The 54,818-nt window shown below is 60.2% G+C and carries 60 protein-coding genes (2 of these 60 cut by a window edge); 32 read left to right on the top strand and 28 right to left on the bottom strand.

From position 1 onward, the window contains the following. The 10 genes from aauR to ACSSVH_RS20645 form a co-directional block, all read right to left on the bottom strand. Positions 1-815, bottom strand: the 5' portion of a protein-coding gene (gene aauR, locus ACSSVH_RS20690; RefSeq protein WP_170041828.1) for a two-component response regulator AauR. 526 nt of this gene lie to the left of the window's left edge; the window shows 815 of its 1,341 coding nt (coding positions 1-815); the start codon lies at positions 813-815; its stop codon lies beyond the left edge, outside the window. Continuing rightward, a complete protein-coding gene (gene aauS / locus ACSSVH_RS20685) occupies positions 812-2,713 on the bottom strand; it encodes a two-component sensor histidine kinase AauS (protein ID WP_169954458.1) in 1,902 nt (633 codons plus the stop codon). The genes aauR and aauS overlap by 4 nt, the downstream gene beginning before the upstream one ends. 162 nt (positions 2,714-2,875) lie before the next feature. Beyond that, complete coding sequence (locus ACSSVH_RS20680) at positions 2,876-3,610, bottom strand: amino acid ABC transporter ATP-binding protein (RefSeq protein ID WP_169954457.1); 735 nt, start codon at positions 3,608-3,610, stop codon at positions 2,876-2,878. Then, positions 3,607-4,278 carry an amino acid ABC transporter permease gene (locus ACSSVH_RS20675; protein ID WP_169954456.1) on the bottom strand — a complete coding sequence of 224 codons (672 nt, stop codon included), beginning with the start codon at positions 4,276-4,278 and terminating at the stop codon, positions 3,607-3,609. Before ACSSVH_RS20675 ends, ACSSVH_RS20680 begins: the two co-directional genes overlap by 4 nt. Beyond that, entirely contained in the window at positions 4,278-5,024 is a 747-nt protein-coding gene (locus ACSSVH_RS20670) for an amino acid ABC transporter permease (protein ID WP_169954455.1), read from the bottom strand. The genes ACSSVH_RS20675 and ACSSVH_RS20670 overlap by 1 nt, the downstream gene beginning before the upstream one ends. Positions 5,025-5,216: 192 nt before the next feature. Beyond that, the gene (locus ACSSVH_RS20665; RefSeq protein WP_169954454.1) at positions 5,217-6,149 is read right to left on the bottom strand and encodes a glutamate/aspartate ABC transporter substrate-binding protein; all 933 of its coding nucleotides are present in this window, start codon (positions 6,147-6,149) and stop codon (positions 5,217-5,219) included. Between the two features lie 320 nt (positions 6,150-6,469). Next, positions 6,470-8,008 (bottom strand): glycerol-3-phosphate dehydrogenase, encoded by a 1,539-nt coding sequence (gene glpD / locus ACSSVH_RS20660; RefSeq protein ID WP_170041831.1) that lies wholly within the window; start codon positions 8,006-8,008, stop codon positions 6,470-6,472. A 293-nt stretch (positions 8,009-8,301) separates the two neighbouring features. Further along, positions 8,302-9,057: a DeoR/GlpR family transcriptional regulator gene (locus ACSSVH_RS20655; protein ID WP_038443004.1), complete on the bottom strand. Its 756-nt coding sequence runs from the start codon at positions 9,055-9,057 to the stop codon at positions 8,302-8,304. A 97-nt stretch (positions 9,058-9,154) separates the two neighbouring features. Beyond that, the gene (gene glpK / locus ACSSVH_RS20650; protein WP_169954452.1) at positions 9,155-10,660 is read right to left on the bottom strand and encodes a glycerol kinase GlpK; all 1,506 of its coding nucleotides are present in this window, start codon (positions 10,658-10,660) and stop codon (positions 9,155-9,157) included. Positions 10,661-10,739: 79 nt separating this feature from the next. Next, complete coding sequence (locus ACSSVH_RS20645) at positions 10,740-11,594, bottom strand: MIP/aquaporin family protein (RefSeq protein ID WP_492633668.1); 855 nt, start codon at positions 11,592-11,594, stop codon at positions 10,740-10,742. 371 nt (positions 11,595-11,965) lie between these two features. Between ACSSVH_RS20645 and ybaK the strand changes: the two genes are divergently transcribed. Continuing rightward, on the top strand, positions 11,966-12,436 hold the full coding sequence (gene ybaK, locus ACSSVH_RS20640; protein ID WP_492633667.1) for a Cys-tRNA(Pro) deacylase: 471 nt from the start codon (positions 11,966-11,968) through the stop codon (positions 12,434-12,436). Between the two features lie 173 nt (positions 12,437-12,609). Here ybaK and ACSSVH_RS20635 read toward each other — a convergent pair whose 3' ends face one another. Together ACSSVH_RS20635 and argF are read right to left on the bottom strand one after the other, a co-directional pair. Beyond that, complete coding sequence (locus ACSSVH_RS20635) at positions 12,610-13,719, bottom strand: ABC transporter ATP-binding protein (protein WP_169954449.1); 1,110 nt, start codon at positions 13,717-13,719, stop codon at positions 12,610-12,612. Then, positions 13,716-14,636 (bottom strand): ornithine carbamoyltransferase, encoded by a 921-nt coding sequence (gene argF / locus ACSSVH_RS20630; RefSeq protein WP_169954448.1) that lies wholly within the window; start codon positions 14,634-14,636, stop codon positions 13,716-13,718. The genes ACSSVH_RS20635 and argF overlap by 4 nt, the downstream gene beginning before the upstream one ends. Positions 14,637-15,071: 435 nt before the next feature. On the opposite strand from argF, the gene ACSSVH_RS20625 reads away from it, so the two are divergent. Continuing rightward, positions 15,072-17,180 (top strand): molybdopterin oxidoreductase family protein, encoded by a 2,109-nt coding sequence (locus ACSSVH_RS20625; protein ID WP_492633666.1) that lies wholly within the window; start codon positions 15,072-15,074, stop codon positions 17,178-17,180. A 103-nt stretch (positions 17,181-17,283) separates the two neighbouring features. Further along, positions 17,284-17,622 carry a Grx4 family monothiol glutaredoxin gene (gene grxD / locus ACSSVH_RS20620; protein ID WP_032858447.1) on the top strand — a complete coding sequence of 113 codons (339 nt, stop codon included), beginning with the start codon at positions 17,284-17,286 and terminating at the stop codon, positions 17,620-17,622. 79 nt (positions 17,623-17,701) lie between these two features. On the opposite strand, the gene bfr is transcribed toward grxD, so the two are convergent. Both bfr and ACSSVH_RS20610 read right to left on the bottom strand, forming a co-directional pair. Further along, a complete protein-coding gene (gene bfr, locus ACSSVH_RS20615; RefSeq protein WP_038442996.1) occupies positions 17,702-18,172 on the bottom strand; it encodes a bacterioferritin in 471 nt (156 codons plus the stop codon). 201 nt (positions 18,173-18,373) lie between these two features. Next, positions 18,374-18,592 carry a bacterioferritin-associated ferredoxin gene (locus tag ACSSVH_RS20610; protein WP_038442994.1) on the bottom strand — a complete coding sequence of 73 codons (219 nt, stop codon included), beginning with the start codon at positions 18,590-18,592 and terminating at the stop codon, positions 18,374-18,376. A 235-nt stretch (positions 18,593-18,827) separates the two neighbouring features. Here ACSSVH_RS20610 and ACSSVH_RS20605 point away from each other — a divergent pair, with 235 nt between their 5' ends. Further along, on the top strand, positions 18,828-19,430 hold the full coding sequence (locus ACSSVH_RS20605) for a peroxiredoxin (protein ID WP_032858443.1): 603 nt from the start codon (positions 18,828-18,830) through the stop codon (positions 19,428-19,430). A 71-nt stretch (positions 19,431-19,501) separates the two neighbouring features. On the opposite strand, the gene rnt is transcribed toward ACSSVH_RS20605, so the two are convergent. Then, positions 19,502-20,173: a ribonuclease T gene (gene rnt / locus ACSSVH_RS20600; RefSeq protein ID WP_029295237.1), complete on the bottom strand. Its 672-nt coding sequence runs from the start codon at positions 20,171-20,173 to the stop codon at positions 19,502-19,504. Beyond that, on the bottom strand, positions 20,170-21,216 hold the full coding sequence (gene pyrC / locus ACSSVH_RS20595) for a dihydroorotase (RefSeq protein WP_032858441.1): 1,047 nt from the start codon (positions 21,214-21,216) through the stop codon (positions 20,170-20,172). Before pyrC ends, rnt begins: the two co-directional genes overlap by 4 nt. Before the next feature lie 156 nt (positions 21,217-21,372). Between pyrC and ACSSVH_RS20590 the strand changes: the two genes are divergently transcribed. From ACSSVH_RS20590 to ACSSVH_RS20580, 3 genes are all read left to right on the top strand, one after another. After that, the gene (locus ACSSVH_RS20590; RefSeq protein WP_492633665.1) at positions 21,373-22,281 is read left to right on the top strand and encodes a flagellar protein MotY; all 909 of its coding nucleotides are present in this window, start codon (positions 21,373-21,375) and stop codon (positions 22,279-22,281) included. 128 nt (positions 22,282-22,409) lie between these two features. Then, positions 22,410-23,627 (top strand): argininosuccinate synthase, encoded by a 1,218-nt coding sequence (locus tag ACSSVH_RS20585; protein WP_029295244.1) that lies wholly within the window; start codon positions 22,410-22,412, stop codon positions 23,625-23,627. Positions 23,628-24,250: 623 nt separating this feature from the next. After that, entirely contained in the window at positions 24,251-24,883 is a 633-nt protein-coding gene (locus ACSSVH_RS20580; protein ID WP_169954444.1) for a response regulator transcription factor, read from the top strand. Positions 24,884-24,945: 62 nt separating this feature from the next. On the opposite strand, the gene ACSSVH_RS20575 is transcribed toward ACSSVH_RS20580, so the two are convergent. From ACSSVH_RS20575 to metG, 8 genes are all read right to left on the bottom strand, one after another. After that, on the bottom strand, positions 24,946-25,128 hold the full coding sequence (locus ACSSVH_RS20575; RefSeq protein WP_169954443.1) for a PA3496 family putative envelope integrity protein: 183 nt from the start codon (positions 25,126-25,128) through the stop codon (positions 24,946-24,948). 107 nt (positions 25,129-25,235) lie between these two features. Then, complete coding sequence (gene nth, locus ACSSVH_RS20570; protein ID WP_169954442.1) at positions 25,236-25,874, bottom strand: endonuclease III; 639 nt, start codon at positions 25,872-25,874, stop codon at positions 25,236-25,238. 16 nt (positions 25,875-25,890) lie between these two features. Further along, the gene (locus ACSSVH_RS20565) at positions 25,891-26,394 is read right to left on the bottom strand and encodes an Rnf-Nqr domain containing protein (protein ID WP_492633664.1); all 504 of its coding nucleotides are present in this window, start codon (positions 26,392-26,394) and stop codon (positions 25,891-25,893) included. Then, positions 26,387-26,992 carry an RnfABCDGE type electron transport complex subunit G gene (locus tag ACSSVH_RS20560; RefSeq protein WP_169954440.1) on the bottom strand — a complete coding sequence of 202 codons (606 nt, stop codon included), beginning with the start codon at positions 26,990-26,992 and terminating at the stop codon, positions 26,387-26,389. Before ACSSVH_RS20560 ends, ACSSVH_RS20565 begins: the two co-directional genes overlap by 8 nt. Then, the gene (locus tag ACSSVH_RS20555) at positions 26,989-27,954 is read right to left on the bottom strand and encodes an RnfABCDGE type electron transport complex subunit D (protein WP_492633663.1); all 966 of its coding nucleotides are present in this window, start codon (positions 27,952-27,954) and stop codon (positions 26,989-26,991) included. The genes ACSSVH_RS20560 and ACSSVH_RS20555 overlap by 4 nt, the downstream gene beginning before the upstream one ends. Continuing rightward, positions 27,941-29,149 (bottom strand): electron transport complex subunit RsxB, encoded by a 1,209-nt coding sequence (gene rsxB, locus ACSSVH_RS20550; RefSeq protein ID WP_492633662.1) that lies wholly within the window; start codon positions 29,147-29,149, stop codon positions 27,941-27,943. Before rsxB ends, ACSSVH_RS20555 begins: the two co-directional genes overlap by 14 nt. After that, on the bottom strand, positions 29,146-29,697 hold the full coding sequence (locus ACSSVH_RS20545) for an Rnf-Nqr domain containing protein (protein ID WP_492633661.1): 552 nt from the start codon (positions 29,695-29,697) through the stop codon (positions 29,146-29,148). Before ACSSVH_RS20545 ends, rsxB begins: the two co-directional genes overlap by 4 nt. Before the next feature lie 106 nt (positions 29,698-29,803). Continuing rightward, the gene (gene metG / locus ACSSVH_RS20540; protein ID WP_492633660.1) at positions 29,804-31,855 is read right to left on the bottom strand and encodes a methionine--tRNA ligase; all 2,052 of its coding nucleotides are present in this window, start codon (positions 31,853-31,855) and stop codon (positions 29,804-29,806) included. Positions 31,856-32,026: 171 nt separating this feature from the next. Between metG and apbC the strand changes: the two genes are divergently transcribed. Continuing rightward, a complete protein-coding gene (apbC, locus tag ACSSVH_RS20535; protein WP_169954435.1) occupies positions 32,027-33,121 on the top strand; it encodes an iron-sulfur cluster carrier protein ApbC in 1,095 nt (364 codons plus the stop codon). Between the two features lie 497 nt (positions 33,122-33,618). Here apbC and fdxA read toward each other — a convergent pair whose 3' ends face one another. Then, on the bottom strand, positions 33,619-33,942 hold the full coding sequence (fdxA, locus tag ACSSVH_RS20530; RefSeq protein WP_003208688.1) for a ferredoxin FdxA: 324 nt from the start codon (positions 33,940-33,942) through the stop codon (positions 33,619-33,621). 142 nt (positions 33,943-34,084) lie between these two features. Further along, positions 34,085-36,676 carry a DNA mismatch repair protein MutS gene (gene mutS / locus ACSSVH_RS20525; protein ID WP_492633659.1) on the bottom strand — a complete coding sequence of 864 codons (2,592 nt, stop codon included), beginning with the start codon at positions 36,674-36,676 and terminating at the stop codon, positions 34,085-34,087. 198 nt (positions 36,677-36,874) lie between these two features. On the opposite strand from mutS, the gene ACSSVH_RS20520 reads away from it, so the two are divergent. The 23 genes from ACSSVH_RS20520 to recX all read left to right on the top strand — a co-directional run bounded on the left by ACSSVH_RS20520 (position 36,875) and on the right by recX (position 52,340). Continuing rightward, positions 36,875-37,603, top strand: coding sequence for a LexA family transcriptional regulator (locus ACSSVH_RS20520; RefSeq protein ID WP_170056811.1), 729 nt, complete (start codon positions 36,875-36,877; stop codon positions 37,601-37,603). A gap of 599 nt (positions 37,604-38,202) precedes the next feature. Then, positions 38,203-38,535, top strand: a complete 333-nt coding sequence (locus ACSSVH_RS20515) for a phage holin family protein (RefSeq protein ID WP_032858418.1) — start codon at positions 38,203-38,205, stop codon at positions 38,533-38,535. Between the two features lie 21 nt (positions 38,536-38,556). Beyond that, the gene (locus tag ACSSVH_RS20510; protein ID WP_492633658.1) at positions 38,557-39,069 is read left to right on the top strand and encodes a hypothetical protein; all 513 of its coding nucleotides are present in this window, start codon (positions 38,557-38,559) and stop codon (positions 39,067-39,069) included. Between the two features lie 3 nt (positions 39,070-39,072). Next, positions 39,073-39,684, top strand: coding sequence for a phage baseplate assembly protein V (locus ACSSVH_RS20505; RefSeq protein ID WP_169954576.1), 612 nt, complete (start codon positions 39,073-39,075; stop codon positions 39,682-39,684). A 9-nt stretch (positions 39,685-39,693) separates the two neighbouring features. Continuing rightward, positions 39,694-40,026 (top strand): hypothetical protein, encoded by a 333-nt coding sequence (locus ACSSVH_RS20500; RefSeq protein ID WP_057439347.1) that lies wholly within the window; start codon positions 39,694-39,696, stop codon positions 40,024-40,026. After that, positions 40,023-41,018: a baseplate J/gp47 family protein gene (locus ACSSVH_RS20495; RefSeq protein WP_169954577.1), complete on the top strand. Its 996-nt coding sequence runs from the start codon at positions 40,023-40,025 to the stop codon at positions 41,016-41,018. Before ACSSVH_RS20500 ends, ACSSVH_RS20495 begins: the two co-directional genes overlap by 4 nt. Further along, entirely contained in the window at positions 41,015-41,653 is a 639-nt protein-coding gene (locus tag ACSSVH_RS20490; RefSeq protein WP_492633657.1) for a phage tail protein I, read from the top strand. The genes ACSSVH_RS20495 and ACSSVH_RS20490 overlap by 4 nt, the downstream gene beginning before the upstream one ends. Continuing rightward, complete coding sequence (locus ACSSVH_RS20485; protein ID WP_057958619.1) at positions 41,650-42,180, top strand: phage tail-collar fiber domain-containing protein; 531 nt, start codon at positions 41,650-41,652, stop codon at positions 42,178-42,180. The genes ACSSVH_RS20490 and ACSSVH_RS20485 overlap by 4 nt, the downstream gene beginning before the upstream one ends. A 39-nt stretch (positions 42,181-42,219) precedes the next feature. Then, positions 42,220-43,065 (top strand): hypothetical protein, encoded by an 846-nt coding sequence (locus ACSSVH_RS20480; RefSeq protein WP_170056815.1) that lies wholly within the window; start codon positions 42,220-42,222, stop codon positions 43,063-43,065. After that, positions 43,065-43,337 (top strand): UBA domain-containing protein, encoded by a 273-nt coding sequence (locus ACSSVH_RS20475; RefSeq protein WP_170041846.1) that lies wholly within the window; start codon positions 43,065-43,067, stop codon positions 43,335-43,337. The genes ACSSVH_RS20480 and ACSSVH_RS20475 overlap by 1 nt, the downstream gene beginning before the upstream one ends. Positions 43,338-43,428: 91 nt before the next feature. After that, positions 43,429-43,632: a hypothetical protein gene (locus tag ACSSVH_RS20470; protein WP_099167790.1), complete on the top strand. Its 204-nt coding sequence runs from the start codon at positions 43,429-43,431 to the stop codon at positions 43,630-43,632. 2 nt (positions 43,633-43,634) lie between these two features. Further along, complete coding sequence (locus ACSSVH_RS20465) at positions 43,635-44,801, top strand: phage tail sheath protein (protein ID WP_492633656.1); 1,167 nt, start codon at positions 43,635-43,637, stop codon at positions 44,799-44,801. Beyond that, on the top strand, positions 44,801-45,307 hold the full coding sequence (locus ACSSVH_RS20460; protein ID WP_492633655.1) for a phage major tail tube protein: 507 nt from the start codon (positions 44,801-44,803) through the stop codon (positions 45,305-45,307). Before ACSSVH_RS20465 ends, ACSSVH_RS20460 begins: the two co-directional genes overlap by 1 nt. A 108-nt stretch (positions 45,308-45,415) precedes the next feature. Next, the gene (locus ACSSVH_RS20455) at positions 45,416-45,982 is read left to right on the top strand and encodes a phage tail assembly protein (RefSeq protein WP_432754559.1); all 567 of its coding nucleotides are present in this window, start codon (positions 45,416-45,418) and stop codon (positions 45,980-45,982) included. 128 nt (positions 45,983-46,110) lie between these two features. Further along, positions 46,111-47,469 (top strand): glycine zipper domain-containing protein, encoded by a 1,359-nt coding sequence (locus tag ACSSVH_RS20450; RefSeq protein WP_492633654.1) that lies wholly within the window; start codon positions 46,111-46,113, stop codon positions 47,467-47,469. Further along, a complete protein-coding gene (locus tag ACSSVH_RS20445) occupies positions 47,469-47,852 on the top strand; it encodes a phage tail protein (RefSeq protein ID WP_169954585.1) in 384 nt (127 codons plus the stop codon). Before ACSSVH_RS20450 ends, ACSSVH_RS20445 begins: the two co-directional genes overlap by 1 nt. Further along, positions 47,845-48,057 (top strand): tail protein X, encoded by a 213-nt coding sequence (locus ACSSVH_RS20440; RefSeq protein ID WP_169954586.1) that lies wholly within the window; start codon positions 47,845-47,847, stop codon positions 48,055-48,057. The genes ACSSVH_RS20445 and ACSSVH_RS20440 overlap by 8 nt, the downstream gene beginning before the upstream one ends. 9 nt (positions 48,058-48,066) lie before the next feature. Then, positions 48,067-49,077: a contractile injection system protein, VgrG/Pvc8 family gene (locus ACSSVH_RS20435; RefSeq protein WP_170041851.1), complete on the top strand. Its 1,011-nt coding sequence runs from the start codon at positions 48,067-48,069 to the stop codon at positions 49,075-49,077. A gap of 17 nt (positions 49,078-49,094) precedes the next feature. Then, the gene (locus ACSSVH_RS20430; protein ID WP_492633653.1) at positions 49,095-49,646 is read left to right on the top strand and encodes a glycoside hydrolase family 19 protein; all 552 of its coding nucleotides are present in this window, start codon (positions 49,095-49,097) and stop codon (positions 49,644-49,646) included. A gap of 29 nt (positions 49,647-49,675) precedes the next feature. After that, entirely contained in the window at positions 49,676-50,140 is a 465-nt protein-coding gene (locus ACSSVH_RS20425; RefSeq protein ID WP_492633652.1) for a lysis system i-spanin subunit Rz, read from the top strand. An 81-nt stretch (positions 50,141-50,221) separates the two neighbouring features. Next, positions 50,222-50,722 (top strand): CinA family protein, encoded by a 501-nt coding sequence (locus ACSSVH_RS20420; RefSeq protein ID WP_169954590.1) that lies wholly within the window; start codon positions 50,222-50,224, stop codon positions 50,720-50,722. An 83-nt stretch (positions 50,723-50,805) separates the two neighbouring features. Then, on the top strand, positions 50,806-51,864 hold the full coding sequence (gene recA / locus ACSSVH_RS20415; protein ID WP_029295312.1) for a recombinase RecA: 1,059 nt from the start codon (positions 50,806-50,808) through the stop codon (positions 51,862-51,864). Positions 51,865-51,872: 8 nt separating this feature from the next. Beyond that, positions 51,873-52,340 carry a recombination regulator RecX gene (gene recX / locus ACSSVH_RS20410; protein WP_032858392.1) on the top strand — a complete coding sequence of 156 codons (468 nt, stop codon included), beginning with the start codon at positions 51,873-51,875 and terminating at the stop codon, positions 52,338-52,340. A gap of 192 nt (positions 52,341-52,532) precedes the next feature. On the opposite strand, the gene ACSSVH_RS20405 is transcribed toward recX, so the two are convergent. Further along, on the bottom strand, positions 52,533-53,645 hold the full coding sequence (locus ACSSVH_RS20405; protein WP_492633651.1) for an LOG family protein: 1,113 nt from the start codon (positions 53,643-53,645) through the stop codon (positions 52,533-52,535). 264 nt (positions 53,646-53,909) lie between these two features. Next, positions 53,910-54,344: a PA3611 family quorum-sensing-regulated virulence factor gene (locus ACSSVH_RS20400; RefSeq protein WP_169954592.1), complete on the bottom strand. Its 435-nt coding sequence runs from the start codon at positions 54,342-54,344 to the stop codon at positions 53,910-53,912. 194 nt (positions 54,345-54,538) lie between these two features. Here ACSSVH_RS20400 and ACSSVH_RS20395 point away from each other — a divergent pair, with 194 nt between their 5' ends. Next, positions 54,539-54,818, top strand: the start of a protein-coding gene (locus ACSSVH_RS20395) for a tRNA-uridine aminocarboxypropyltransferase (RefSeq protein ID WP_169954593.1). 431 nt of this gene lie beyond the right edge of the window; only the first 280 of its 711 coding nucleotides appear in the window; its start codon is at positions 54,539-54,541; its stop codon lies off the right edge, out of view.

Below are 54,818 nucleotides of genomic sequence, written 5' to 3'. Positions count from 1 at the left end.
TCCAGGGTGCGCTCCTGCAAGACCCGTAGCAGTTTGATCTGCAGGTTCATCGGCATGCTTTCCACTTCGTCGAGGAACAGCGTGCCCTCGTGGGCATGTTCGATCTTGCCGATCCGCCGTTTGCCCGCGCCGGTAAAGGCGTTGGCTTCGTGGCCGAAAATCTCGCTTTCGAACAGGTTTTCCGGCAGGCCACCGCAGTTCAGGGCGACGAACTGGTGGGCGTGGCGGCGGCTGAAGTCGTGCAGGCAGCGGGCGACCAGCTCCTTGCCGGTGCCGGTCTCGCCTTCGATCAGCACGTTGGCCGAGGTGTCGGCGACGTTGGCGATCAGCTCGCGCAGGTTCTGCATCGCCGGCGAGCGCCCGATGATCCGGCCTTCCAGGGAGTCACGCTCGGCCAGTTGCCGGCGTAGCGCCCAGACCTCCCGAGCCAGGCCGCGCTGTTCGAGGGCGCGGCGCACCACGTCTACCAGGCGCTCCGGGGAAAAGGGTTTTTCCATGAAGTCATAGGCACCGTTGCGCATCGCGCCCACGGCCATGGAAATATCGCCGTGGCCGGTGATCAGCACCACCGGCAGGCTTTTATCCAGGGCCTTGAGGCGGGTCAACAGCTCCAGGCCGTCGATACCGGGCAGGCGGATATCGCTGATCACAATGCCGGCAAAGTTCTCGCCGACACGTTTGAGAGCCTCTTCGGCGCTGGCCACGCCGACGCTGGGAATATCTTCCAGGGCCAGGGCTTGCTGGCAGCCGAGCAACACATGGGGATCGTCTTCGACGATCAGCACGGTCAGTTCGGTATTGGGTTGGCTGTTCATATCGATTCGCCGGGTTGATGGCCTGCCAGGGGCAGGCTCAGGACAAAGGCCGTACCACCAACGGCCGGGTGCTCGACGGCCAGGTTGCCGCCGGTGGCCGCTGCAAGGCTGGCCGACAGGGTCAGGCCCAGGCCCAGGCCTTGCTCGCCGGGTTTGGTGGTAAAAAAGGGTTCGAACAGATGCTTGCGGGTCTCAGGGTCGATGCCGTGCCCGTTGTCCCGCACCCGCAGGCGATATTTTCCGTCGCTGATATCGCTTTCCAGCCACAGCTCGGGGGCGGGTTGGGCGTGCATCGCATCCAGGGCGTTGCCGATCAGGTTGACCAGGATCTGCTCCAGGCGCGTCTGGTCGATCTGCAACAGGGCCTGGCTGAAACCACGGTGGACGGTCAGCGGCAGGCTGTCGAGGCGGCTGCCCAGGACCTGGAACGCCGCATCCACGGCCTTGCCCAGGCTGGCTTCGCCCTGGTCGTCGCCGCGTCGGGCAAACGAGCGCAGGCTGGCGGTGATGCGGCCCATGCGGTCGATCAGTTCGTTGATGGTCTTGAGATTGGTGCTGGCAGTATCCAGGGCCCCGCGTTCCAGGAAGCGCACGGTGTTGCCGGACAAGGTGCGCAGGGCCGCCAGGGGCTGGTTCAGTTCATGGGCGATGCTGGTGGACATCTGGCCGATGGCCGCCAGTTTGCCGGCCTGGACCAATTCGTCCTGGGCCCGGCGCAGGGTTTCTTCGGCCTGGCGGCGTTCGCGGATCTGCGCCTTGAGCCGTTCGTTGCTGGCCCGCAGGTCGGCGGTGCGCTCGGCAATCCGCCGCTCCAGCTGGTTGTTGGCTTCTTGCAGGGCCTCGCGGGCAGCCAGGCGCGTGGCGATCACCTTGCGTCGCTCGTTCCAGGCAATCAGCAGGAACGCCACCAGGGCAAAGGCCACGGCGACGAGGATGCCCTGGTTGATCGCCGCCTGGCGCAGGTCGTTGAGCGGGGTGAGCAGGGTGAAGTTCCACGGCGTGTCGTTCAGCGGTCGGGTCTGGGCGAGGTAGGTGACTTCCTGGTCGTCGGTCACCACTTCACTGTTGGCCGGGAACGTCAGCTTCTCGGTACCAGCATCCAGCTGTTCGCGGGCCAGGGGTTGCAGTTCGTTGAGGGTCGCCCAGTAATATTGCAGGCTGCGAGCCAGGCGCTCCTTGGTATCGTCGCTCAGCGGGCGCACGGCCTTGAGCCGGCGCGCCGGGTCGCTGGAGAGGATGATGATGCCGTTCTCATCGCTGACAAAGGCTTCCAGGCGCGCGCGCTGCCAGCGTTCTTCCAGCGCTTCGAGGCGCACCTTGACCACCGCGACGCCAATGATCTTGCCGCGTTCTTCCAGGCCATGGGCCAGGTAGTAGCCGGGTTCGCCATTGGTGCTGCCGATGCCATAGAAACGGCCGGGCTGGCCACGCACGGCATTCTGGAAATAGGCGCGGAACGACAGGTCTTCACCCAGGTAGCTGTCAACATCGCGCCAGTTGCTGGTGGCCATCACACGGCCGGTGGTGTCCATCACATAAATCGCCCGACTGCGGCTACGCCGGTTCAGGCCTTCGAGGTATTCGTTGACGGCTTGCCGGTGTTCCGGGCTTGGCTCGGCCAACAGCCTGGAGACGCTGGATTCCAGTTCCAGCAGGCTGGGCAGGTAGGTGTATTTGCTGATCTCACTCTCGACCGTGCGCGCATGCAGCTCCAACTGACGCTCGCCGTTCTCGCCCAGGGTGCGGATGCCGTAGTGCTCGCTGGTCCAGAAGCCGATAAAACCCAGGCCGATCATCAACAGGATGATCAGGGGCGGCAGGAACAACTGGCGAATCAGACGAGGCTTCACGGCAAGTGATGGCGGCGCGGCGCGATAGAGGGTGGGGTCGCATTTCATCACAGATGCCTTGGGTCAACCAGCGCTTGCCTGGACCGGTGTGGGAGCAGGCTTGCCCGCGATGACGGTAGGTCAACCACAGACAGGTTGACTGATACGCCGCAATCGCGGGCAAGCCCGCTCCCACAGGGCCCGGTTTCTACAGTGGACGCTGTGTTGTGCTTAGTGCTGCAGGATTTTCTCGAGGAAGTGCTGCGCACGTTCGGAACGGGCGCTGATATCGCCGAAGAACTCTTCTTTAGGGCAGTCTTCGATGATCTTGCCGGCATCCATGAAGATCACGCGGTCGGCCACTTTGCGGGCGAAGCCCATTTCGTGGGTCACGCACATCATGGTCATGCCTTCCTGGGCCAGTTGCACCATCACGTCCAGCACTTCGTTGACCATCTCCGGGTCCAGGGCCGAAGTCGGTTCGTCGAACAGCATGACGATCGGGTCCATGGCCAGGGCACGGGCAATCGCCACGCGCTGTTGCTGGCCGCCGGAAAGCTGGCCTGGATGCTTGTCCTTATGCGCCGACAGGCCCACGCGTTCGAGCAATTGCAGGGCTTTCTTCTTGGCCTCTTCTTCGCTGCGGCCCAACACCTTCACCTGTGCGACGGTCAGGTTCTTGATGATGGTCATGTGCGGGAACAGTTCGAAGTGCTGGAACACCATGCCCACGCGCGAGCGCAGTTTCGGCAGGTTGGTCTTCGGGTCGGCAATCGAGGTGCCGTCGACCACAACGTCACCTTTCTGGAACGGTTCCAGGGCGTTGACGCACTTGATCAGGGTGGACTTGCCCGAGCCGGATGGCCCGCACACCACGATCACTTCGCCTTTTTTGACATCAGTGCTGCAATCGGTCAGCACCTGGAAGTCGCCATACCACTTGTTGATGTTCTTGATAGAGATCATACGGCAAACCTTTTTTGCAGACGCTTGACCAGCAGCGAGGCGGCAAAGCTGATGATGAAGTAGACGACACCGGCAAAGATCAGGAACTCATTGGAGCGGCCGATAATGTCGCCGTTGGAGCGGGCGGAGTTGAGGAAGTCCACCAGGCCCACGGTGTAGACCAGCGAGGTGTCCTGGAACAGGATGATGCTCTGCTGCAGCAGCAGCGGGGTCATCTTGCGAAACGCCTGGGGCAGGATGATCAGGCGCATGGTCTGGCTGTAGGTCATGCCCATCGCTTGTGCCGCAGCCATCTGGCCCTTGGGGATCGACTGCACGCCGGCCCGCACGATTTCGCAGAAGTACGCCGCCTCGAACATCATGAAGGCCACGACGCAGGAGGTGAATGCACCGATTGGCGTGTCTTCGCCAGTGATCCAGCGCAATACGAATGGCACCGCCAGGTAGAACCAGGTGATCACCAACAGCAGCGGGATCGAGCGGAAGTAGTTCACATAGGCGCCGGCCACGCGCGACAGCAGTTTGCTGGAGGACAGGCGCATCAAGGCCAGGATGGTACCGAGGAAGATACCGCCGACCACGCCCATGACCATCAGCTTCAAGGTCATGACCATGCCGTTCCACAGGCCGGGCATGGCTGGGATAATGCCGCTGAAATCGAAGTCCATTATTTGCCCCCCACGGAAATCAGGCCAGGCACCGCGACTTTCTTCTCGACCAGGCGCATCAGCAGCATCAGGCTCATGTTCAGGGTGAAGTAGATCAGCGTAGCCAGGGTGAAGGCTTCAAACAGGTTGGCCGAGAATTCGGCGGTCTGCTTGGTTTGTGCCAGCAATTCCATCAGGCCGATCAAGGACGCCACGGAGGAGTTCTTGAACACGTTGAGGAATTCCGAGGTAAGCGGCGGGATGATGATCCGGTAGGCCTGGGGCAGCAGCACGTTCCAGTAGATCTGTGACAGGCTGAAACCCATGGCACGCGCGGCGGCTTCCTGGCCGCGAGGCAGCGCCTGGATACCGGTACGCACTTGTTCACATACGCGGGCGGCGGTGAACAGGCCCAGGCACACGACAACGCTCAGGTAGGCCGAGGTGGTCGGGTTCAAGTCTTGTTTGTACCAGTCCTGCAGGTTTTGTGGCAGCAGGTCAGGTACCAGGAAGTACCAGATGAACAGCTGAACCAGCAGAGGCACGTTACGAAACAGTTCCACGTAGCAGGTGGCGATACCGGCTACGAGGCGGTTAGGCATCGTGCGCATCACACCCAGCATCGAGCCCAGTAGCAAGGCGACGATCCATGCCACGACGGCGATGGCGATGGTCCAGCCCAAACCGGAGATGAACCAGTCGAGATAAGTCTCGCTGCCCACGCCGGTGGACTTGAAGAATACGCCCCAGTCCCAGTTGTAATTCATTAGGGTCTCCCCCGAAATCGATCGATGTACAAGCACCCGCTTGGGGAAGATCCATTCCCGCCTGACGGTGAACGTCAGACACACACGATCGGCTCGCAAACCGCCAGGTCGAGTGTTCCAAATAATGCCAGCAGGTAGTAACAGGCACCTGAGGGAGGGTTGGCTCCCCCAGGGGATAAGGTTAGTTCGGAATCAGGACTTTTTTTCAGCCGTTTTGTCGTCCGCCGCTTTGTCGGTCGGATTGGCGATCAGGGCCTTGAGTTCGTCGCTCATCGGGAACATCAGGTTCAGGCCTTTTGGTGGGATCGGCGAGCTGAACCACTTGGTGTAGATGTCGTTGATTGCGCCAGACTTGTAGGTGGCGATGATGGCGTCATCCACAGCCTTCTTGAACGGTGCATCGCCTTTGCGAACCATGCAGCCGTAGATTTCGAAGGATTGCGGCGTGCCGGTCACGGCCCAGTCGGTAGGCGTCTTGGCCTTGGCCATTTCACCGGCCAGCAGCGCATCGTCCATCATGAAGGCAACGGCGCGGCCGCTTTCCAGCATCTGGAAGGACTCACCGTGGTCCTTGGCGGAGATCACGTTCATGCCCATCTGCTTATCAGCGTTCATGGACTTGAGAATGCGCTCGGACGTGGTGCCGGCGGTGGTCACGACGTTCTTGCCCTTGAGGTCAGCGAAATCCTTGTAGGTCGAGTCCTTTTTGGACAGCAGACGGGTACCGATTTCGAAGATGCCGACGGAGAAGTCGACTTGTTGCTGACGCTCAACGTTGTTGGTGGTGGAACCACACTCAACGTCCACGGTGCCGTTCTGCACCAGCGGGATACGGGTTTGCGACGTGACCAGGTTGTATTTGACCTTCAGCTCGCCTTCCTTCATGCCGAGGTCTTTCTCGACAGCTTTGACGATGGCCAGTTGAATGTCGTGGGAGTAGCCCACTGGCTTGCCCGAACCATCCGCAATGTAGGAAAACGGAATGGAGGCGTCGCGGTGGCCCAGGGTGATGGTGCCCGACTCTTTGATTTTCTTCAGCGTGCCGGTCAGTTCGGCGGCGAAGACTGGAGTGCTAATCAGAGCGGCAGCAATGGCTGCGCCCAAAATATGGGGAACGATACGCATCAATACTTCCTCGACATTTGTTTTTTTTATGAAGCCTGGACGGCTCTTTCGATACAGCGAATGCCTGTGACGGCTCCTGAAGCATCTCAGGCAAACACGTCCCAAGTGTAGAGCATGAGTCGTGCCAGACTGCTAATAAAGATCTAACTATATGATTTATATGGTGATTAACTTTATGTGACGATGTTTATCCGGTGTTTAAGTCCGGCAAACCGAATAGGGGGAGGTATCGCGTTCGGAAAACCGAATTTGTAGGAGTCTGCTTACGATGTGCGAGCCAAAAAAAGCCCCTGGACCTTTCGGTGCAGGGGCTTTGTCACTCAGGCCGCTTCGATCTTGTTGCGGTTCTGCTCGACCTTGACCAGGTAGCGCTGCAGGTTTTCCTGCTCCTCGGAGGTGGTGAACAGCCCCAGTTTGGTGCGGCGCCACAGGATGTCGTAGGCCTGGGTCGCCCATTCCTCGGCGCACAGGTAGTCGACTTCCCGGGTGTACAGGCCACCACCCAGGTGTTCGCCCAGGTCGGCCAGCGATTGCACGCCTTCGAGCAGGCGCCAGGTGCGGCTGCCATAGGTGGTCGACCAGCGGCGGGCGATTTCGCTGGGGATCCACTCGAACTTGCTGCGAATGTCCGAGGCCAGGGCTTCTGGGGTGCTCATGTCTTCGCCGCCGGGCAGGCTGGCCTTGGCCGTCCAGCTTGGCTTGATATGCGGGAAGTACGGGGCCAGTTGCGCCAGGGCCGACTCGGCAAGCTTGCGGTAGGTGGTCAGCTTGCCGCCGAACACCGACAGGATCGGCGCTTCCTCGCCAGTACCGGACAGCGCCAGGGTGTAGTCGCGGGTGATGGCCGACGGGTTATCCGACTCGTCGTTGCACAGCGGACGCACGCCGGAATAGGTGTGCACGATATCGTCGCGACTCAACTGCTGCTTGAAGTGGGCATTGACCACCTTGAGCATGTAGTCCGTTTCACCTTCGGTGATCGCCACTTTCGCTGGGTCGCCGGTGTACTCACGGTCGGTGGTGCCGATGATGGTCAGGTGGTTGAGGTACGGAATGGTGAAGACGATACGCCCATCCTCGTTCTGCAGGATGTGCGCATGGGCGCCTTCGTACAGTTTTGGCACGATCAGGTGGCTACCCTGGATCAGGCGGATGCCGTAGGGCGAATCGAGCTTCAAGTCATCCTTGATGAATTTGGCGACCCACGGGCCGGCCGCATTCACCAGGGCCTTGGCGCGGATCGACAACAGGCTGCCATCGGCGCGTTCCAGGTGCAGGTGCCACAGGCCCTTGCTGCGACGGGCGCTGACGCAGCGGGTCTGGGTGTGGATATGCGCACCTTTTTCCCGGGCGGCCATGGCATTGAGTACTACCAGGCGTGCGTCGTCGACCCAGCAGTCGGAGTATTCGAAGCCCTTGGTGATCTCGCTTTTCAGCGGGCTGTCGGCACCGAACTTCAGGCTCTTGGAACCTGCGAGTTTTTCGCGCTTGCCGAGGTGGTCATACAGGAACAGGCCGGCACGAATCATCCAGGCCGGGCGCAGGTGCGGGCGATGGGGCAGCACAAAGCGCATCTGCTTGACGATGTGCGGAGCCTTGGCCAGCAGCACTTCGCGTTCGGCCAGGGCCTCGCGGACCAGGCGGAATTCGTAATGTTCAAGATAGCGCAGGCCGCCGTGGATCAGCTTGCTGCTGGCGGACGAGGTGTGGCTGGCCAGGTCGTCCTTTTCACAAAGGAATACCGACAGGCCGCGACCGGCTGCGTCTGCCGCGATGCCCACGCCATTGATCCCACCACCGATAACGGCAACATCATAGACTTCGGCAAGGGGTGGAGCAGGCAAGGTAGAAGGGGTCATCGGCTGGCCTCGCGATCTTTATTTATATTTGAATTCGAACATTAATGTTCATTTGCGAAAATGGTAGCCTATAAACGCGGGCACAGCCAGTCGACTTCGATTGAAAAAACTCATCGAAGGGCGGGGAAAGGAAAAATTGTGAACATTGAGCCTGCTGCTGGCTCAAGAGCGTTGTTGCTCTTTAGGTTGCCATCGCGGGCAAGCCCGCTCCCACAGGTTGATCGCATTCCAACTGTGGGAGCGGGCTTGCCCGCGATGACGGTGGTCCAGGCGCCAGAGATCTCAGCGCCAGATCAGACGACTTCCAGGCGAATCTTGTTCTGGCTCAACAACTGGACCAGCGCCGGCACCGGCTGCTGATCGGTGACCAGGCAATCAATCAAGCTGATCGGCCCCAGGCGAATCATGGCATTGCGCCCGAATTTGCTCGAGTCCGCTGCCAGGATCACCTTGCGTGCATTGGCAATGATCGCCTGGGAAACCCGCACTTCCTGGTAATCGAAGTCGAGCAGGCTGCCGTCCTCATCGATGCCGCTGATACCCACCAGGGCGAAGTCGACCTTGAACTGGTTGATGAAGTCCACGCTGGCCTGGCCCACCACGCCGCCGTCACGGCGCACATTGCCGCCAGTCAGCAGCACGTCGAAGTCGTCCTTGGCGCTGAGCATCATGGCAACGTTGAGGTTGTTGGTGATGATCTTCAGGTGGCTGTGGTTGAGCAGCGCCCGGGCGATGGATTCGGTGGTGGTGCCGATATTGATGAACAGCGAGGCATGATCGGGGATCTGTGCGGCAATGGCTTCGCCGATACGCTGTTTTTCATCGCGCATCTGGTCGGCACGCATGGCGTACTCGGTGTTTTCGACGCTGGAGTCATAGGCGGCGCCGCCGTGGTAGCGACGCAGCAGGTTGGCTTCGGCCAGTTGGTTGATGTCGCGGCGGATGGTTTGCGGGGTCACAACGAACAGCTGCGCCATTTCCTCGATACTGACGTAGCCGCGTTCGCGGACCAGTTCGAGGATTTGCTGCTGACGGGGAGGCAGATTCATGGGGCGTCCTTTGGGCTGCCGTACAAAAAAGTGGCCCATGATGACGCAGGAATCTGCTCCCTGCCAGTTACAACCCTAAGTGGGTCCGGCGCGTGGCTTATTCGGCGCCTTCGTGGGGTTCCCAGTCGCGGGTGCGGCTGACCGCTTTTTTCCAGCCGGCGTAGAGTTTTTCTTTGGCTGCCTCGTCCAGTTGCGGTTCGAATTCGCGCTCGATCACCGCCTTGCCACGCAATTCATCCAGGCTGCCCCAGAAACCACAGGCCAGGCCGGCCAGGTAGGCCGCGCCCAACGCCGTGGTCTCGCGCATTTGCGGGCGCTCGACCTGGGTGCCGAGGATATCGGCCTGGAACTGCATCAAGAAGTTATTGGCCACCGCACCGCCGTCCACCCGCAGGGATTTGAGGCGTTCGCCGGAGTCCTGCTGCATGGCGTCGAGCACGTCGCGGGTCTGGTAGGCAATCGACTCCAGGGCTGCACGAATAATGTGATCCACGCGTACGCCACGGGTCAGGCCGAACAGCGCGCCACGGGCATAGGGGTCCCAGTACGGAGCGCCCAGGCCGGTGAACGCCGGCACCAGGTATACGCCGTTGCTGTCCTTGACCTTGTTGGCGAAGTATTCGGTGTCGTGGGCGTCGTTGATGATCTTCAGCTCGTCGCGCAGCCACTGCACGGTGGAGCCGCCGTTGAACACCGCGCCTTCGAGCGCGTAGGCCACTTCGCCACGGGGGCCGCAGGCGATGGTGGTGAGCATGCCGTGCTGGGACTTGACGGCCTTGTCGCCGGTGTTCATCAGCAGGAAGCAGCCAGTGCCGTAGGTATTTTTCGCCTGGCCCGGCTCGACGCACATCTGGCCGAACAGGGCGGCTTGCTGGTCACCGGCAATGCCGCCGATGGCAATCCCGCTTTTGGTGCGGCCATAGATTTCTGAGGAGGACTTCACTTGCGGCAGCATTTCCCGCGGGATGTCCAGCACCTCGAGCATCTTCGCATCCCACTCCAGGGTGTGGATGTTGAAGAGCATGGTGCGCGAGGCGTTGGTGTAGTCGGTGACGTGGGTCTTGCCGCCGGTAAATTTCCAGATCAGCCAGCTGTCGATGGTGCCGAACAGCAGTTCGCCGTTGCGCGCGCGTTCGCGGCTGCCTTCGACGTTATCGAGGATCCACTTCAGCTTGGTGCCGGAGAAGTACGGGTCGGTGACCAGGCCGGTGGTGTCGCTGATGTATTGCTCATGGCCGTCGCGCTTGAGCTGCTGGCAGATCTCGGTGCTGCGTCGGCACTGCCAGACGATGGCGTTGTAGATCGGGCGGCCGGTGATCTTGTCCCAGACCACCGTGGTTTCACGCTGGTTGGTGATGCCGATGGCGGCAACCTGGTCGTGATGCAGGCCGGCTTGTGCCAGGGCCTCGACCATCACGGCACTTTGGGTGGCGAAGATTTCCATCGGGTCGTGCTCGACCCAGCCGGCTTGCGGGTAGTGCTGGACGAATTCGCGTTGGGCGGTGCACACCACGTTGGCGTCACGATCAAAGATGATCGCCCGGGAACTGGTGGTGCCCTGATCGAGGGCAATGATGTAGTTCTTATTCTGTGTGTCGGTCATGTCGATTGCCTTGGACGGAAAAAGGGAATGGGTAAGTAGCCTGGGCCGCAAAGGGGCAGAAGGGCCCAGGCTACCGCTTTCAGGAAGTTCGGGTGTTACCGCTGGCGGCGGTTTCGGCTGCATCAGTTTTAGCCGCTGTGGCGTTGGGCAGATGGCGGGCAATCAACCCGCGATAGGCCGCAGCGCCGAGGCAGGCACCGACAATCGGTGCAAAGATCGGAATCAGGAAATAAGGAATATCGCGCCCGCCGGTGAACGCCATTTCACCCCAGCCGGCGAAAAACGTCATCAGTTTAGGGCCGAAATCCCGTGCCGGGTTCATCGCAAACCCGGTCAGCGGGCCCATGGCGCTGCCGATCACCGCGATCAGCAAACCGATCAGCAGCGGGGCCAGCGGGCCACGGGGCAAGCCATTGTTGTCGTCGGTCAAGGCCATGATCACGCCCATGAGGATGGCGGTGATGACCATTTCCACCAGGAACGCCTGGGCTGTATTCAGCAAGGCGTGGGGGTAGGTAGAGAACACCGAGGCCAGCTCCAGGCTGGCTGCGGAGCCGCGGACCATCTGGTGAGTTTGTTCGTAATCGAAAAATAGGTTGCTGTAGAGCGTGTAGACCAGCGCGGCCGAGCAAAAGGCACCGGCAACCTGGGCAATGATGTAGAAGGGCAGTTTGCGCTTGTCGAAATCGGCAAAGATGCACAGCGCGATACTGACGGCTGGATTGAGATGAGCCCCGGAAATGCCGGCGCTCAGGTAGATCGCCATGCTCACGCCGATCCCCCAGATGATGCTGATTTCCCACAAGCCAAAGCTGGCACCCGCGACCTTGAGCGCAGCGACACAGCCGGTGCCGAAGAAGATCAGCAGCGCGGTGCCGAGGAACTCGGCCATGCATTGGCTTGAAAGAGAAGGCTGTTGAAGAGCAGTTGTCATTGAAAACCTCGATTTTTTTTCTTGTCTGGCGCGGTGCCACAACGGGCGGTGCGCGATTTTCACTGTGACGAGGATCCCCATCCTGGTCACGGCTTACTGCTCGGACACTGTGGATAGATTCCTACAGTATTCGGAAACGAAAAAATATAGACAAGAAACACCGCTGTCAAAGGTCGAAAGTGAACGGTCGGTCATTTTCAAACTATTAACACGGTGAATGATCGCCGCAACAAGGCGACGCAATGGGCGGCGAGCGTGGCCAGGATCTGCGCGGATTCGTCGCACAGCGCCCTGCACTAGAGCGTTTTGCCTGGGTTTGTCCTAGAATCGGTGGCCTGCTTTTCCACGTTTCCCCCGAGCCTGGAGCCCCTATGACACCCGCATTGGACTTGTTGAAAAAAGTTCGCGCCGAACATCGTATCCACAGTTACGAACATGACCCCAGGGCCGCCTCTTATGGCCTGGAGGCCGCGGAGAAGTTGAGTCTCGACCCGGCGCGGGTGTTCAAGACCCTGCTCGCCAGCAGCGAAAAGAGCGAGTTATTGGTGGCGGTGGTGCCGGTCGTCGGAAGTCTGGATTTGAAGGCCCTGGCGCACGCGGCAGGGGTGAAGAAAGTCGAGATGGCCGACCCCGCGGCGGCGCAGCGTTCCACCGGCTATTTGTTGGGAGGGATCAGCCCGCTGGGGCAGAAGAAACGCTTGCGCACCTTCATCGATGAGAGCGCACAGCCTTTTGCGACAATTTTTGTCAGTGCGGGTAGGAGGGGTTTGGAAGTGGAGTTGGCGGCAGCGGTGTTGGCCGAGCACACCCAGGGCAAATTCGCGCCGATTGGCCGGGCTTGAATTCAAGAACGGTGGGATCAAACGTGGGAGCGAGCCTCTGTGGGAGCTGGCTTGTGTGGGAGCTGGCTTGCCTGCGATAGCATCACCTCGCTGTAGCTGACAACCCGAGGCGCCTGCATCGCGGGCAAGTCAGGCTCCCACACAAGCCTGCACACATTTTGGATTTGGTTTCTTCAGCTGGCAGTGCTGTAGCGCCGCACGCCGGACTCCACCTGCGGAATCTGCGCCGCCGTGCTCCCCGAGGCCTGGAACAGCACCAGGTGTTCGGCCGCCACGCGGATCCCCACCTGCGCACCCACCTGATGATCGGCATGGCTGGGGAAAATCGATTCCAGCTGGGCACCGGTCGGCAACTGTAAGCGGTACAAGGTCGAGGCACCCAGGAAGGTCTTGCCGACAATCTGCGCTTTCAAGGCGCTGTCCGGTGCATACACGATGTCATCCGGGCGCAGCAAAACGTCTACCGCAGAGCCAGTCGGCCAGGTATAGGCACGATTACCGCGCAACTCGCCCAACTCGGTGCTGACCGACTCCGGCGTGCTCAACTGGCCACGGATGAAATAACCCTGGCCAATAAAGCTCGCGACATAGGGCGTCAGCGGTTCGTGATAGAGGTTGTAGGGCGTATCCCACTGCTCCAGCCGGCCTTCCTTGAACACGCCGACGTGATCGCTCACGGCAAACGCTTCTTCCTGGTCATGGGTGACCAGAATCGCACTGGTGCCACGCGCCTTGAGGATGTCGCGCACTTCATGGCTGAGCTTGCGCCGCAGTTCACCGTCAAGGTTGGAAAAGGGTTCGTCCAACAGCAGTAATTGCGGCTCCGGCGCCAACGCACGGGCCAGGGCCACGCGCTGTTGCTGGCCGCCAGACAGTTCGTGGGGGAAGCGCTTGCCCAGGTTCTTCAGGTTGACCAATTCCAGCAGCTCGGCGACCACGCGCTCTTTGTGCGGGTGTTTGCGAATGCCGAAGCCAATGTTGTCGGCCACGCAGAGGTGCGGAAACAGCGCGTAGTCCTGGAACACCATGCCAATGCGACGTTTCTCCGGGGCCAGGGTAAAGCCGGCGCTGGAGATCACTTCGCCGGCCAGGTTGATCTCGCCTTCGTGCACCGGCTCGAACCCGGCAATCGCCCGCAGGGTGGTGGTCTTGCCGCAGCCCGAGGAGCCCAGCAGGCAACCGATATCGCCGGCGTTAAGGTGCAGGTTGAGGTTTTGCACCACCCGTTGGTCCTGATAGCCGCATGCCAGATTGCGTAGATTCAGCAGAAGTGGCTGGCTCATGCGTGGTGGTACGCCGGTGGGACCAGGAACTCCAGCAAGGCCTTCTGGGCGTGCAGGCGGTTTTCTGCCTGGTCCCAGGCGACGGAGCGCGAGTCGTCCAACAGGTCGAGGCTGATTTCTTCGCCGCGATGGGCCGGCAGGCAGTGCATGAACAGCACATCCGGCGCGGCGAGGTCGAGCAATTCGCGGGTGACTTGATAAGGTGCGAACAGGGCCAAGCGCTTGGCGGTCTCGTCTTCCTGGCCCATGGAGGTCCAGACGTCGGTACTCACCAGGTGCGCGCCGATCACCGCGTCTTTCGGGTCACGCACGATTTGTACGCGGGCGTCGGCCTTGGCCAGGAATTCGGCGCTCGGCTCATAGCCCTCGGGGCAGGCGATGCGCAGATGGAAGTCGAACTGGATCGCCGCTTCTATATAGCTGTTGCACATGTTGTTGCCATCGCCGATCCAGGCCACGGTCTTGCCCTGGATCGAGCCGCGATGTTCGAGGAACGTCTGCATATCGGCGAGCAACTGGCAGGGATGCAGGTCATCGGACAGGCCGTTGATCACCGGCACCCGCGAGTTGGCGGCAAATTCGGTGAGGGTGCTGTGGGCGAAGGTACGGATCATCACCGCATCGAGCATGCGCGACATGACGATGGCGCAATCGCTGATCGGCTCGCCACGGCCCAGTTGGGTGTCCCGTGGCGACAGGAAAATGGCCTGGCCGCCGAGCTGGATCATGCCGGCTTCGAAGGACAGGCGGGTACGGGTGGACGATTTCTCGAAAATCATCCCGAGTACGCGGTTTTTCAAAGGCTCGAACAGTACGCCGCGATTACGCAGGTCTTTAAGCTCAATGCCTCGACGGATCACGCTGACCAGCTCTTCGGGCGTGCAATCCATCAGGGAGAGAAAGTGCCTTGCGCTCATCATTAACTACCTTTTTGCAACAGACCGCAGATACTCAAAGCCTTGTTTATTGTGACAACGGGCGAGACCTGCGGCGAAAGCCGCACGGGGCGACGAAATAGGGGAAGGCGCGATATTGACACTAAATGTCGCGTCTTACCAATAGGCTACGGTTTTTTAGGGGTGTTCAAAGGGGCGGGAATTGCACTTTTGAGGCCTGTTTACGGACAGCAGCGGGTCATTTGTACACTGGCGCCGCGACCTTTTGCAATGTGTGATGGCGGCCCCGGGCCAGGTTGGGTCGGTTTCCTGGGCGGTGTGGGAGGTTTCTGAAACATTTGCTCATGCTTACCCATGGCCTGGCCTGATGCCCGTTGATTCACGGGGCGAACGTTGCTGGCGCCGCCGATGGGCGCGGCTCATAGTCGGGCCAAAGCCCTAATAAAGAGACTGGCCATGACCAAGACTCTCCATCACCGTGCCTGCCACCTGTGCGAAGCCATCTGCGGCCTGACCCTGGAAACCACCACCTCGGATGATGGCAGTATTGCCATCACCTCGATCAAGGGTGATGCACAGGACACCTTCAGCCGCGGCCATATCTGCCCCAAGGCCGTGGCCCTACAGGATATTCAGAACGATCCCGATCGCCTGCACCAACCCATGTTGCGGGTGGGCAGCGAATGGCAGCCGATCCCCTGGGACGAGGCCTTCGCCCTGGTGGCCGAACGGCTGGCGGGGATCCAGGCGCGGCATGGGCACAATGCGGTGGCGGTGTATCAGGGCAACCCCAGCGTGCATAACTATGGCTTGATGACCCACAGCAATTACTTCCTCGGGCAGTTGAAGACGCGCAACCGCTTCTCTGCGACATCGGTAGACCAGTTGCCCCATCACCTTTCCAGCCACCTGATGTACGGCCATGGCCTGTTGCTGCCCATCCCGGATATCGACCAGACCAACTTCATGCTGATCCTTGGCGGCAATCCACTGGCCTCCAATGGCAGCATCATGACCGTGCCGGACGTGGAGAAACGCCTGAAGGCCATTCAGGCACGTGGCGGCAAAGTGGTGGTGGTCGACCCCCGGCGCAGTGAGACGGCGGCCATGGCCGACCAGCATCTGTTTGTGCGCCCCGGTGGCGATGCGGCGTTGCTGTTTGGGTTACTCAACGCATTGTTCAGCGAGCACCTGACCCGCGACAGCCACTTGCCGGTGGATGGCCTGGACGAGGTGCGCCGCGCTGTCGCGGGCTTTACCGCCGAGGCCATGAGCGCGCAATGCGCGGTGCCGGCCGAGCAGATTCGCCAGTTGGCGCGGGATTTTGCGGCGGCAGACAAGGCTGTCTGCTACGGGCGCATGGGGGTGTCGACCCAGGCGTTCGGTACCTTGTGCCACTGGCTGGTGCAGTTGATCAACCTGGTTACCGGCAATCTGGACCGGGTCGGCGGTGCCTTGTGCACTGAGCCTGCGGTAGACCTGGTGGCGGCCACGTCCGGCGGGCACTTCAATCGTTGGCAGAGCCGGGTGTCCGGGCGTCCCGAGTACAGTGGCGAGTTGCCGGTGTCGGCCCTGGCCGAAGAAATGCTCACCGAGGGCGAAGGACAAATCCGCGCACTGGTGACAGTGGCTGGCAATCCGGTGCTGTCCACGCCCAATGGGCGGCAACTCGAGCAGGCGCTGGACGGCCTGGAGTTCATGGTCAGTGTCGATCTGTATATCAACGAGACCACACGCTATGCCGACCTGATCCTGCCATCGACCTCGGCCCTGGAAAACGATCACTACGACACCACCTTCAACATGTTTGCAGTGCGCAACGTCACGCGCTTCAACCGGGCGATTCTGCCCAAGCCCGAGGGTGCACTGCACGACTGGGAGATTTTCGTCGGCCTGGCCCAAGCGTTTGCGGCCCGCACCGGCAACCCGCTCAAGCCGACCCTGGCGCCGGCGCAGATGATTGACCTGGGCCTGCGGGCGGGAGCCTATGGCGACGCCTCCACGCACAAGTTGTCAGTGGCGATGTTGGCCGAGCATCCCCACGGCCTGGACCTGGGGCCGCTGAAGGCCAACCTGGCCGCGCGCTTGAAAACCGCCAATGGTCGGGTGCAGGCGGCGCCAGCAGTGATCCTCGCGGACCTGGCGCGGTTTGCCGCATTGCCGTTGCCCAAGGTCGATGAGTTGCTGTTGATCGGCCGCCGGCACGTACGCAGCAATAATTCATGGATGCATAACTATCACCGGCTGGTGAAGGGCAAGCCGCGGCACCAGTTGCTGATGCACCCGGATGACTTAGCCAATCGCCAGCTCAGTGACGGGCAGCGTGTGCGGGTCAGTTCGCGGATCGGCATGATCGAGGTGCAAGTGCTGGCCAGCCTGGAGATGATGCCCGGCGTGGTCAGCCTGCCCCACGGTTGGGGTCATGATCGGCCGGGCGTGCACATGAACATTGCCAGCGCGCAGCCGGGGGCCAGCGCCAACGACCTGACGGATGAGCGGCAGTTGGATGAGTTGTCGGGCAACGCGGCATTGAATGGCGTGCCGGTGCAGGTCGCGGCGGCGTGACGCAGTGAGTCTGTCGGGGAGCCCGAGCACCACGCTGGGATTTTGCGTTACAATGCGCCACCGTGCCGACCTGTGAGTCGCAAAGTTCCAGCCGAGGTGTTCCATGGATATCATCGAAACGATTAAAGAGCAGATTGCTAACAACACCATTCTGCTTTACATGAAGGGCGCGCCGAATGCCCCGCAGTGCGGCTTCTCCGCGAAGGCCTCCCAGGCTGTCATGCAGTGTGGCGAAAAGTTCGCTTACGTCGATATCCTGCAAAACCCGGAAATCCGCGCCAATCTGCCCAAGTACGCCAACTGGCCTACTTTCCCACAACTGTGGGTGGCCGGTGAGCTGGTCGGCGGTAGCGACATCATTACCGAAATGGCGGCTGATGGTTCGTTGCAAGCGCTGATCAAGGATGCTGCTGAAAAAGCGGCAGCCAAGACCGAAGCGTAATCGGCGCGCAATAAAAAGCCCCGCTTCTCATTCGAGAGCGGGGCTTTTTTGTGCCTGATGTTTACCGGCAGGCGATGGGTTATTCACCCATTTGCGATTGCAGGTAGTTCTCCAAGGTCACTTTGTCGATCAGGCCAACTTGGGTTTCCAGCCAGTCGATATGTTCTTCCTGGTCTTCGAGGATATCTTCCAGCAGTTCGCGGCTGCCGAAGTCGCCCTTGGTTTCGCAATGGGCGATGGCGGCCTTGAGGTCGGCATGGCTCTTGCGCTCGAAGCCCAGGTCGCTGTTGAGCATTTCCAGGGTGTGCTCGCCGATGTTCAGCTTGCCCAGGTCCTGGACGTTCGGCAGGCCTTCGAGGAACAGGATGCGCTTGATCAGCGCGTCCGCGTCCTTCATGGCCTTGATCGATTCCTTGTACTCACGCTTGCCGAGCTTTTCCAGACCCCAATCGTCATACATGCGTGCATGCAGGAAGTACTGATTGATCGCGACCAGTTCATTGGCAAGGATTTTGTTGAGTTGCTGGATGACTGAGATGTCGCCTTTCATGATTGGGGTCCTGCCCTGTGTTCGTTGTATATAGGGCGGAGTTTGAGCTGCACAATTACTGGTGTCAAACCTAAGTTATTGAATAATAAATGAAAATTAATCGGAATAAGAATGTTTGTGTTCCGCGTCTTGGCCCTAACTATTTGAATTACAGGCATAAAAAAACCGGACACTAAGTCCGGTTCTTTAAAATAGGCTGTTTCAGGCGTGTGTAAATTCTGCCGAGTAGGGGATCGCCGCCTGGGCTACCTGCAGTTTTGTCAGGGTTTCCCGTACCACTTGCTTGGCAAGGCAGGCACATTTGCCACATTGGCTGGCAACGCCGGTGGTTTCACGCACTTCCTTGTAGCTGCAGCAACCTTCATAGATCGCTTCGCGGATTTGTCCGTCGGTGACGCCAGTGCAGAGGCAGACATACATAAGGGAGAACCATCGCGGTTTAAGGCTTAAGTGCGATGGATCTTAATGTTAACGAGAATGATTGTCAAAGTGCTTTCTCAAACCGTTGCCCGCCCTGGCCCCCACACTGACGAACGGCTTTTTTCAGGTATGATGGTCGGTCTTTACGAAGCGTGATCGCGTCACAGGCCTGTCGTCAATTCGCGGCAGACTCAAGGGCGGTCCATTTACTTCAATTACCATCAGGAGATAACCAATGAGCGTACTCGTCGGCAAACAAGCCCCGGATTTCGACGTCCCAGCCGTCCTCGGCAATGGCGAAATCGTTGACAGCTTCAAGCTGTCTGAAGCCATCAAAGGCAAATACGGCCTGGTGTTCTTCTATCCGCTGGACTTCACCTTCGTCTGCCCGTCCGAGCTGATCGCCCTGGATCACCGCATGGACGATTTCAAGGCGCGTAACGTTGAAGTGGTCGCCGTTTCCATCGACTCCCATTTCACCCACAACGCCTGGCGCAACACCGCTATCAATGATGGCGGCATCGGCAAAGTCAAATACACCATGGCTGCCGACATGAAGCACGACATCGCCAAGGCCTACGACGTTGAGTCCGAAGGCGGCGTGGCTTTCCGTGGCGCGTTCCTGATCGACGACAAGGGCGTTGTGCGCTCGCAGATCATCAACGACCTGCCGCTGGGCCGTAACATGGAAGAGCTGATCCGCCTGGTCGACGCTCTGCAATTCCACGAAGAGCACGGCGAAGTCTGCCCAGCCAACTGGAAAAAAGGCGACAAAGGCATGAACGCTTCGCCAGCAGGCGTTGCGGCTTACCTGACCGAGAACGCTGGCAAGCTGTAAGCCAGGTTCGCGGTGAAAAAAAACCGGCCTGAGAGGGCCGGTTTTTTTATGCGTGGGATTTGGCGATTCAATCAGTCGCTGAAATCTTCCCAGCCGCCCATCTGCTTCCAGCGGTTGACGATGCCGCAGAACAGATCGGCAGTCTTCTCGGTGTCGTAGCGAGCTGAGTGGGCCTCGCGACCGTCGAAGTCGATACCGGCTGCCTGGCACGCCTTGGCCAGTACGGTCTGGCCATAAGCCAGGCCAGCCAGGGTGGCGGTGTCAAAGCTGGAGAACGGGTGGAACGGGTTGCGCTTCATGTCCAGGCGCGCCACGGCGGCGTTGAGGAAGCCCAGGTCGAAGCTGCTGTTGTGGCCGACCAGGATCGCGCGTTTGCAGCCGTTGGCCTTCAAGGCCTTGCGTACGCCACGGAAGATATCGGTCAATGCCGCTTCTTCGCTAACGGCCATGCGCAACGGATGGTCGAGCTTGATCCCGGTGAATTCCAGGGCTGCGGCTTCGATGTTGGCGCCTTCAAACGGCTCGACGCGGAAGAAATGGGTGTGTTCTGGATACACAAAGCCCTGTTCGTCCATGCCGATGGTGGTTGCTGCAATTTCCAGCAGCGCATCGGTAGCGCAATTGAAGCCGCCGGTTTCTACGTCGATAACGACAGGCAGATAGCCGCGAAAACGCTCGGCCATCGGATGGCGCGAACCGCCGCCACCGTGTTCCTGTTCGTCGTCGTAATGGTCTTCACTCACTTGTGTTCCTCCAGCAGGCGCCAGCGCAGTGTTTCACCGGCGCGCAGCGGGATAACGGTCAGCTCGCCAAATGGCAGGCTGGTGGGGGCGGTCCAGTCTTCACGGACCAGGGTAATACGGTCGGTATTCGCCGGCAGGCCGTAGAAACGCGGGCCATTGAGGCTGGCGAAAGCCTCGAGTTTGTCCAGGGCGTTACGCGCCTCGAAGGCCTCGGCGTACAGCTCGATCGCCGCATAAGCGGTGTAGCAGCCGGCACAGCCGCAGGCCGCTTCCTTGGCGTGCTGGGCGTGGGGCGCCGAGTCGGTGCCGAGGAAGAACTTCGCACTGCCACTGGTAGCCGCATCGAGCAACGCCACCTGGTGGGTGTTGCGCTTGAGGATCGGCAGGCAATAGAAGTGCGGCCGGATCCCGCCCACCAGCATGTGGTTGCGGTTGTACAGCAGGTGATGCGCGGTGATGGTCGCGCCGACGTTGGCCGACGCCTCGGTGACGAACTGCACGGCGTCTGCGGTGGTGATGTGCTCGAACACCACCTTGAGGGTCGGGAACAGCTCGACCACACGGCGCATGTGTTCGTCGATGAAGATCTTCTCGCGATCGAACACATCGACATCGCCACGGGTGACTTCACCGTGGATCAGCAGCGGCATGCCCACTTCGGCCATGGCTTCGATGGCGGGCAGGATCTTGTCGATACTGGTCACGCCGGAGTCGGAGTTGGTCGTGGCGCCGGCCGGATACAGCTTGGCAGCGTGTACGAAACCGCTGGCCTTGGCCTCGCGGATTTCGGCGGGCTGGGTGCGGTCGGTCAGGTAGAGCACCATCAACGGTTCGAAGCGGCTGCCGGCCGGCCGCGCAGCGAGGATGCGCTGGCGATAGGCGTCGGCTTCTGCGGCATTGCGCACCGGAGGTACCAGGTTAGGCATGATGATGGCGCGGCCAAACGTGCGCGCAACATCGGCCACGGTTTGGGGCAACGCAGCACCATCGCGAAGATGAATATGCCAGTCGTCGGGACGCAGCAGGGTCAGGCGGTCGGACATTGGGGATTCCAGGCGGGTCAATCTGGTGGGAATGCTACCGGAAAAGACTCTTGCAGGCACTCGCTATCAAGTTTTGCAGGACGCGACCGATATCCCTGGGTATGCCTTAACGATGTATGACGCCTTGTTGTGTTGTAGAAACCAGTGGAGCCGCCCGTGCGCCAGCAATATCTAGCCCTGCTCAGCGTGTTCGCCAGCCTGCCCGCGATGGCCCTGACGTTCCAGACGCGCCTGGAAAATATTGAGTGGAAGGTGGAAGGCGACAAGTTCGAGTGCCGCTTGAGCCAACCTATCGCCGATTTTGGTTCGGGTGAGTTCGTGCGCCGGGCCGGCGAGCAGGCGACATTTCGTTTGAAAGCCTACAACGGTGCGTTGGGCGTCGGCTCTGCAACACTATTGGCGGCGGCCGCGCCGTGGCAGCCTGGGCGCGGTGATATCAACCTCGGCGCCGTGCGGGCCGGCAGTGGTGATGTGCTGTTCAACAGTTCCCAGGCCCAGGCCGGGCGCCTGTTAAATGGCTTGCTCGATGGCCGCAGCCCGACCGTGCGCCACTATTCGCGGGATGGCGGTTATTCGGAGATCCGCCTGCTGCCGGTACGCTTTAACAAGGCCTACAGCGACTACCAGTTGTGTACCGCGAAGTTGCTGCCGATGAACTTCGAGCAGGTCAAGCAGGCTGAAGTCGGCTTTCCGGGCGGCGGCATCGACCTGGACCCGGCCGCCAAGGCCAAGTTGATGGTGATGCTTGAGTTCATCAAGGCCGACCCTACGGTCAACCATATCGAACTGGACGGCCATTCGGACAACAGCGGCAACCGCCTGACCAATCGTGACCTGTCCCGACGCCGGGGCTTGGCCGTGATGGACTTCTTCAAGGCCAACGGCATCCCCGAGTCGCAGATCGTGCTGCGTTTCCACGGTGAACGTTATCCACTGGTACCCAATACCAATCCGGCCAACCGGGCGAAGAACCGACGGGTGAATATCCACCTCGACCGCGTGCCCGCCCCAGAAAAGCCGGCGCCTCAGGCTGCGGGCCCGGCGAACGCAGCTGCGACCTCTTAGGTGCGGCCATTCGTCGCTCGCCCGACATAATCTGTCGCTTTATCTTCATTTGCTGTCGCGCCCCTGTAATTTCACGGTTTTGATCGGTAGAATCGACGCCTTTCCGTAAAACCCCGTGGAGTGATGGCATGGCCGACGTAAACAAGGTCGTTCTCGCGTATTCCGGCGGCCTGGACACTTCGGTGATCCTCAAGTGGCTGCAGGATACTTATAACTGTGAAGTGGTGACCTTTACCGCTGACCTGGGTCAGGGCGAAGAGGTCGAACCTGCACGAGCCAAGGCGCAAGCCATGGGCGTCAAAGAGATCTACATTGACGACCTGCGCGAAGAATTCGTCCGCGATTTCGTTTTCCCGATGTTTCGCGCCAACACCGTCTACGAAGGCGAGTACCTGCTGGGTACTTCCATCGCACGTCCTCTGATCGCCAAGCGCCTGATCGAAATTGCCAATGAAACCGGTGCAGACGCCATTTCCCATGGTGCCACCGGCAAGGGCAACGACCAGGTGCGTTTCGAACTGGGCGCCTATGCCTTGAAGCCAGGCGTGAAAGTGATTGCTCCTTGGCGTGAGTGGGACCTGCTGTCCCGTGAAAAGCTTATGGATTACGCTGAAAAGCACGCAATCCCGATCGAGCGCCACGGCAAGAAAAAGTCCCCGTACTCGATGGATGCCAACCTCCTGCACATCTCCTATGAAGGCGGCGTGCTGGAAGACACCTGGACCGAGCACGAAGAAGACATGTGGAAATGGACCGTCTCTCCGGAGAACGCTCCTGACAAGCCGCAATACCTGGAACTGACCTACCGCAACGGCGACATCGTTGCGCTGGACGGTGTCGAAATGACTCCGGCCACCGTACTGGCGACCCTGAACCGTATCGGTGGCGAGCACGGTATCGGCCGTCTGGATATCGTCGAAAACCGCTACGTGGGCATGAAGTCCCGTGGCTGCTACGAAACCCCGGGTGGCACCATCATGCTGCGCGCGCACCGCGCCATCGAGTCCATCACCTTGGACCGTGAAGTGGCTCACCTCAAGGACGAGCTGATGCCCAAGTACGCCAGCCTGATCTACACCGGCTACTGGTGGAGCCCTGAGCGCCTGATGCTGCAACAGATGATCGACGCGTCCCAGGTCCATGTGAACGGCGTTGTGCGCTTGAAGCTGTACAAGGGCAACGTGATTGTCACCGGTCGCAAGTCCGATGAGTCGCTGTTCGACGCCAACATCGCGACCTTTGAAGAAGATGGCGGCGCCTACAACCAGGCCGACGCCGCTGGCTTCATCAAGCTCAACGCTCTGCGCATGCGCATTGCGGCCAACAAGGGCCGCAAGTTGTTCTGATGTCGTCCAGGCTGGATAAAAAGTGGTCCCTCGAATGAGGGGCCATTTTTTTTGACTGTAATTTTTGGCGTCGTTGTTTAATTATGTTTAATGTTTTTTCTGATGTTGAGGGTGTTGCTGTTTATTATGGGTTGCTTGTGATTTTTGTATCTGGAAGTTGGTAGGTTAACCGTATATGAGTATTTATGTTTAAATTCATTCGGTTAATTAGTAGGACGGATCAGATACCTGGTTTTGTCTTAGGAATTATCTGTCAGATGGTTCGGTACATCGTTAGTAGTGAATTTTCCCATGGAACTTTTCCGAGAGGTGTTTTTCTGTAATGGTCCCTGTCGGTACAACCCTGGCAAGGGGCATTTCCTGAAAGTGGCGTGCGTCGTGTTTACTTTTGCTGGTTCGGCAGGCTTTTTTTTGCTCAAAATATGTTTGCTCACGGAAAGTTCTGAAAGGCCAAACAATAACCCACACATCCATATAGGCGTTTTTTTGTAGGCCTATTCTCATAACTTTGTGGGTTGGGTCTCTGCTTGTCGTTACTTGGGGGGGAGTGCTATGCCAAGGAGGAAACGACTAGGCTATTGTGCTGGTTCTGAATAATTCGAACAGCGAAATTGGACTTGCCCATGAATAAAGTGCTGATCGTGGATGATCATCCCGTCATTCGCCTTGCTGTACGCATGCTAATGGAACGTCATGGTTATGAGGTCGTTGCAGAGACCGATAACGGAGTCGACGCGTTGCAACTAGCGCGGGAGCATATGCCGGATATTGTCATCCTGGATATTGGAATCCCCAAACTTGACGGTTTGGAAGTTATTTGTCGCCTGTCTTCCACCAAGCAGGCGCAACCCTTCAAGGTATTGGTGTTGACGTCGCAGGCGCCGGGCCACTTCTCCATGCGCTGCATGCACGCGGGCGCGGCTGGCTACGTGTGCAAGCAACAGGATCTGACCGAGTTGCTGAGCGCGATCAAGGCGGTGCTGTCCGGCTACAGCTACTTCCCCAACCAGGCACTCAACTCGGTGCGTTCCAGCCAGGGTAATACCTGCGAAGCCGACATGGTCGAGCGGCTTTCAGGCCGGGAGATGATGGTGCTGCAGCAACTGGCCCAGGGGAAGACCAACAAAGAGATCGCTGATGGCATGTTCCTCAGCAACAAGACTGTGAGCACGTACAAGACGCGCTTGCTGCTCAAGCTCAACGCCCGGTCCCTGGTGGACCTGATCGAGCTTGCCCAGCGTAACGGCCTGGTTTAAGAAGCAGGGAGCAACAGGCAGAAAAAAGCCTCCATGGCGGAGGCTTCTGTGTGATCGTTTGGCTAGAGATCGAAATCGTAATCGGCCAACTGTTTTTGCAAGCGTCGCTCTTCCAGAAGGTTGTCGATGGTGCGGCGTTTGCTCAAATTGGTCTTGGCAACTTCTACAGGCGCCTCGGCTGCCTCGTCCGTGTCTGCGGCCACAAAGTCTTCTTCTACATCCAGTTGTTCTTTGCCAGTGCTCATAAGGTTAACTCCAGGCTAAGACTGCCGTTGGCGCTCCTTATATCGACAATCGTGCACCGGGTAAAAAAGATTTTTTCAATCGACTGATCAATAAAACCAATGATTGCTCAATCGTCCGACGTCTTTTCCTTGTATTCGCACAAGTCTTCGATGCGGCAGCTGCCACAGCGCGGCTTGCGGGCCTGACACACATACCGACCGTGCAGGATCAGCCAGTGGTGGGAGTCGAGTAGGTAAGGCTTCGGCACAAACTTCATCAATTGCTTTTCGACCTCCACCACATTCTTGCCCGGCGCAATTCCCGTGCGGTTGCTGACACGGAAAATATGGGTGTCCACCGCCATGGTCAATTGGCGAAACGCCGTATTGAGCACCACATTGGCCGTCTTGCGGCCAACGCCGGGCAGGGCTTCAAGTGCTTCGCGGGTCTCTGGCACTTCACCGTTATGCAACTCGACCAGTAGTCGGCAGGTTTCAATGACGTTTTTCGCCTTGCTGTTGTACAGGCCAATGGTCTTGATGTACTGCGACAACCCTTCGACCCCCAGGGCATGGATCGCAGCCGGGGTGTTGGCCACGGGAAACAGCTTGGCCGTGGCCTTGTTGACGCCTACATCCGTCGATTGCGCAGACAGGATCACGGCAATCAGCAACTCGAACGGCGATGAGTAGGCCAGTTCGGTCTTGGGCTCGGGGTTGTCCTCGTGAAACCGACGAAAGATCTCCAGGCGTTTTGCGGCGTTCATTGGGCGAGCGGTTCCTTCAATGTGGTGTGTGGCGTTGGGTCCAGGCCTGCCACCCGGCGAGCAGCAACCCGAGCAGGATAAACCCTGTGGGGGCGAGGGTGGCGATGCTACTGCCGAGTAACAAGCGCGAGAGGGTGATTGCAGCCAGTAGCCCGGTTACTAGCGCGAACAGTTTAAGTTGTGCCCTGCGCTGGTGGGCGGCGAACAGGCCTTCGTGCTCAAGCAGCACGCATTGCAGGCCGATCAAGGCCAGGTATGCCCCCAGGCCCGTAGACGGGGCAAAGGCCACTGCCTGCGCCACTAGGTTGGCGCAACTGACCCAGGTGGTGGCCAGTAATACATTGGCCATCAGCCGCCACTGGCCACTGAGGCGATTGCGCACCCAGCCGCAGCTCCAGCCATGGAGCATCATGATCAGCGCCCACATAACCCAGAACGTTGCAGCGCTCGCCGGCGTGTCACTGACACCCAGCAGCGCCGGCAGCAGCAACAGGTTGCCGAGGACCAATGGCTTAGTCATGGTCGGTGCGCTCCAGCAGGGCCTGGCGGTGCTCGTCAAAATACCGCAGGGCATCGTGGATCGCGTTGATCACGGCGCGGGACGTGATGGTCGCACCGGCCATTTGGTCGAACTGGCCGCTGTCTTTCTTCAGCGCCCAAGCCTGTGGATTTTCCTGCGACAGCCCCTTGAATGAGGCAAGCCAGGGATTGCCGGGTTCGCCGATATGCCCGCCCAGCGTGGGCGTTTCCGTGTGTGCCAGGGTCTTGACCCCAAGCAGCTTGGCGTTGCGGTCGATGGCAATCAGCAATTGGATGCGGCCACCATAACCCTCGACCTGGGAGCGAAGCACCACGGAGCTGGGTTTGCCGGCCAAGGTCGCGAGGTAAGCTCCCAGCAGTTGGCTGTTGTCCAGCATTGCCGAAGTAACGTCCAAGGGGCGTTCCAGCGGTTGATTGTCATAACTGCCAGCAGGCAGTACATCCAGCAACGCCCGGCTTTGCATTTCACGCTGCTGCGCGGCAATGGGCTTGGCGGTCAGCTGTTGCAGGCCAAGGGTCAGGCCTACCGCGCCGGCGGCGATCAAAAGCACGCTCAAGGCTTGCGAGGTGCGCTTCATGCTTCCACCGCCTGCGGCCGCGTCCAGCGCTCCAGTGCCGGCACTGCCAGGTTCATCATCAGCACCGCGAACGCCACGCCATCGGGGTAGCTGCCCCAGGTGCGGACCAGATAGGTCAGCAATCCCACGCCCACCCCAAACAACAAGCGTGCCCGCGCACTTTTTGCACCCGACACCGGCTCGGTGACGATAAAGAAGGCTCCGAGCATAGTGGCTCCGGTCAGCAGGTGAAACAGCGGGGAGCCATGGGAGTCCGAACCCGAGCCGTTCCAGCACAGCAGGCTGATGACAAACAGGCTGGCGAGCATGCCCACCGGCGCATGCCAGTTGAAGACCCGTTGCTGCAGTAAATAGAGGCCGCCAGCGAGAAATGCCAGGTTCACCCACTCAGTGCCTTTACCTGCGAGCTGGCCGAAAGCCGGGTGGCGGGCAAACAGCTCGTCGACAGTCAGGCTGTTATTGATGCGCAAGGCATCCAACGCCGTGGCCCGGGCCCAGGCATCGGCGGTCTCGCCGTGCAGGCCGAACACTTGTTGCAGGCCGGCCAGCAGGTCCAGGCCGTGGGACGCCGGCCAATGGGTCATTGGCTGGGGAAAGGCCAGCAGCATCAGCGCGTAACCGAGCATGGCCGGGTTGAAGGGATTTTGCTTGCCGCCATACAGGTGTTTGCCCAACAGCAAGCCACTGCTGACAGCGCCCAGGCATAACCACCACGGGCAATAAGGTGGCAGCGCCAAGGCCAGCAACACCGCGCTGACCAGGCCGCCCAAGTCGCGGGAATCATCGCCGCGCACTTGGCGCACACCGGCTTCGACGGCCCATGCACAGCTGCCGGCCAGCAACAGATTGATCAGCACGCCCCAGCCATACAGCCAGAACAGCACCAGCACGCCGGGCGTTGTGGCCAGCAATAATCGCTGCATGGCGTGTTGCTGGCGATCAACCACCTCAGGCGCAGACATGACTATCTACTTGCCGTTGGGCTTCATCCACGCGCAGCCTGGCATCCGTCAGCTCGGCGGCACTGCTGGTGGGCTGGCGCTCAAGTTTGCTCAGGTCGGCGCGGGCATAGGCCAGGGCGGTCTTCAACTGGCGCAGGTGACGGTCGATGGGCCGTTTCTCGATACGTTGCAGGTCCGGCCGGGGCTGCTCGGATTTTTCTTCGGCTGCGTGCAACACCTGTTCGGCGGCGGCCAGGGCTGCGCCGAGTGTGGTCAGTTGCTCTGCATCGGCCAGTGCGTCCTGGGCCTTTTTCAGCTCGGCGCGACGCATGGCCAGCTGGATTTTTGCGCGCTTGAGCTCAGGGTCTTTACTGGTCTGGGGGGGCGCCACTGTGGGGGCGTTCGCTGCGAGGGCGGTCAATGCCTGTTCGGCGGACTCAAACTGCTGCTGCAGGATGATCAACTGCGACTGCTGCTCAAAGGTCGGCGGATGGCCAAAGGCTTTCAGGGATTTGTGCAGTTGCGCCCGGCTCATTGCCAGGTTGACCTTGGCTTTTTTTAACGCTGTGTCGATCTCTGCGGCTTTTTGTGCGCGCATGCGTTCGATGGCGGCCTGCAATGGGTCGCTATTGGCCTGCACGATGGGGGCCGGGCGTTTGCTGCGGGCCAGGCGCTCCGCCAGCTTGTGTTCTTCCTCGCGTTGCAGCCTTGCGTTGCGCTGCTCGAAGCGACGGCGGGCGCGATCACGCTTGGTCCCGCGCGCCTGGCGCTCCTCGGCAGTAATCGCATAGCCCGCGACAATCGGCAGCACCGCGGCCAGGGGCAGCGGCAGCATGTCGATGCAGTCCACCGGGCAGGGAGCCACACACAAGTCGCAGCCGGTGCATTCATCCACGATCACGGTATGCATCAGCTTGGCCGCGCCGACAATCGCATCCACCGGGCAGGCCTGGATGCATTTGGTGCAGCCAATGCACTCTGCCTCACGGATAAAGGCGATCTGCGCCGGGGCTTCACCACGGGAACTGTCCAGCTCCAGCGGTACCAGGTTCAACAACTGCGCCAGTTCGGCAATGGTTTCGGGGCCGCCCGGCGGGCACTTGTTGATGGCCTCGCCCTGGGCGATGCCTTCGGCGTAGGGCCTGCAACCGGGGTGCCCGCATTTGCCGCATTGGGTTTGGGGCAGCAGGGCGTCGATACGTTGAATCAGGCTCATGGTTTGATCATTGCGTTTAAGCCCAGGAATGCCACGGCCATCAGCCCGGCACTGAGCAGGTCCACGGGCAAGCCTTTGAAGGGCTGGGGGATATCGTTTTCATCTATTCGCTGGCGCAAATCGCTGAACAGGCTGAAGGTCAGCCAGAACGCCGGGCCGATGCCCAGGCTGTAGATCAGTTGGCTGGCGTGGCCCGGGCCCAGGAGTACCACGCTGAGCACGCCGGCGTTAGCCAGCAGTGGCACCCATAAGCCATCGACGGGCAGGGCGGGCACATGGCGCGAAAGCCCATTCAGCAACGGCTGGCTCAACAGGATCGCCAAGGGAACATAGGCAAACAGCCATAACGCGTCCAGCGCCAAGGGTTGCAACACGAAATGAACAAGCAGGTAGCTCGAAACACCCGTCAGCACCATCAACAGCGTGGTCGCCAACCCAAGGGCGTGTACCCGCAGTCGCTCCACCCGGGGATCTCCAGGCAGCGCCAGGCGCAGCAGGTAATGGCTGATCAGGGCGGCGCAGAGAAGGGCGACAAGCAGTTCGGTCATGGTCGAGCCGGTTAAGCAAACAGGGCCTGATTATCCGGCAAGCAGGGAGAGGGTACTAGCGCAAACCGCCCTGTCGCGGCCAATCACCGCGACAGGGCGCTTCGGGTTACTTGATGCGCTGGCCAGGCTTGGCGCCGCTGTCGGGGCTGAGCAGGTAGATTTCTTCGCCGCCAGGGCCGGCTGCCATCACCATGCCCTCGGAGATGCCGAACTTCATTTTTCGTGGCTTGAGGTTGGCGATCATCATGGTCAGTCGACCATCGAGCTTGGACGGGTCCGGGTAGGCACTCTTGATCCCGGAGAACACGTTGCGTTGCTCGTCGCCGATATCCAGGGTCAGGCGCAACAGCTTGTCGGCACCTTCCACGGCTTCGGCCTTGATGATCAGTGCAACCCGCAGGTCCACGGCGGCAAAGGCGTCGAAGTCGATTTCCGGTGACAACGGATCCTTGGCCAGCTCGCCATTGCCGGCCGGGGCGGCTTCGCCGGTGTCGGTCTGGCTGGCGGTCAGGTCTTCCTTGGACGCGTCCGACATGGCCTGCACCTTGACCGGGTCGATACGGGTCATCAGCGGCTTGAACTCGTTGAGCTTATGGTTGTTGAGCAGGCTGGCGTGGTCATTCCAGGTCAACGGTGCAACGTTGAGGAAGGCCTCGGCGTCAGCGGCTAGCAACGGCAGCACCGGCTTGAGGAAGATCACCAACTGGCGGAACAGGTTGATGCCGGTGGCGCAGATGGCCTGGACTTCATCCTGCTTGCCTTCCTGCTTGTTCAGCGACCACGGCGCTTTGTCGGCGATCCAGGCGTTGGCGCGGTCGGCCAGGCCCATGATCTCGCGCATGGCGCGGGCAAAGTCGCGGGCTTCATAGGCGTCGGCAATGCTTGGCGCGGCGGCCAGGAAGGCATCGGTCAGCTCCGGTGCGGCGTTGACCGGCACCATCACGCCAGCATTGCCCTTGTGGATAAACCCGGCGCAACGGCTGGCGATGTTGACCACCTTGCCCACCAGGTCCGAGTTGACCTTCTGCACGAAGTCTTCCAGGTTCAGGTCCAGGTCGTCGACGCCGCGGCCCAGCTTGGACGCGTAGTAGTAGCGCAAGTACTCCGGCGACAGGTGGTCCAGGTAGGTGCGCGCCTTGATAAAGGTGCCACGGGACTTGGACATCTTCTGGCCATTGACCGTCAGGTAACCGTGTACGGCGATGCCGGTCGGCTTGCGGTAGCCCGAACCTTCGAGCATCGCCGGCCAGAACAGGGCGTGGAAATTGACAATGTCCTTGCCGATGAAGTGGTACAGCTCGGCGGTGGAGTCCTTGCCCCAGAACGCGTCGAAGTCCAACTCTGGCGTGCGGTCGCAGAGGTTCTTGAAGCTGGCCATGTAGCCGATCGGCGCGTCCAGCCACACATAGAAGTACTTGCCCGGCTCATCGGGGATCTCGAAGCCGAAATACGGCGCATCGCGGGAGATGTCCCACTGTTGCAGGCCGGCATCCAGCCATTCGGCGATCTTGTTGGCTACGGCGTCCTGCAGGGTGCCGCTGCGGGTCCAGGCTTGCAGCATTTCCTGGAAATCCGGGAGCTTGAAGAAAAAGTGCTGGGAATCCTTGAGCACCGGGGTGGCGCCCGAAATCGCCGACTTCGGATCCTTAAGGTCGGTTGGCGCGTAGGTGGCGCCGCATTTTTCGCAGTTGTCGCCGTACTGGTCTTCGGTGCCGCACTTGGGGCAGGTGCCCTTGATGAAGCGGTCGGCCAGGAACATTTTCTTTTCCGGGTCGAAATACTGGGTGATCGAGCGGGTGGCAATGTGCCCGGCGTCACGCAGCTTGAGGTAGATCTGGCTCGACAGCTCGCGGTTTTCTTCGGCGTGGGTCGAGTGGAAGTTGTCGAAATCCACCAGGAACTCGGCAAAGTCGGCGCTGTGTTCAGCCTGGACGTTGGCGATCAGTTGTTCCGGGGTGATGCCTTCCTTTTCGGCGCGCAACATGATGGCCGAACCGTGGGCGTCGTCCGCGCAGACATAAATGCATTGATTGCCGCGATGCTTCTGGAAGCGCACCCACATATCGGTCTGGATGTACTCAAGCATATGGCCAAGATGGATGGAACCATTGGCATAGGGCAGGGCGCTGGTGACGAGGATCTTGCGTGGCTCGGACATGGGGCTCGGCTACTTGATGAAACGGAGGTCGGCCACTATAAAGCGCCGGGAAATTTATTTCACCCCGTGAGGCTGTTTCAGGGTTTTCCAATGTCGCGAAAGCATGCCCCTGACGCCTCGGAACGGTTAGGATAGCCGCCTGTTTTAGTCTGTCTTTTCCGGGAGTAGCCCATGAGCGCCGTCAATCGCGCAGCGGTGGAAGCCGTTCTTCGCCAGTACACCGACCCCTATCTGAACCAGGACCCGGTCAGCGCCGGCTGTGTCCGGGCCATTGATGTGCAGGGCGACCAGGTTTCGGTCCAGCTTGAACTGGGCTACGCCGCAGGTCTGTTCAAGAGTGGTTGGGCACAGATGCTGCAAATGGCCATTGAAGGCCTGGATGGCGTGCGCTCGGCCAAGGTCGACATCCAATGCGTGATCGCTGCGCACAAGGCCCAGGCGCAGATCCCGGGCCTGGCCAACGTCAAGAACGTGGTGGCCGTGGCATCCGGCAAAGGCGGCGTGGGCAAGTCGACCACGGCGGCCAACCTGGCCCTGGCCCTGGCCCGTGAGGGCGCGCGGGTGGGCATCCTAGACGCCGATATTTATGGCCCCAGCCAAGGTGTGATGTTTGGCATCGCCGAAGGTTCGCGGCCCAAGATCAAGGACCAGAAGTGGTTCGTGCCGATCCAGGCCCATGGCGTGGAAGTGATGTCGATGGCCTTCCTCACCGATGACAACACCCCGATGGTGTGGCGCGGGCCCATGGTATCCGGGGCCTTGATGCAGTTGGTGATGCAGACCGACTGGGGCAACCTGGACTACCTGGTGATCGATATGCCACCAGGCACCGGCGATATCCAGCTGACCCTGGCGCAGAAAGTACCGGTGGCAGGCTCGGTGATCGTCACCACGCCCCAGGACCTGGCGTTACTGGATGCGCGCAAAGGCGTGGAAATGTTCCGCAAGGTCAACATCCCGGTGCTGGGCGTCGTGGAAAACATGGCGGTGCACATCTGCTCCAACTGCGGTCACGCCGAGCATTTGTTCGGTGAAGGCGGCGGTGAAAAGCTCGCCACCCAATACGATGTTGAATTGCTGGCGTCGTTGCCGCTGTCGATGGGCATTCGCGAGCAGGCCGATGGCGGCAGGCCGACGGTAGTTGCCGAACCCGATGGACAGATCGCCATGATCTACCAGGAACTGGCCCGTCACGTCGGGGCGCGGATTGTCTTGCAGGAAGCCAGCACCCAGGCAATGCCGACCATCACTGTCAGCGACGACTGATCGGCCTGAAGGCAGAAAAGCCTCGACCCTGTCGGGGCTTTTTCTTGCCTGGCGTAAACCTTTTGGGCGGTCGGGTGTGCATTTTCCTAATGGGCGTTGTAAGCATTCGCTTACTTTTAAGTAAGTGTTTGGTTTTTTAACCGCGCCGGGACGTCTCGAATTACCTGTGCATATTTATAACTATTTGAAAAGTAAGGTTTATTTATTTCTGTTTGAGGGCCGTGGCAGGTTGTGCTTGCGAATGGATCCCGTTGAACTTGTTCGGGAAGTCTCTAATATCAGCCCTGTGTCCACGGATTGACACAGTCATCAAGGAACGATGACTCAGGGAAGTTCGCAGGATGCGATTCATCAGGACGATGAAAAGGAACACAGGGACTAGGGAAAAAATGTGGGCGGGTCAAACCGCCCCTTTTTTTTGCCCGTAGAAAAGTGAAATCCACCCCCTAGAAATGCAAAAAGGCCCGCAAGGGGCCTTTTAGAGGACATCGACGCGATCAGCGCTCGAGGTCTGCGATTTTGCCTTTTTTGCCATCCCACTCTGCCGCATCCGGCATCGGGTCTTTGCGCTCAGTGATGTTGGGCCAGATTTCCGCCAGCTCGACGTTCAACTGAATAAATTCCTGCATCTCTGCCGGGACTTCATCCTCGGAGAAAATCGCAACGGCCGGGCATTCTGGCTCACACAGGGCGCAGTCAATGCACTCATCCGGGTGGATTACCAGGAAGTTCGGCCCTTCGTAAAAGCAGTCCACCGGACACACTTCTACGCAGTCGGTGTACTTGCACTTGATGCAGTTGTCGGTGACGACGAAGGTCATTTCTAGTTTTCTCCTCAGGCGGCGGCAGCGAAACCCCTTGTGGCAGGGCTCGCGAGGTTTGGGAGCGATAGTCTGCAGGCCAGGCTAAAAGCCCGCAGCATCCCAAACCGCGCGAGATTCTATCAGCTTGCAAGCGTCTGCGTTAGACCCGTGTCTTCAGTGCATAGAGCAATTCCAACGCTTTTCGTGGAGTCAAGTCGTCCAGGTCAAGCTTTGCCAACTCATCCAGCACCGGGTGAGGCAGGCTGGCGAACATATCACTCTGTATCGGCACGCCCGGTTTACTGGCGGCCTTGGCTGGGCTGGCCACCACGGTTTCGTGGGGCAGGGCGGTGGTTTCCAGGCGGCTGAGGTGCTCGCGGGCGCGCAGGATTACATCGTTCGGCACACCGGCCAACTGGGCCACGGCCAGGCCGTAACTCTGGCTGGCCGGCCCTGGCAGCACGTGGTGCAGGAACACGATGCGCTCGTTGTGCTCGGTGGCATTGAGATGCACGTTGGCCACCAATGGCTCGCTTTCCGGCAGCACGGTCAATTCGAAGTAGTGGGTGGCGAACAGCGTATAGGCCCGCAAGTGTGCCAGGCGCTCGGCGGCCGCCCAGGCCAGCGACAGGCCGTCGAAAGTGCTGGTGCCGCGCCCCACTTCATCCATCAGCACCAGGCTGCGGTCGCTGGCGTTGTGCAGGATATTGGCGGTTTCGCTCATTTCCACCATAAAGGTCGAACGGCCACCGGCCAGGTCATCGCTGGAACCGATACGGGTGAAGATGCGGTCCACCAGGGACAACTCGCAACTGGCCGCCGGCACGAAGCTGCCGATATGCGCCAGCAGCACGATCAATGCGGTCTGGCGCATGTAGGTGGATTTACCGCCCATGTTCGGACCGGTGATCACCAGCATGCGCGTATCGTCGTCCAGCGACAGGTCGTTGGCCACGAACGGGGTGGTCAGCACTTGCTCCACCACCGGATGGCGGCCCTGGACAATGCGCATGCACGGCTCGCTGACAAAACGCGGGCAGTTCAGGTCAAGGTTCAGCGCGCGCTCGGCAAGGTTGCTCAATACATCCAGCTCGGCCAGGGCCGCAGCGGTGTCCTGCAACGGCGCGAGCTGACCGATCAGGTCTTCGAGCAAGGCCTCATAGAGCATTTTTTCCCGGGCCAGGGCGCGGCTCTTGGCCGACAGGGCCTTGTCTTCGAACTCTTTGAGCTCAGGGGTGATAAAGCGCTCGGCACCTTTAAGGGTTTGGCGACGTTGGTAATCAATCGGGGCCTGCTCGGCCTGCTTGCTCGGCAACTCAATAAAGTAGCCGTGCACGCGGTTGTAGCCGACCTTCAGGTTGGCCAGGCCGGTGCGGGCTTTTTCGCGGGCTTCCAGGTCGATCAGGAACTGCCCGGCGTTTTCGCTCAAGGCCTGCAGCTCATCCAGCTCACTGTCGTAACCGGTCTTCAGCACGCCGCCGTCGCGGATGATCGCGGGCGGGTTGTCGATAATGGCTTTTTCCAGCAGCGCAGCCAGTTCCGGGTAAGTGCCGGCCGTGACAGCAAGTTGTTGCAGGTGCGGCGCTTCCAGCTCGGTCATCGCCTGTTGCAGCTCGGGCAGCACACCCAGCGCGTCACGCAGGCGCGCCAGGTCACGCGGGCGGGCATTACGCAGGCCGATCCGCGCGAGAATCCGCTCGATATCGCCAATTTCCTTGAGCTGCGGTTGCAGCTTTTCAAAGCGGTAGCCGTCCAGCAGGCAGGTAATAGAAGACTGGCGCGCCTGCAATACGGTCAAGTCGCGCAGCGGGCGGTTCAGCCAACGGGTCAGCAAACGGCTGCCCATGGCGGTCTGGCAACGGTCGACGACCGACTGCAGGGTATTGTCGCGCCCGCCGGCCAGGTTGGTGTCCAGTTCCAGATTGCGCCGGCTGGCACCATCGAGCACCACCGTGTCGTCCAGGCGCTCATGGCGCAGGCTGCGCAAATGCGGCAGGGCGGTACGCTGGGTTTCCTTGGCGTAATTGAGCAGGCAGCCGGCGGCGCCGATGGCCAGGGTCAGGGTCTCGCAACCAAAACCTTTCAGATCCTGTACGGAGAATTGCTGGCACAGACTTTTCAGCGCCGAATCGCGCTCAAAATCCCACGGCGCGCGACGCTTGGCCCCACGGCGTTTTTCCGCCGGCAGATCCTTGGGCCAATCATCCGGGATCATCAACTCCACCGGATTGATACGCTCCAGCTCCGCCAGCAGGTTCTCCCAGCCCTTGATCTCCAGGACGGTGAAATTGCCACTGGTGATATCCAGCACCGCCAGGCCGAACAGCCGCTCATCCCCCAGCACCGCAGCGATCAGGTTGTCGCGCCGCTCATCCAGCAGCGCCTCATCACTCACCGTCCCCGGCGTAATGATCCGCACCACCTGACGCTCCACCGGCCCCTTGCTGGTCGCCGGGTCGCCGATCTGCTCACAGATCACCACCGACTCACCCAGCTTGACCAGCTTGGCCAGGTAACCTTCCAACGAATGATAGGGAATCCCGCACATCGGAATCGCCTGCCCAGCCGACTGCCCGCGCGCGGTCAGGGTGATATCCAGCAACTTGGCGGCCTTCTTCGCATCTTCATAGAAGATCTCGTAGAAGTCGCCCATGCGATAAAACATCAACTGATCAGGGTGCTGGTTTTTCAGGCGCCAGTACTGCTGCATCATTGGGGTGTGGGAGGACAGATCGGACGTATTTTTACTCATTGGGTAGTAGGCAAATTCGTTGAAAGTGATGGGGCAAAGGGGGCGCTTGGCCCAGCATTTTTTGCGATGGCGGCAAGGTTAACATGTGAGGTCAGTGCTTCGCAGTTCACAAACGGCCAGGTACAACCGCATGCACCATGCACAAAATATGCAAATTAGCATTTGCCAACCCCAAAAACTCCCGTCACTATCCCATTTATGCAAAAACGCAACGTTTCTATCGTCTTAAGAGAGCTGCTCGCTCGCGACGGGATCTCCCCCACGGAGCTTCACCGGCGTACCGGCGTGCCTCAATCCACTCTGTCACGGATTCTCAGCGGCAAGATCGTTGATCCGTCGGACAAGCACATCTCGCGTATCGCCGATTACTTCCGGGTGAGCACCGACCAGTTGCGCGGGCGCGCGGGGTCGGCGTGGCAGGATGAACGCGATCCGATGCATTCGGAGCTCAAGGATATAAGCCTGTGGGACGACGACACGCCCGTTAATGATGACGAGGTGTCGATCCCCTTTTTGCGCGAGGTTGAATTGGCTGCTGGATCAGGAAGATTCGTCATCGAGGAAAGCGAGAAGGCCAGCCTGCGTTTTGGTAAGCGCAGCCTGCGGCATAACGGTGTGCAGTTCGACCAGGCCAAGTGTGTGACGGTGCGTGGCAACAGCATGCTGCCGGTGTTGCGCGACGGGGCGACGGTGGGGGTGAATGCCGGCAAGAGCGGGATCGGCGATATCGTGGATGGTGACTTGTATGCCATCAATCACAACGGTCAATTGCGGGTCAAACAGCTCTATCGCCTGCCATCGGGGATTCGCTTGCGCAGTTTCAATCGTGACGAGCATCCGGATGAGGACTATAGCTTCCAGGATATCCAGGAGGAGCAGATCAGCATCCTCGGTCACGTTTTCTGGTGGGGCATGTACGCCCGTTAACCTCGCTCCGTAAGAAACAGCCCGCCCACGAGCGGGCTTTTTTTCGTCTGTGCAAAACCGCAAGTGCCCGCTATATAAGGGTTTTATGCGTTAACGCATTTTTGGTGGCGATATAAATGCATTTATGCATTGACTGTATATGCATACATGCATATTCTCCATCTCAAGCCAGCCAACAAGGCCTGGTGGAGGCGGCAAGGATGCTGCCAAGGAAGACAAGGAAGGCACGCAACACTGGCATGGACGCCACCGAGTGATGGCAAGGACGCCAGGTAACACCGGCAAGGATGCCGACGCTCTTTAGTTTCACGGTTTTACAACAGGCAGCGATGAACCGGCCTTGACGGTTCAGAGGGTTGGCAACTGACCCGGGTGTGCAGCGTAAAGCACCACAAGCAGTTATCCGGCAGACAGGGATCGTGGTCGGAAAAACATCGAGGAAAGATCCGTACCGCGCCAGTAGCGCCGAAAGATCCAAGGACCGCATTACTGAAAAGCCCGGGCCACCGGGCTTTTTGGAATGCCTACCGACCCCCCCATCCATCTATTTAACAAAGCACCGGCCATCTGCCGGTTTTACGCATTCCAGGAGGCGTGACATGACAAACGAGCAGCAAGCGTTGGCAGAAATGCCTATCTGGCTGGTGATTATTCTGGCCCTGATTGGCGGTGTATCCGGGGAGATGTGGCGCGCCGACAAGGAGGGCGCCCGCGGTTGGTCACTGGTGCGCCGCCTGGCCCTGCGTTCCGGGGCGTGCATGGTGTGCGGGGTATCGGCGTTGATGCTGTTGTACGCCGCCGGCATGTCGATCTGGACGGCCGGTGCCCTGGGTTGCTTGACCGCCATGGCCGGCGCCGATGTCGCTATCGGCCTTTATGAGCGCTGGGCCGCCAAGCGCATCGGGGTCAACCAGCCCCCGGACTCAAAGTGATCGTTGCAAGGAAGCCACACCATGACCCTCATTGAAAAACCTTCACAACTGCCGATAGCCATCGGCCAGGCCCTGCGTGCGGCGTTTCCCGAGCTACGGGTGGGCAGCCCGCCGGGCATCCTCGCGGCGGATGAACCCTGCGTGGCAATCACCGTCGAGCGTAATGGCCCGGGCGTCCGTTCCCTGGAGGGGCGCAAGGCTCATGTGCTGTCGATCTCGCTCAAGGTCATGTCCGCCCAGGGCGCGCAGCCCTTTGATGCCTGTGACCTGGCGAGCCGGCTGATGGACCTGGTGCTGGATAATCGTTGGCAGTTGCCGGCGGCCCAGTGCGATGTGCCCGTCAATATCGTTGCGCTGCCGTTGACCCTGGTGGGGGCTGACACTCACTACGACAGTTGGACCGTGTCCTTCAACCAAACCCTCTATCTCGGCCCGCCGCTGCTTGACGACCCTATCGGCAAGCCGCTGTTTGCCTGCACCTGGGAGGTGTCGAATATCGACGACCCCGATCAATACCGGCCATTGCAGGAGTAGCCCATGTTCGATGCACTGTTACGCCTGCAACTGGCGCCCATCGTCGAGCGCCTGGCGCAGATGGAAACCCAGCTTGAGGACCTCTATCGGCGCGCCGAGAGTTTTTGCCGGATCGGCGTATGTCAGGAGGTCGACGCGGCCAGCAATACCTGCAAGGTCAGGCATGGCGAATTGCTGACCCCGGCGATTCGTTTTTTCAACCCCAGCGCCGGGGCGCAGACGGAAACGCGGATTCCCACCGTGGGTGAGCAATGCCTGCTGCTCAACTACGGTGGCGGCGAGGGCGGCGGGCAGTCGGTGGCGTTGTTTGGCCTCAACAGCGATCGCTTCCCGCCGCTGTCCAGTGTGGCCAGCCTCACGAGCCGGCGTTATCCGGACGGCACGCAAAGCGCCTACGACGCCGCCGGTCATGTACTGGATTGGAGCAACGGCCCCACGGCATTCAGTGGCTCCCGCGAGCAGGTGGAAATGAGCCTGGGTGCCGCCCGTTTGGTCATGACCGCCGCAACCATCAGCGTGCAGGTCGGTGCAGTTGGCCTGCTGCTGGATGCGTCCGGCGTGCACTTGAGTGGCCCGGTGGTGGACCACCAGGGCCGAGTTATCAGCACGGCATAAGGACTTGCCATGATCGGAATAGAGAGAAACACCGGGGCCGTGGTGGACGACTGGCCGCAATTTGTCCAGCGCGCCACCCGGGCCCTGACCACACCTTTGGGCACACGGCAGAAACGCCCGCTGTACGGTTCGCTGATCCCGCAACTTCTGGGGCAGAACCTGGGCGATGACCTGTTGATCCTCGCCCAAAGCCACGCCGCCCAGGCTTTTTACAACCCACAGAACGGCATCGCCGATTTTGATCCGCAAGTCATCGTCGCCAATCGCCAGGGCGCTGGCCTGTTGCTGCGGTTTGCCGGGACCTGGAAAAACCGCAAGCAATCCTTCGAGGTGGTGACATGAGCATGTTGATCCCCGGGCAGAACCAATTGGCGCCGCCCGACCTGATCGCCGTCGACGAATTCGAGCCGTTACTGGCGCAGTTCAAGGCGTTTGTCGTCGACTATGTCGCCGCCCGCGCCCCGCAAAGCGCGGCCAAGCTCAAGGTCAGCCTGGACAATGAGAGCGAGTTGCTGACCCTGGCCCTGGAGGCGTTTTGTGTGCGCCTGCAAACCCATGAGCGCAAGTACAACGCGCGCATCCAGCAGATGCTGGCGTGGTGGGCCAACGGCAGCAACCTGGATGCGCGCCTGGCCGATATGGGCCTGGAGCGCCAGGTGCTCGACCCCGGCGACCCGGCGGCGTTCCCGCCGGTGCCGCCGACCCTCGAAAGCGATGACGATGCCCGGCTGCGCTACTACCTGGCACCCCACGCGCCGGCCGCTGGTTCGCGCATGCAGTATCGGCGCGAGGTCTTTACCCTCGGCGAACGGCCGGTGGTGAAAGTCCACGGTACTGCGGCGGGGGTGGTCACCGTCAGCTATACCTTCGACCCGGATGGCTATGCCGCCCAGGTCAAGGACGGCAACGCCCGGCGCACCGCACCTGGGCAAGTGATGGTCACCGTGCTGTCTCGTACCGGCAATGGCACGCCGTCGGCAGATTTGCTTGAAGGGGTGCGGCGTCATTTCGCCCGGCCCGATGTACGTCCGGAAACCGATTGGGTGGCGGTGCAGGGCGCGCAGATCGTGCCGTACAAGATCCGCGTGGTGGCCAAGATCAACGCCGGCCCCGACTCGGGGCTGACGCAAGTGGCGGCTCAGCAGCTACTGCAAACCTATGCCGAATCCTGCCACTGCCTGGAAGGCCGCGTGGACCCGAGCTGGATCGACTACACCATCCACACCGCCGGGGCGGCGCAGTTGGAGATTCTCGAACCGCTGGCGCCGATTATCACCACGGCATTCCAGGCCCCGTATTGCATGGGTGTCGAGGTGGAGGTGCGCAGCTTATGACTGAACAATCTCCCAGCCTGTTGCCCGCCAACAGCTCACCGCTGGAGAAGGCGCTGGACCTGGGCTTTGCCCGACTGCTCGAACGGGTCGCCCCGCCATTCCCGGCGCTGATGAACCCGCTGCAAACGCCCGCGCCGTTCCTGCCTTACCTGGCGGCCGACCGTGGCGTCAGCGAATGGAATGCCTCTGCCAGCGAAACCGAAAAACGCCTCACGGTCGCCCTGTCCTGGCAGATCCAGCGCCAGGCCGGCACGCCCAAGGCGTTGAGCCATGCCGTCGAATCCCTGGGGTTCACCCCCAATATTCTGGCCTGGTACCAACAGCGCCCGCAGGCCCAGCCCTACACCTTCGACGTGCAGGCGATCATCGGCCGCAGTTGGTCCAGTGGTGACCACAACCGTTTGATCCGCCGCATCAACGCGGCCAAGAGCGAGCGCGACCTGGCCACCATCACCCTGGTGCACGAAGTGTTCGGTGGGCTGCCGATGACCGGCGCCGCCCACCGTGCACTGAGCGACGGCGAGTTGTCGTTGTGGGGCGCGCTGCCGGAACTGATGCTCAGTTCAAGGCTAAACAGTGCGGGCATCGCCCAGCACTACACCATTAACGACTACGACCTCAGGGCGCAGCCATGACCGATGACATCACGCGCCTGGTGCGCTTCACCTCCAAGGGTTTGGATGAAGTGCTGCAGGCAAAGAACCAAGGCTTGAAAGGCGAAATCACCCACATCGCCGCCGGCACCGGCCGCTACAACCCCACCGGCAACGAAACCGCCCTACGCAATGAGCGCCAGCGCGTAGCCATTGTGGACTACGAAGACCTGGGCCAGCGCCAACTGCGCATGGCCGCGCTGTTTGATGGCGATGGCGAATATGAGATTGGCGAGTTCGGGTTTTATCTCGCCAGCGGGACGCTGTTGGCCGTGTATTCGGTGGCGGGGCAGTTGCTGACGTATAAGGCGGCTGCGGCGCGGGTGCTACAGAAGTTCACGTTGGATATTTCGCCGCTGCCGGCGGATAGCGTGACGATTGTGGTGGGGAGTGAAAACTTGAACGTGTTGTTGACCGAGGAGATTGCAGAGCTTGCTACGGCCAGCGTTGACAATATGGCTCGGCATGTTGGTGTGCTATTTCGAGTCATGGCTCTGGAAGCCAAGTGACGAGCGGATTAACAAGATAAGTCATATAGGGAGTTGAATATGAGTATGGAAACTACGATCACTAGTTTGGTCGCGGCTGCAAATAAGTTAACCAGCGCGATAAATGGGAAGGTCGCTGAAATAGATGCTTCTGTTTTGGCGGCGGTTCGCGCAATTCCTGAAATGTCCCGGTCATTTTATGTCGATGCGGTAGGTGGTAGCGATATGGCCTTGGGATCGGTGGAGGCCCCGCTCAAATCTATTAAAGAGGCGATGGGGCGATCTAATATTACCCCTTATGTAACGATTTACCTGAAGGCAGCTCAGACGCATGAGTATGCGGCTCCTACTGAGCAAACCCCTTACTGGTCAATCGCGAATAAGCTGGTTTTCATGAGGTATGGTTCAGGGAGTAATCCGGTTTTTTCTCCAAAGGTTGGCGAATATATGGCTGGTAGTTCAAATATTCACTTCTTGTCGCTCGAGGGGGGCAGTGTCTACTTTCGATTCGTTGATGTTGTTATGCCGACTGTATTAAAAGCAGGAACGTCTGGTTGGTATTCCTTCGCTTCATCTCTGTTTCATCGCGCACATGGTCCGGCCGCTTCCGTGCAGGGCTCGGTTACCTTCTCGGGGAGTAAGCTGACGTTGGGTGCGGTAAACGTTTTTTACTCAGGGTACTCTGCTAACTATAAGGTGGAGCTTACGTCCTCCGTTGTGGATGCGGATTTTTCAACGAAATTTGCTGAGTTGGCCGGCGCTACGATGTTGTTGTCGGTATTTGCCTCGTCGATTACAGGAAATAAAACTTGGTCGCACCTTGTGACTGGTTTGGTAAAAGACTCCGGAGGGAGTCTGTCCAATTTGCTGAGTAATGTTGGCAACGTCGTAGCTGCTGGAGTTTGATGATGATTAAAGAATTCAGAAATAAAGATCAGACTTTCTACAATGTGACTGTAGAGCAGTTGCTTGAGATGGGTTTTTCTAAAGCCGAAGTCGACACCGCTTTGCAGATCGAACAGGCTGCTGATTTGGCTTTCAATCGTCGCCAGGCCTACCGAGTAGATGCGGACCCGCTCTATATGGAGTGGCAGTACGATCAGACCGAGGCCAAGGAGAAAGCATGGCGGGCTAAAGTCGCCGAAATCAAGGCTCGTTACCCACTGCCGGGTGAGTAAACCGGCAGCAATCACAAACACCGCGAAAGCGGTTTTTTTTCGCATCCAAGAAAGCCCCATCGCTGGGGCTTTCGCGTTTCTGGAGTCTCCCATGGCCAACCGCCAAACCTACACCGTCCTCATCCCATTCCCCACCGGAGGTGGCCACTGGTCCACCGTCGGCCAGGAACTGGAGCTGCTGGACGTCGAAGCAACCGCCCTGCGCACCGCCGGCCGCCTGGAATTGACCAGCGTGCTGGCTGCCGCCCAAGACACCCCACCGGCCAAGAAGGCCGTCACCAAGAAGGCTGAATAATCATGGCTGAGGTTTTGAACTTCGAGCATAACGGCATCACCGTCAATGCCAGCGAATCCCCCGAGGCCATGGGTGGCCTGGGTGACAACGTGATCGGCCTGGTCGGCACCGCGCCCAATGCGCACTTGTCGATCCCGAAAAACGCCCCGTTCCGTATCAACAGCTTCACCGCCCAGGCGCTGCTGGACCCCACCGGCGCCGAGTCGGGCACGTTGTTTCATGCGGTGTACCAGATCCTCAAAGTGGTCAAGGTGCCGGTGTATGTGGTGATCGTCGAAGAGGGCGCCACCCCGGCCGATACCCTCAACAACGTGATCGGTGGCAATGAGCCGGTAACCGGTCGCAAACTGGGCCTCGCGGCGCTTGGTAGCGTGCCGGAAGACCTGACCATCATCGGCGCCCCGGGCTTTACCGGGACCAAGGCTGTGGCCGGTGAATTTGCCACGTTCGGCAAGCGCATCAAGGCCCGTGTGGTGCTGGACGGCAAAGACGCCAGCGTCGCCGACCAAGTGACCTACAGCGGCGAGCTGGGTGGCGAAGGCCTGGGTTTCGACCGCTGCCTGCTGGTGCACAACATGCCGTCGGTGTACTCCAAGGCTGCGAAGAAAAACGTGTTCCTCGCGCCGTCGTCCCTGGCCATCGCCGCATTGGCCAAGGTCAAGCAGTGGGAAAGCCCGGGCAATCAGGTGACCTTCGCCGAAGACGTTTCCCGCGTGGTCGAGTACAACATCCTCGACACCTCCACCGAAGGCGACCTGCTCAACCGCTACGGCGTGAGCTACTACGCGCGCACCGTCCTCGGCGGCTTCTCGCTGCTGGGTAACCGCTCCGTCACCGGCAAGTTCATCAGCTATGTCGGCCTGGAAGACGCCATCAGCCGCAAGCTGGTCAAGGCCGGGCAGAAAGCCATGGCGCACAACCTGACCAAGTCGTTCATGGACCAGGAGGTCAAGCGCATCAACGACTGGCTGCAAACCCTGGTGGCCGACGAAACCATCCCCGGTGGCAGCGTGTACCTGCACCCGGAACTCAACAGTGTCGAGAAGTACAAGAACGGCACCTGGTTCATCGTGATCGACTACGGCCGCTACGCGCCGAACGAACACATGGTTTATCAACTCAATGCCCGCGATGAAATCATCGAGCAATTCCTGGAGGACGTTCTCTAATGTTTACCAACCGAGTAAGACAGGCCATTGCGGCCACCCTCCAGGGCCTGCCGCTGTCGGCGACCGTCGAGGAATTCACCCCGCCGAAGATCGAGTTCGACATGGAGCCCATGTCCAGCGGGCGCTTTATCGCCGAGGAAATGGCCAAGAGTGGCAAGGTACTCAGCGCCAAGCTGGTGCTGCAAGGCGCCGGTCCCGAAATCATGCTGGCCCTGGGCGTGCGCCTGGGCGAAGACATCCTGCTTAACGTGCGCGAAGCGGGCCAGGACCAGGACGGCAAGACCTACTTCACCTACCACACCGTCGGCGGCAAGCTCAAATCCCTGGAGGAAGCCAAGCTGAAGATGGGCGAAAAGGCGACCACCACCCTGGATCTGTCCTGCCGCACCTACCATCGCCTGGACAACGGCGTGCCGGTGATCGACATCGACGTGCGCACCCAGAAGTTTGTGCTCAACGGCGTCGACATCCTCGGCGATGCCCGGCGTGCGGTGTTGATGCCGTAAACCTTTCCACGAATCGGAAATAGGCACGGCCAGTGTGGGAGCTGGCAAGCCAGCTCCCGCATTTACCGTGTCCACGTGTTCAACATTGTTCATCAAGGAGTTTCGCCCATGGCCTGGAAGCCACCCCTGCATATCCTGCTGGCGCCCATCACCGCCGACAGCGGTGCGACGATCGAGCAGATCCAACTCAAACCCTTGTTCTACGCCCCACAAAAACAGGCGCTGGCCCGTGCGGGTGATGACGAGGACGATCAATTCTTCGAACTGGCCAAGCTGGCCACCGGCCTTTCGGAAAAAGAACTCGACCAACTCAAGCGCCCGGACTACGTGAGCATCGTGCAGTACGTGCACGACCTGTCGACGCGCCCGGCTTCGTTCTTCCTGGGAGGTTCCAACGAGCCCGGCGAGCAGGTGCAACTGCTGCTGCCACTGGACGTGGCCGGTCGCGTGTTGACCAGCGTCACCCTGGAAATGCCCGCCCTGCGCGCCACCAAGGTGATGAAAAAGCTCCCCACCAACAAAGAGCGCGCCGAGTTCATTACCTCGCACTGCACCGGCCTGATGATCCCCGACCTGGACGGCCTGACCGTGCCGGACTGGACGGAGATGCAGGAGCGCATCGACGATTTTTTAAACAAACCGGCGGACTTCTTTCGCAGCGCGATATCGAAGTAATCCTCGATGTTGTACCGCTGGTTTACTCGGTAAACGAAGCGGAAATTCTTGAATGGAATGCCGCAAAAGCATTGCGCCGCTACGACATCGCGATCAGTCGCCTTGGCGTCAAATAGGAGTAGAGCGAGATGCAAGACCCTCGATATACGCTCAAGCTCGCCGACGAAGACAAGCGCTGGATGACCTTTCCCGCACTGGCCGAAAGTGGAGCCTTGCAACTGCCGGGCCTGCTTGAAGCACAGGACGAAAGTCTGGTTGGCACCTCCAGTGTGGGCGGCGCAACAGAGCCGCCGTCTGAGCTGAGCCTGGCCCTGGCCAATGCCAGCCTACATATCCACGCGTTGACCGAAGAACAGGTGCGCCTGCGCGAGAGCCTGGAAACCCTTAATGGCACCCTGTTTATCACGGGCGGCTCCCTGCTCGGTGGTGTCGCTGCAAGCTCCGTCCCTGTGGCTCCAGAGGCCACCCAGGACAAGGAGCCGGCAGCGGACTCCTGGTACACCAAGGGGGCAAAGTGGTTGGGGGAGGGCTATCTCGAGACGGCCAGGAGCCGGTTAACGGGCAAGGCTGTCGATGTGACGCTTGGCAAGTTGCCCGGCGTGGGGAAACTGTTTCGCGACGATAGCAAGGATTGCTGCTGCCCAGGGGCGACCGAAACCTTGAAGGGACGTGCGCGTTTTCTGCCGAAAAAAACGCTGCGCGAGAGACTCACGGAGCGGTCGTCGTCGAAAAAAACCACCCGCGTCGGCAGCAGCATTGTTGGGTCAATGGCAACGCTGCAGCGTATTTTTGGACAGGCCAGCAAGGCGTTTGACGGGCCCAAAGTGGGTTTTCATGGTGCGTCGTTTCAAGCTGATCGGCCCGCTCCGCGCCTGGGCGAGCGTTCATCCAAGGCGCTTGTTTCACCCGTTCGTGGGCCGCTGTTGCTCAGCGCTCCAGCGCTGGTTTTGCCCAAGACTATCCCCTCCAGCCTGGTTTCAACGATGACCAAACTGGAGTCCGTCGGCACTCGATCCCTTGCGCCGCTGCGCTACGCCGACACCGCCGTCAACCTCGTCCAAGGTGTGCGCAACGGCGACCTGCAAGCGGTTGGCAGTAGCCTCGGCACTGCCGGCGGTGCATGGGCCGGCGCCACTGCCGGGGCGGCCCTTGGTACCCTGGTTTTGCCAGGCGTTGGCACTGCCGTCGGTGGCCTGATCGGCGGCCTGTTGGGCGGCGAAGCGGGCACCTGGCTGGGTGAGAAACTCTTCCCTTCCAGCAATCGCCTGCCATCGCCCGATGCAGTGAGCAAAGAGCTCAACAGCGCCCGCTCGGACAACGTCCAGGTCACCCTGGCACCGAGCATCCAGATCACCGGCGTCAACCCCGCCGACGCCCAGCAGGTGGTCGACCGGGTCCTGCAAACCCTGCAAAACGAATGCGTGCCGATGCTCACCGATTCACTGGCGGTTCGGCGCAACGCGGCACTGACCGATGGAGGTGATTAATGCGACAGCAGATGGTGCTGGGCGACTTTATTTTCGGGCTGTCCCGAGGGTTCGCCTATTCCACGCTCCAGCGCAGCAGTGATGGCGGCTGGGGTGACCTGGAGATTATTGCCAGCAAGCCCCAGTCGCGGCAAAACGGCCAGAAGTTGGAAAAGCTGACCTTCGCCGGCACCGCTATGGCGGCCGTCGGCATGCAGCGCCTGGACCAATTGCGCGCCTTGCAGGATGCACGGGCGCCGCTGCCGTTGGTCGATGGCATCGGCCGCAACTGGGGCCTGTGGCGCATTACCGGGCTCACGGAAAACCAGGCCAATGTGATCGACGACGGCACTGCCATGTTGATCAATTGGTCGCTGGTGCTGGAGGAGTTCGTCAATGCGTAGAGTACGAAGTATTGCCGGTGATTCGGTCAACCTGCTGCTCTACCGCGAGCTGGGGCGGTGCGATGACGCGGCCGAAGAAACCCTCTGGCGCTTGAACCCCGGGCTTGCCGAGCATGGCCCGGTGTTGCCGGCGGGCGTAGGGGTGATCGTGCCCGAGATGGACGCGCAACCGGGTGTTGCAAAGCCCGTTTCGGCCTGGGATTAAGGAGGCAGCATGGCAATGGGATTTACCCCGGTCGTGGAGATTTATGGCGCCAACGCAGCTCTGATCAACCCGCGGCTGATGCAGTGGAAGCACACCGATGCGGCCGGGATCGAATCCGACCGCCTGGAACTGACCATCAATATCGAGGGCCTGGAAGGCCTGCCGAGCCTGGGCGCCAAGATCGGTTTGCGCGTGGGTTACCGCGAGTCGGGCCTGGTGGAAAAAGGCGAGTTTGTGATTACCCAGCGCACCCCCTACCTGTTTCCCATGCGCCTGGCGCTCGTGGCCACGGCGGCGCCGTTCAGCGTGATGGACCAGAGTGGCTACCGCCAGCGCCGTTCCGCCAGCCATGGGCCCACGACCCTCGGTGCGCTGTTTCGCCAACTGGCGACGCGGCATGGGTTTTCGCCCAGGGTGGCGCCGTCGCTGGATGGGATTGCGATTGATCATATCGACCAGTCCAACGAGACCGACATGGGCTTTATCACCCGCCTGGCCGGGCGTTACAACGCGGTGACCAAGCCGGTCAACGAGCTGTATGTGCTGGCGGAAAGCGGCCAGGTCAAGTCGCTCTCGGGCCAGCAACTGCCGGATGTGCGGCTGTCGGTGACCCATGACAACCGTCCCGGCGAGCAGGCGTTTATCAGTGCCCGGGTTGATGAAAATGCGCGGGCCAAATACCAGGGTTGCCGTGTCAGTTGGTGGGATGCCGCGGCCTCTCGCCAGCGCGTGGTCGAGGTGGGGATCGCACCGTTCAAGACGTTGCGCCAACGGTGCCAGAGTGAAACCGAAGCGCGCTCAGTGGCACAGGGCGAGTTGCGCCGGGTGGGGCGTGAAGGTTTGAGCATCACTATCGACTGCCCTGGTAACCCGTTGCTGTCCGCCGAAGGCCTGTTGTTGCTGGATGAAACCTGGCCGGGCTATATGCAGGGGCGCTGGTCTATTGACAAGGTGACCCATGTAGGCGACACCACGACGGGGTATCGCAGTTCGATCATGGCCCGTGGATTGGCCTCTTAAATGGTTGGAGATCAAGGATGATCACGCTGACGCAGTTGCAACAGATCCTGCCTAACGCCCGCGCCCAAGCGGGTGTTTTTATTTTGGCGTTGAACGCCGCCATGCTTCATCGACACATCACCGGGCCTAAGCGGATGGCGGCCTTTATCGCCCAGGTCGGGCATGAGTCCGGCGAGCTGCGTTACGTGCGTGAACTGGGCGGCGAGCACTACTTGAGCAAATACGACACGGGCACCTTGGCTGCACGTCTGGGCAACACTCCCGACGCCGACGGTGACGGCCAGAAGTACCGGGGCCGCGGCTTGATCCAGATTACCGGGCGGCGCAATTACCTGGCCTGCAGCCGGGCGCTATTTGGCGATGAACGTCTGCTGCATTTCCCCGAACTGCTGGAACAACCGCAATGGGCGGCGGAATCCGCCGCCTGGTTCTGGCACAGCAATGGCTTGAATGAACTGGCGGACCAGGACCAATTCACCAGCATCACCCGCCGTATCAATGGTGGCCTTAACGGACTGGAGCACCGCCAACAGTTGTGGGAAAAGGCGAGGGCAGTGTTATGCCGTTGAGCGGGCGCATATGGGCGGTTGCCCTGCTGATGGCTATCTCGGCGGCAGCCAGTTGGCAGGTCCAGGCCTGGCGCCATGGCCTTGCCTTTGAACGCCAGGCTGCGCGGCATTCAGAGGTGCTCAACCGACAAAGCCAGGCGGCGCTGGGCCAATACCGGGCCGAACAGCACAGGCGCCAGGCGTTGGAGCAACAGCTTCAGGCCAGCGATCAACAACACACCCGGGAGTTGAACGATGCACAGCGTCACCAGGTTTATCTGCGCGACCGGCTGGCCACTGCTGATGTGCGCTTGTCAGTCCTTCTCGACCCCGCCGACCCCGCCAACAGCCACGCAATGCCAGCCACCGCCGCCGGCAGCGTGGTTCATGGCGCCACGCGAGGCCGACTTGACCCGGCGCATGCTCAACGAATTATCGGCATCACCGATGCCGGTGATGACGGATTGATCGCGTTGCGGGCCTGCCAGGCCTATGTGCAGGCCATCTCCCGGTAAGTCGATGAACCTGTCTGCACCTTGCGTGGCCGATGGGCTCCTGTAGGGTAGGCAAACCCCCGCACTTTCCTGGAGACGACCGTGAAGGAAATTACCCAACTCGCCGCCGAACTTGGCCGGCGTTTGCAGGTGCTCAATGCCCACGTCACCACCGCCGAGTCCTGCACCGGTGGTGGTATTGCCGAAGCCATCACCCGTATTCCGGGGAGTTCGGCCTGGTTCGAGGCCGGGTACGTGACCTATTCCAATCGGCAGAAGACCCGCCAGCTGAATGTGCCGCAGGGTTTGTTCCCCAAGGTCGGCGCGGTCAGCCGTGAAGTGGTCGAGGCCATGGCCCGGGGCGCCCAGGAAAAAAGCCTGGCGCGGTTTGCCGTGGCGGTCAGTGGTGTGGCGGGCCCCGATGGCGGCTCGCCGGACAAACCGGTGGGCACCGTATGGCTGGCCTGGGGCGTCGGCGAAGAGGTTACGGCCGAGTGCCAGCACTTCCCCGGCAACCGCGACGAGGTCCGCCGACAAACGGTAAAGGCCGCATTAGAGGGGCTGTTGCGACGAGCTGCAGCAGAAATAGAAAATCAGGGGTAGGCGATCCCCGATCTTTATGGAACAATACTGTCTACTTATACAGGTGTTGGCCGTCAGGCCTTATTGATTACGTGAGGACTTTAATGGACGACAACAAGAAGAAAGCCTTGGCTGCGGCCCTGGGTCAGATCGAACGTCAATTCGGCAAGGGTGCCGTAATGCGTATGGGCGATCACGACCGTCAGGCGATCCCGGCTATTTCCACTGGCTCTCTGGGTCTGGACATCGCGCTCGGCATTGGCGGCCTGCCAAAAGGCCGTATCGTTGAAATCTACGGTCCAGAGTCTTCTGGTAAAACCACCCTGACCCTGTCGGTGATTGCCCAGGCCCAAAAAATGGGCGCCACCTGCGCGTTCGTCGATGCCGAGCACGCCCTGGATCCTGAATACGCGGGCAAGCTGGGCGTCAATGTCGACGACCTGCTGGTTTCGCAGCCGGACACTGGCGAACAAGCCCTGGAAATCACCGACATGCTGGTGCGCTCCAACGCCATCGACGTGATCGTGGTCGACTCCGTGGCGGCCCTGGTGCCGAAGGCCGAGATCGAAGGCGAAATGGGCGACATGCACGTCGGCCTGCAAGCCCGTCTGATGTCCCAGGCCCTGCGTAAAATCACCGGTAACATCAAGAACGCCAACTGCCTGGTGATCTTCATCAACCAGATCCGGATGAAGATCGGCGTAATGTTCGGCAGCCCGGAAACCACCACCGGTGGTAACGCGCTGAAGTTCTACGCTTCGGTCCGTCTGGACATCCGCCGTACCGGCGCGGTGAAGGAAGGTGACGAGGTTGTCGGTAGCGAAACCCGCGTCAAGGTGGTGAAGAACAAGGTAGCCCCGCCATTCCGTCAGGCTGAGTTCCAGATTCTCTACGGCAAGGGTATCTACCTGAACGGCGAGATGATCGACCTGGGCGTGCTGCACGGTTTTGTCGAGAAGTCCGGTGCCTGGTATGCCTACAACGGCAGCAAGATCGGTCAGGGCAAGGCCAACTCGGCCAAGTTCCTGCAGGACAACCCGGATATCGCGGCGACCCTTGAGAAGCAAATCCGCGACAAGCTGCTGACCCCGGCGCCAGACGTCAAGGCTGCGGCTAACCGTGAACCTGTTGATGACATGGCAGAAGCCGACGCTGATATCTGAGTCCAACGATGACAGTTGTACTCGATACGCTGGTTGCCGTACGGCGTACGGCAATGGACCTGCTCGCACGACGCGAGCATGGTCGTGTCGAGCTGACGCGTAAATTGCGTCAGCGTGGCGCCCCTCCTGAAATGATCGAAACAGCCCTCGACCGCCTGACGGAAGAGGGGCTGCTTTCCGAAGCCCGATATCTCGAAAGTTTTGTTTCCTACCGGGCACGCTCGGGCTACGGGCCTGCGCGGATTCGCGAGGAGCTGAGCCAGCGGGGCTTGCAGCGCGCCGATATTGATCTGGCACTGCGCGAGTGTGGCATCAGTTGGCAAACACAACTGGAAGACACCTGGCGCCGCAAATTTGCTGGCCATCTGCCTATTGATGCCCGTGAGCGTGCCAAGCAAGGGCGTTTTTTGAGTTATCGCGGGTTTTCGATGGAGATGATCAGCCGGCTGTTGAGCGGTCGAGATCTGGACGACTGATTCTTCGGCAAGCGACGATCAAAGGTGGGAGCTGTCGAGCTCCTGCGAGGCTTCGATGGTGGCCTCACAGCGAATAGTGTATTGCCTGACACGCCGCCATCGCGCCTCGCAGGGGCTCGACAGCTCCCACATAAAACAGCACTAAAAAAGGCCCGCTATGAAAATAGCGGGCCTTTTTTGTGTTTTACGGCATCACGCCGGTTCCGGCGCTACCCGTTGCTGTGCTTTGCCCTGAGCCTCAGCCCAGTTCTCCGGCAGGTTGATGTAATCCACCAACTCCCGCAATCGCCCCTGGTTCCGCCCGGTGAAGTTGAACACCAGGCGTGTCAGGTGGCTGAAGCGTGCTTCATCGTGCTCTTGGCCCCCGTAGGGCAGTTGCTGGAAGTCATCACTGAGCCGCAGATCAGCGAAGGCCGTCTGTATATGCGCCATTGCCTGCTCGCTGAGCGGATGGTTCATGCGCACCACGAACTGGCGCTTCAACCAGCGGGTGGAATGGAAGTTGGCATAGAACTGGTTGATTTCATGCACCGCCTCTTCAGCGCTGTGAACCAGGCGTACCAGCTTGAGATCGGTGGGTAAGATGTAGCGGTTGGCCTCCAGTTGGTTGCGAACAAACTCCAGGGCACCTTTCCAGAAACCGCCGCCGGGCTCGTCCAGCAGCACCACAGGCACCAACGGGCTCTTGCCGGTCTGGATCAACGTCAGGACTTCCAGCGCTTCATCCAGGGTGCCGAAGCCGCCGGGGCAGAGCACCAACCCATCAGCTTCCTTGACGAAAAACAGCTTGCGGGTAAAGAAGAAGTGAAATGACAGCAGGTTTTCCGTGCCATCAATGGTCGGGTTGGCATGCTGCTCAAAGGGCAGGGTGATATTGAACCCCAGGCTGTGTTCCAGGCCCGCCCCTTCGTGGGCCGCGGCCATGATGCCGCCGCCGCCGCCGGTGATGACCATCAGGTCCGAGCGGGCCAGGGCTGCGCCCACTTCCCGGGCCAGGGCATAGAGCGGGCTTTCCACTGGTGTGCGGGCCGAGCCGAAGACGGTGACCTTGCGTCGGCCCTTGAACTGTTCGAGCACGCGAAACGCATGGTCCAGTTCATTTATCGCCTTCAATGTGATCTTGGCGTTCCAGCGGTCGCGGTCGTCCTGGGCCATGCGCAGCACGGTGAGGATCATGTCGCGATACAGGGAAATATTCGGGCTGCTGGGGGCAATCAGCTTGAGTTGCGCTTCGACCTGTTGTGTAAGGTCGGTCCCGTTTTCTGGAAAATGACGGGACAGCAGGTCATTCGGTTGATCAGGCATTCAGCTTCTCCTTCGTTACAGAGCCCCGGCGTCTTGCTTGCAGGCTGCTGACGGCGACGAAACAGGCTCTGTATGTTCCTTGTGGTTAAAAACCTTTGCACTGCAAGTCACGCGAGGGCAACCTTTTTTGCCCTGGAAATGTTACCGGATCGCTGGATCATGAGCCCCTAAAGTCTTGTCTGGCAATAACTTAATGGGCATTGATCGAGGTTTTGCGGGCGGGAGCTGTCGCGCCGTTGGCCAACGGCGCGTGGGAGAGGGGGCTTACTTTTTCTTCTTGGCCGGGGCCGGGCAATCAGTCTCGACGAACTTGACCGAGGCCACTGGCCGGTTGGTCTTGTTTTCGGTGATTTCGTAGCGCATCACGGCGCCCTTGGCCATCAACTCGCGATAGCCTTTGTTCAGGCAAACGCTTTGTCCCAGTTGGAAATACACGGCTTTGGGGTTGGCGCGCATTTGCTCGGCGCGCTCGGGCAGCACGCTCAAGTGATCAATCAGTTGCATGCCTTCGACGGTGTAGGCCACTTCCAGGGTTTGTTCATCAATTTCCCTGGGCAGGTCTTTGTTGCTTTCTGCCGCGACGCTTTGCAGTTTCTTGTTCATTTGCAGCTCCACCAGGGAGGCTGCCTGGGCGCCCAAGGGCAATACCAGCGCCAGGGCGACGGTCGGGGCGGCAAGACGCAACATAAGACGCAGCATGAAACTCTCCTGATTCGGTTACTGGTCCATAGACCCATCACTGCGCTATGCGTTCAGTGGCGCAGGATTATAGGTGACCTGTCGCCGCGACGGCCAGGCGTATTGGCGGGGCGGCTCTGGTAAACTGCTGGCACTTTTGCCTGCCCCCGAGTTTTGTCCGTGTCGATTTTCATCGCTTCACAACGGCACCCGCTATGAGCCACGCGGTGTTCCGTCTGCGTACCCAGCGCCTGGCCCGTGCCGTCAGCCCCTTTGTCGCACGCGGCTCGCGTGCCGAACGTTGCCCCAGATGCCGAGTGATCCCCCAATACTGCCTGTGCGCCTGGCGTCCCAAGGTCCAGGCCAGGTCGGCCATGTGCCTGTTGATGCACGATGTGGAGCCGATGAAGCCCAGCAATACCGGTTGGCTGATCGCTGATGTGATCGAAGACACCAGCGCCTTCCCCTGGACGCGCACGGCCGTCGAACCTGAGT

This window comes from Pseudomonas sp. HC1(2025), assembly GCF_058742075.1.
The sequence above is the reverse complement of the archived record's forward strand: the minus strand, read 5'-3'. Positions and strand labels throughout refer to the sequence as shown.

Bases quoted from the DNA above. Each gene is read 5' to 3' on its own strand.
- aauS (WP_169954458.1), bottom strand. From the start codon at position 2,713: ATGAAATGCGACCCCACCCTCTATCGCGCCGCGCCGCCATCACTTGCC.
- ACSSVH_RS20680 (WP_169954457.1), bottom strand. From the start codon at position 3,610: ATGATCTCTATCAAGAACATCAACAAGTGGTATGGCGACTTCCAGGTG.
- ACSSVH_RS20675 (WP_169954456.1), bottom strand. From the start codon at position 4,278: ATGGACTTCGATTTCAGCGGCATTATCCCAGCCATGCCCGGCCTGTGG.
- ACSSVH_RS20670 (WP_169954455.1), bottom strand. From the start codon at position 5,024: ATGAATTACAACTGGGACTGGGGCGTATTCTTCAAGTCCACCGGCGTG.
- ACSSVH_RS20665 (WP_169954454.1), bottom strand. From the start codon at position 6,149: ATGCGTATCGTTCCCCATATTTTGGGCGCAGCCATTGCTGCCGCTCTG.
- glpD (WP_170041831.1), bottom strand. From the start codon at position 8,008: ATGACCCCTTCTACCTTGCCTGCTCCACCCCTTGCCGAAGTCTATGAT.
- ACSSVH_RS20655 (WP_038443004.1), bottom strand. From the start codon at position 9,057: ATGAATCTGCCTCCCCGTCAGCAGCAAATCCTCGAACTGGTCCGCGAA.
- glpK (WP_169954452.1), bottom strand. From the start codon at position 10,660: ATGACCGACACACAGAATAAGAACTACATCATTGCCCTCGATCAGGGC.
- ACSSVH_RS20645 (WP_492633668.1), bottom strand. From the start codon at position 11,594: ATGACAACTGCTCTTCAACAGCCTTCTCTTTCAAGCCAATGCATGGCC.
- ybaK (WP_492633667.1), top strand. From the start codon at position 11,966: ATGACACCCGCATTGGACTTGTTGAAAAAAGTTCGCGCCGAACATCGT.
- ACSSVH_RS20635 (WP_169954449.1), bottom strand. From the start codon at position 13,719: ATGAGCCAGCCACTTCTGCTGAATCTACGCAATCTGGCATGCGGCTAT.
- argF (WP_169954448.1), bottom strand. From the start codon at position 14,636: ATGAGCGCAAGGCACTTTCTCTCCCTGATGGATTGCACGCCCGAAGAG.
- ACSSVH_RS20625 (WP_492633666.1), top strand. From the start codon at position 15,072: ATGACCAAGACTCTCCATCACCGTGCCTGCCACCTGTGCGAAGCCATC.
- grxD (WP_032858447.1), top strand. From the start codon at position 17,284: ATGGATATCATCGAAACGATTAAAGAGCAGATTGCTAACAACACCATT.
- bfr (WP_038442996.1), bottom strand. From the start codon at position 18,172: ATGAAAGGCGACATCTCAGTCATCCAGCAACTCAACAAAATCCTTGCC.
- ACSSVH_RS20610 (WP_038442994.1), bottom strand. From the start codon at position 18,592: ATGTATGTCTGCCTCTGCACTGGCGTCACCGACGGACAAATCCGCGAA.
- ACSSVH_RS20605 (WP_032858443.1), top strand. From the start codon at position 18,828: ATGAGCGTACTCGTCGGCAAACAAGCCCCGGATTTCGACGTCCCAGCC.
- pyrC (WP_032858441.1), bottom strand. From the start codon at position 21,216: ATGTCCGACCGCCTGACCCTGCTGCGTCCCGACGACTGGCATATTCAT.
- ACSSVH_RS20585 (WP_029295244.1), top strand. From the start codon at position 22,410: ATGGCCGACGTAAACAAGGTCGTTCTCGCGTATTCCGGCGGCCTGGAC.
- ACSSVH_RS20580 (WP_169954444.1), top strand. From the start codon at position 24,251: ATGAATAAAGTGCTGATCGTGGATGATCATCCCGTCATTCGCCTTGCT.
- ACSSVH_RS20575 (WP_169954443.1), bottom strand. From the start codon at position 25,128: ATGAGCACTGGCAAAGAACAACTGGATGTAGAAGAAGACTTTGTGGCC.
- nth (WP_169954442.1), bottom strand. From the start codon at position 25,874: ATGAACGCCGCAAAACGCCTGGAGATCTTTCGTCGGTTTCACGAGGAC.
- ACSSVH_RS20565 (WP_492633664.1), bottom strand. From the start codon at position 26,394: ATGACTAAGCCATTGGTCCTCGGCAACCTGTTGCTGCTGCCGGCGCTG.
- ACSSVH_RS20560 (WP_169954440.1), bottom strand. From the start codon at position 26,992: ATGAAGCGCACCTCGCAAGCCTTGAGCGTGCTTTTGATCGCCGCCGGC.
- ACSSVH_RS20555 (WP_492633663.1), bottom strand. From the start codon at position 27,954: ATGTCTGCGCCTGAGGTGGTTGATCGCCAGCAACACGCCATGCAGCGA.
- rsxB (WP_492633662.1), bottom strand. From the start codon at position 29,149: ATGAGCCTGATTCAACGTATCGACGCCCTGCTGCCCCAAACCCAATGC.
- ACSSVH_RS20545 (WP_492633661.1), bottom strand. From the start codon at position 29,697: ATGACCGAACTGCTTGTCGCCCTTCTCTGCGCCGCCCTGATCAGCCAT.
- metG (WP_492633660.1), bottom strand. From the start codon at position 31,855: ATGTCCGAGCCACGCAAGATCCTCGTCACCAGCGCCCTGCCCTATGCC.
- apbC (WP_169954435.1), top strand. From the start codon at position 32,027: ATGAGCGCCGTCAATCGCGCAGCGGTGGAAGCCGTTCTTCGCCAGTAC.
- fdxA (WP_003208688.1), bottom strand. From the start codon at position 33,942: ATGACCTTCGTCGTCACCGACAACTGCATCAAGTGCAAGTACACCGAC.
- mutS (WP_492633659.1), bottom strand. From the start codon at position 36,676: ATGAGTAAAAATACGTCCGATCTGTCCTCCCACACCCCAATGATGCAG.
- ACSSVH_RS20520 (WP_170056811.1), top strand. From the start codon at position 36,875: ATGCAAAAACGCAACGTTTCTATCGTCTTAAGAGAGCTGCTCGCTCGC.
- ACSSVH_RS20515 (WP_032858418.1), top strand. From the start codon at position 38,203: ATGACAAACGAGCAGCAAGCGTTGGCAGAAATGCCTATCTGGCTGGTG.
- ACSSVH_RS20510 (WP_492633658.1), top strand. From the start codon at position 38,557: ATGACCCTCATTGAAAAACCTTCACAACTGCCGATAGCCATCGGCCAG.
- ACSSVH_RS20505 (WP_169954576.1), top strand. From the start codon at position 39,073: ATGTTCGATGCACTGTTACGCCTGCAACTGGCGCCCATCGTCGAGCGC.
- ACSSVH_RS20500 (WP_057439347.1), top strand. From the start codon at position 39,694: ATGATCGGAATAGAGAGAAACACCGGGGCCGTGGTGGACGACTGGCCG.
- ACSSVH_RS20495 (WP_169954577.1), top strand. From the start codon at position 40,023: ATGAGCATGTTGATCCCCGGGCAGAACCAATTGGCGCCGCCCGACCTG.
- ACSSVH_RS20490 (WP_492633657.1), top strand. From the start codon at position 41,015: ATGACTGAACAATCTCCCAGCCTGTTGCCCGCCAACAGCTCACCGCTG.
- ACSSVH_RS20485 (WP_057958619.1), top strand. From the start codon at position 41,650: ATGACCGATGACATCACGCGCCTGGTGCGCTTCACCTCCAAGGGTTTG.
- ACSSVH_RS20480 (WP_170056815.1), top strand. From the start codon at position 42,220: ATGAGTATGGAAACTACGATCACTAGTTTGGTCGCGGCTGCAAATAAG.
- ACSSVH_RS20475 (WP_170041846.1), top strand. From the start codon at position 43,065: ATGATGATTAAAGAATTCAGAAATAAAGATCAGACTTTCTACAATGTG.
- ACSSVH_RS20470 (WP_099167790.1), top strand. From the start codon at position 43,429: ATGGCCAACCGCCAAACCTACACCGTCCTCATCCCATTCCCCACCGGA.
- ACSSVH_RS20465 (WP_492633656.1), top strand. From the start codon at position 43,635: ATGGCTGAGGTTTTGAACTTCGAGCATAACGGCATCACCGTCAATGCC.
- ACSSVH_RS20460 (WP_492633655.1), top strand. From the start codon at position 44,801: ATGTTTACCAACCGAGTAAGACAGGCCATTGCGGCCACCCTCCAGGGC.
- ACSSVH_RS20455 (WP_432754559.1), top strand. From the start codon at position 45,416: ATGGCCTGGAAGCCACCCCTGCATATCCTGCTGGCGCCCATCACCGCC.
- ACSSVH_RS20450 (WP_492633654.1), top strand. From the start codon at position 46,111: ATGCAAGACCCTCGATATACGCTCAAGCTCGCCGACGAAGACAAGCGC.
- ACSSVH_RS20445 (WP_169954585.1), top strand. From the start codon at position 47,469: ATGCGACAGCAGATGGTGCTGGGCGACTTTATTTTCGGGCTGTCCCGA.
- ACSSVH_RS20440 (WP_169954586.1), top strand. From the start codon at position 47,845: ATGCGTAGAGTACGAAGTATTGCCGGTGATTCGGTCAACCTGCTGCTC.
- ACSSVH_RS20435 (WP_170041851.1), top strand. From the start codon at position 48,067: ATGGCAATGGGATTTACCCCGGTCGTGGAGATTTATGGCGCCAACGCA.
- ACSSVH_RS20430 (WP_492633653.1), top strand. From the start codon at position 49,095: ATGATCACGCTGACGCAGTTGCAACAGATCCTGCCTAACGCCCGCGCC.
- ACSSVH_RS20425 (WP_492633652.1), top strand. From the start codon at position 49,676: ATGGCTATCTCGGCGGCAGCCAGTTGGCAGGTCCAGGCCTGGCGCCAT.
- recA (WP_029295312.1), top strand. From the start codon at position 50,806: ATGGACGACAACAAGAAGAAAGCCTTGGCTGCGGCCCTGGGTCAGATC.
- recX (WP_032858392.1), top strand. From the start codon at position 51,873: ATGACAGTTGTACTCGATACGCTGGTTGCCGTACGGCGTACGGCAATG.
- ACSSVH_RS20405 (WP_492633651.1), bottom strand. From the start codon at position 53,645: ATGCCTGATCAACCGAATGACCTGCTGTCCCGTCATTTTCCAGAAAAC.
- ACSSVH_RS20400 (WP_169954592.1), bottom strand. From the start codon at position 54,344: ATGCTGCGTCTTATGTTGCGTCTTGCCGCCCCGACCGTCGCCCTGGCG.